General features: G+C 71.7%; 51 protein-coding genes and 1 pseudogene (1 of these 52 only partly in view). 34 read left to right on the forward strand and 18 right to left on the reverse strand.

Annotated elements, in window-relative coordinates; all coding sequences use genetic code 11:
- From ACFY9S_RS20185 to ACFY9S_RS20215, 7 genes are all read right to left on the reverse strand, one after another.
- Positions 1–185, reverse strand: the 5' portion of a protein-coding gene (locus ACFY9S_RS20185; RefSeq protein ID WP_391130277.1) for an acyl-CoA dehydrogenase family protein. 1,021 nt of this gene lie to the left of the window's left edge; only the first 185 of its 1,206 coding nucleotides appear in the window; its start codon is at positions 183–185; its stop codon lies off the left edge, out of view.
- A 2-nt stretch (positions 186–187) separates the two neighbouring features.
- Positions 188–700, reverse strand: coding sequence for a MaoC family dehydratase (locus ACFY9S_RS20190; protein ID WP_102908336.1), 513 nt, complete (start codon positions 698–700; stop codon positions 188–190).
- A 5-nt stretch (positions 701–705) separates the two neighbouring features.
- Positions 706–1,671 carry a CoA ester lyase gene (locus tag ACFY9S_RS20195; RefSeq protein WP_102908337.1) on the reverse strand — a complete coding sequence of 322 codons (966 nt, stop codon included), beginning with the start codon at positions 1,669–1,671 and terminating at the stop codon, positions 706–708.
- Positions 1,668–3,695 carry a methylmalonyl-CoA mutase family protein gene (locus tag ACFY9S_RS20200; RefSeq protein ID WP_391130282.1) on the reverse strand — a complete coding sequence of 676 codons (2,028 nt, stop codon included), beginning with the start codon at positions 3,693–3,695 and terminating at the stop codon, positions 1,668–1,670. The genes ACFY9S_RS20195 and ACFY9S_RS20200 overlap by 4 nt, the downstream gene beginning before the upstream one ends.
- Before the next feature lie 10 nt (positions 3,696–3,705).
- Complete coding sequence (gene ccrA / locus ACFY9S_RS20205; RefSeq protein ID WP_391130285.1) at positions 3,706–5,049, reverse strand: crotonyl-CoA carboxylase/reductase; 1,344 nt, start codon at positions 5,047–5,049, stop codon at positions 3,706–3,708.
- 469 nt (positions 5,050–5,518) lie between these two features.
- Positions 5,519–6,328 (reverse strand): TetR family transcriptional regulator, encoded by an 810-nt coding sequence (locus ACFY9S_RS20210; protein ID WP_245936256.1) that lies wholly within the window; start codon positions 6,326–6,328, stop codon positions 5,519–5,521.
- Between the two features lie 115 nt (positions 6,329–6,443).
- On the reverse strand, positions 6,444–8,249 hold the full coding sequence (locus ACFY9S_RS20215) for a 3-hydroxybutyryl-CoA dehydrogenase (RefSeq protein ID WP_391130288.1): 1,806 nt from the start codon (positions 8,247–8,249) through the stop codon (positions 6,444–6,446).
- Positions 8,250–8,642: 393 nt separating this feature from the next.
- Here ACFY9S_RS20215 and ACFY9S_RS20220 point away from each other — a divergent pair, with 393 nt between their 5' ends.
- Positions 8,643–9,218 (forward strand): adenylosuccinate lyase, encoded by a 576-nt coding sequence (locus ACFY9S_RS20220; RefSeq protein WP_391130291.1) that lies wholly within the window; start codon positions 8,643–8,645, stop codon positions 9,216–9,218.
- A gap of 2 nt (positions 9,219–9,220) precedes the next feature.
- On the opposite strand, the gene ACFY9S_RS20225 is transcribed toward ACFY9S_RS20220, so the two are convergent.
- From ACFY9S_RS20225 to ACFY9S_RS20240, 4 genes are all read right to left on the reverse strand, one after another.
- Positions 9,221–9,724: a GNAT family N-acetyltransferase gene (locus ACFY9S_RS20225; RefSeq protein ID WP_391130430.1), complete on the reverse strand. Its 504-nt coding sequence runs from the start codon at positions 9,722–9,724 to the stop codon at positions 9,221–9,223.
- A gap of 20 nt (positions 9,725–9,744) precedes the next feature.
- Positions 9,745–10,182 carry a Rid family hydrolase gene (locus tag ACFY9S_RS20230; RefSeq protein WP_391130294.1) on the reverse strand — a complete coding sequence of 146 codons (438 nt, stop codon included), beginning with the start codon at positions 10,180–10,182 and terminating at the stop codon, positions 9,745–9,747.
- A 57-nt stretch (positions 10,183–10,239) separates the two neighbouring features.
- Positions 10,240–11,823, reverse strand: a complete 1,584-nt coding sequence (locus ACFY9S_RS20235; protein WP_391130297.1) for an alpha/beta fold hydrolase — start codon at positions 11,821–11,823, stop codon at positions 10,240–10,242.
- Between the two features lie 162 nt (positions 11,824–11,985).
- Positions 11,986–13,026 carry an Rv2578c family radical SAM protein gene (locus ACFY9S_RS20240; RefSeq protein ID WP_391130299.1) on the reverse strand — a complete coding sequence of 347 codons (1,041 nt, stop codon included), beginning with the start codon at positions 13,024–13,026 and terminating at the stop codon, positions 11,986–11,988.
- A gap of 169 nt (positions 13,027–13,195) precedes the next feature.
- Here ACFY9S_RS20240 and ACFY9S_RS20245 point away from each other — a divergent pair, with 169 nt between their 5' ends.
- The 14 genes from ACFY9S_RS20245 to ACFY9S_RS20310 all read left to right on the forward strand — a co-directional run bounded on the left by ACFY9S_RS20245 (position 13,196) and on the right by ACFY9S_RS20310 (position 30,725).
- Positions 13,196–13,639, forward strand: a complete 444-nt coding sequence (locus tag ACFY9S_RS20245; protein WP_102908346.1) for an SRPBCC family protein — start codon at positions 13,196–13,198, stop codon at positions 13,637–13,639.
- A gap of 156 nt (positions 13,640–13,795) precedes the next feature.
- On the forward strand, positions 13,796–16,177 hold the full coding sequence (locus ACFY9S_RS20250; protein ID WP_391130302.1) for a DHA2 family efflux MFS transporter permease subunit: 2,382 nt from the start codon (positions 13,796–13,798) through the stop codon (positions 16,175–16,177).
- 162 nt (positions 16,178–16,339) lie between these two features.
- Complete coding sequence (locus ACFY9S_RS20255; protein WP_391130305.1) at positions 16,340–18,772, forward strand: SpoIIE family protein phosphatase; 2,433 nt, start codon at positions 16,340–16,342, stop codon at positions 18,770–18,772.
- 199 nt (positions 18,773–18,971) lie between these two features.
- On the forward strand, positions 18,972–19,268 hold the full coding sequence (locus tag ACFY9S_RS20260; protein ID WP_102909722.1) for a LuxR C-terminal-related transcriptional regulator: 297 nt from the start codon (positions 18,972–18,974) through the stop codon (positions 19,266–19,268).
- Between the two features lie 78 nt (positions 19,269–19,346).
- Complete coding sequence (locus tag ACFY9S_RS20265) at positions 19,347–19,658, forward strand: hypothetical protein (RefSeq protein WP_391130309.1); 312 nt, start codon at positions 19,347–19,349, stop codon at positions 19,656–19,658.
- A gap of 115 nt (positions 19,659–19,773) precedes the next feature.
- Positions 19,774–20,454, forward strand: coding sequence for an ABC transporter ATP-binding protein (locus ACFY9S_RS20270; protein ID WP_102909720.1), 681 nt, complete (start codon positions 19,774–19,776; stop codon positions 20,452–20,454).
- Positions 20,451–23,033 (forward strand): FtsX-like permease family protein, encoded by a 2,583-nt coding sequence (locus ACFY9S_RS20275; protein WP_391130312.1) that lies wholly within the window; start codon positions 20,451–20,453, stop codon positions 23,031–23,033. Before ACFY9S_RS20270 ends, ACFY9S_RS20275 begins: the two co-directional genes overlap by 4 nt.
- Before the next feature lie 144 nt (positions 23,034–23,177).
- Positions 23,178–23,903 carry a methyltransferase domain-containing protein gene (locus ACFY9S_RS20280; RefSeq protein ID WP_391130315.1) on the forward strand — a complete coding sequence of 242 codons (726 nt, stop codon included), beginning with the start codon at positions 23,178–23,180 and terminating at the stop codon, positions 23,901–23,903.
- 108 nt (positions 23,904–24,011) lie between these two features.
- Positions 24,012–24,425: an FAD-dependent oxidoreductase gene (locus ACFY9S_RS20285; protein WP_391130317.1), complete on the forward strand. Its 414-nt coding sequence runs from the start codon at positions 24,012–24,014 to the stop codon at positions 24,423–24,425.
- Between the two features lie 95 nt (positions 24,426–24,520).
- Positions 24,521–25,612 carry a GDSL-type esterase/lipase family protein gene (locus ACFY9S_RS20290; protein WP_391130320.1) on the forward strand — a complete coding sequence of 364 codons (1,092 nt, stop codon included), beginning with the start codon at positions 24,521–24,523 and terminating at the stop codon, positions 25,610–25,612.
- 74 nt (positions 25,613–25,686) lie between these two features.
- Positions 25,687–26,520, forward strand: a complete 834-nt coding sequence (locus ACFY9S_RS20295) for a M55 family metallopeptidase (protein ID WP_391130323.1) — start codon at positions 25,687–25,689, stop codon at positions 26,518–26,520.
- Positions 26,513–27,826, forward strand: a complete 1,314-nt coding sequence (locus ACFY9S_RS20300; RefSeq protein ID WP_391130326.1) for a M20/M25/M40 family metallo-hydrolase — start codon at positions 26,513–26,515, stop codon at positions 27,824–27,826. Before ACFY9S_RS20295 ends, ACFY9S_RS20300 begins: the two co-directional genes overlap by 8 nt.
- A gap of 17 nt (positions 27,827–27,843) precedes the next feature.
- Complete coding sequence (locus tag ACFY9S_RS20305; protein WP_391130329.1) at positions 27,844–29,796, forward strand: prolyl oligopeptidase family serine peptidase; 1,953 nt, start codon at positions 27,844–27,846, stop codon at positions 29,794–29,796.
- The gene (locus tag ACFY9S_RS20310) at positions 29,793–30,725 is read left to right on the forward strand and encodes an LD-carboxypeptidase (RefSeq protein ID WP_391130332.1); all 933 of its coding nucleotides are present in this window, start codon (positions 29,793–29,795) and stop codon (positions 30,723–30,725) included. Before ACFY9S_RS20305 ends, ACFY9S_RS20310 begins: the two co-directional genes overlap by 4 nt.
- Positions 30,726–30,790: 65 nt before the next feature.
- Here the strand turns inward: ACFY9S_RS20310 and ACFY9S_RS20315 are convergent.
- A pseudogene (locus ACFY9S_RS20315) lies at positions 30,791–30,889 on the reverse strand (hypothetical protein); the annotation flags it as partial.
- A gap of 133 nt (positions 30,890–31,022) precedes the next feature.
- Here ACFY9S_RS20315 and ACFY9S_RS20320 point away from each other — a divergent pair.
- Positions 31,023–31,583: a GNAT family N-acetyltransferase gene (locus ACFY9S_RS20320; protein ID WP_391130335.1), complete on the forward strand. Its 561-nt coding sequence runs from the start codon at positions 31,023–31,025 to the stop codon at positions 31,581–31,583.
- A 14-nt stretch (positions 31,584–31,597) separates the two neighbouring features.
- Here ACFY9S_RS20320 and ACFY9S_RS20325 read toward each other — a convergent pair whose 3' ends face one another.
- On the reverse strand, positions 31,598–31,945 hold the full coding sequence (locus tag ACFY9S_RS20325; protein ID WP_391130338.1) for a VOC family protein: 348 nt from the start codon (positions 31,943–31,945) through the stop codon (positions 31,598–31,600).
- A 48-nt stretch (positions 31,946–31,993) separates the two neighbouring features.
- Between ACFY9S_RS20325 and ACFY9S_RS20330 the strand changes: the two genes are divergently transcribed.
- Both ACFY9S_RS20330 and ACFY9S_RS20335 read left to right on the forward strand, forming a co-directional pair.
- Positions 31,994–32,473, forward strand: a complete 480-nt coding sequence (locus tag ACFY9S_RS20330) for a phage holin family protein (RefSeq protein ID WP_391130341.1) — start codon at positions 31,994–31,996, stop codon at positions 32,471–32,473.
- A 6-nt stretch (positions 32,474–32,479) separates the two neighbouring features.
- A complete protein-coding gene (locus tag ACFY9S_RS20335; protein WP_391130343.1) occupies positions 32,480–33,511 on the forward strand; it encodes an SDR family oxidoreductase in 1,032 nt (343 codons plus the stop codon).
- A 91-nt stretch (positions 33,512–33,602) separates the two neighbouring features.
- Here ACFY9S_RS20335 and ACFY9S_RS20340 read toward each other — a convergent pair whose 3' ends face one another.
- Positions 33,603–33,926, reverse strand: coding sequence for a hypothetical protein (locus tag ACFY9S_RS20340; RefSeq protein ID WP_391130433.1), 324 nt, complete (start codon positions 33,924–33,926; stop codon positions 33,603–33,605).
- Positions 33,927–34,021: 95 nt separating this feature from the next.
- Positions 34,022–34,984 carry a TIGR03557 family F420-dependent LLM class oxidoreductase gene (locus ACFY9S_RS20345; RefSeq protein ID WP_391130346.1) on the reverse strand — a complete coding sequence of 321 codons (963 nt, stop codon included), beginning with the start codon at positions 34,982–34,984 and terminating at the stop codon, positions 34,022–34,024.
- 171 nt (positions 34,985–35,155) lie between these two features.
- Between ACFY9S_RS20345 and ACFY9S_RS20350 the strand changes: the two genes are divergently transcribed.
- From ACFY9S_RS20350 to ACFY9S_RS20410, 13 genes are all read left to right on the forward strand, one after another.
- Positions 35,156–37,042, forward strand: coding sequence for an FAD-dependent oxidoreductase (locus ACFY9S_RS20350; protein ID WP_391130349.1), 1,887 nt, complete (start codon positions 35,156–35,158; stop codon positions 37,040–37,042).
- Complete coding sequence (locus ACFY9S_RS20355) at positions 37,039–38,886, forward strand: transketolase (protein ID WP_391130352.1); 1,848 nt, start codon at positions 37,039–37,041, stop codon at positions 38,884–38,886. Before ACFY9S_RS20350 ends, ACFY9S_RS20355 begins: the two co-directional genes overlap by 4 nt.
- Positions 38,883–39,839, forward strand: a complete 957-nt coding sequence (gene ligD / locus ACFY9S_RS20360; RefSeq protein ID WP_391130355.1) for a non-homologous end-joining DNA ligase — start codon at positions 38,883–38,885, stop codon at positions 39,837–39,839. Before ACFY9S_RS20355 ends, ligD begins: the two co-directional genes overlap by 4 nt.
- 93 nt (positions 39,840–39,932) lie before the next feature.
- The gene (locus ACFY9S_RS20365; protein WP_391130357.1) at positions 39,933–40,322 is read left to right on the forward strand and encodes a gas vesicle protein GvpO; all 390 of its coding nucleotides are present in this window, start codon (positions 39,933–39,935) and stop codon (positions 40,320–40,322) included.
- Positions 40,323–40,368: 46 nt separating this feature from the next.
- On the forward strand, positions 40,369–40,803 hold the full coding sequence (locus tag ACFY9S_RS20370; RefSeq protein ID WP_248509489.1) for a gas vesicle structural protein GvpA: 435 nt from the start codon (positions 40,369–40,371) through the stop codon (positions 40,801–40,803).
- On the forward strand, positions 40,800–41,573 hold the full coding sequence (locus ACFY9S_RS20375; protein ID WP_391130361.1) for a GvpL/GvpF family gas vesicle protein: 774 nt from the start codon (positions 40,800–40,802) through the stop codon (positions 41,571–41,573). Before ACFY9S_RS20370 ends, ACFY9S_RS20375 begins: the two co-directional genes overlap by 4 nt.
- A 4-nt stretch (positions 41,574–41,577) precedes the next feature.
- Positions 41,578–41,841, forward strand: coding sequence for a gas vesicle protein GvpG (locus ACFY9S_RS20380; RefSeq protein WP_391130362.1), 264 nt, complete (start codon positions 41,578–41,580; stop codon positions 41,839–41,841).
- On the forward strand, positions 41,838–42,530 hold the full coding sequence (locus tag ACFY9S_RS20385) for a DNA primase (protein ID WP_391130365.1): 693 nt from the start codon (positions 41,838–41,840) through the stop codon (positions 42,528–42,530). Before ACFY9S_RS20380 ends, ACFY9S_RS20385 begins: the two co-directional genes overlap by 4 nt.
- On the forward strand, positions 42,527–43,633 hold the full coding sequence (locus ACFY9S_RS20390) for an SRPBCC family protein (RefSeq protein WP_391130368.1): 1,107 nt from the start codon (positions 42,527–42,529) through the stop codon (positions 43,631–43,633). The genes ACFY9S_RS20385 and ACFY9S_RS20390 overlap by 4 nt, the downstream gene beginning before the upstream one ends.
- Positions 43,630–43,968 (forward strand): gas vesicle protein GvpJ, encoded by a 339-nt coding sequence (locus ACFY9S_RS20395; RefSeq protein WP_391130370.1) that lies wholly within the window; start codon positions 43,630–43,632, stop codon positions 43,966–43,968. Before ACFY9S_RS20390 ends, ACFY9S_RS20395 begins: the two co-directional genes overlap by 4 nt.
- Positions 43,965–44,720 (forward strand): GvpL/GvpF family gas vesicle protein, encoded by a 756-nt coding sequence (locus tag ACFY9S_RS20400; RefSeq protein WP_391130373.1) that lies wholly within the window; start codon positions 43,965–43,967, stop codon positions 44,718–44,720. Before ACFY9S_RS20395 ends, ACFY9S_RS20400 begins: the two co-directional genes overlap by 4 nt.
- Before the next feature lie 16 nt (positions 44,721–44,736).
- A complete protein-coding gene (locus ACFY9S_RS20405) occupies positions 44,737–44,925 on the forward strand; it encodes a gas vesicle protein (RefSeq protein ID WP_003994122.1) in 189 nt (62 codons plus the stop codon).
- A gap of 35 nt (positions 44,926–44,960) precedes the next feature.
- A complete protein-coding gene (locus ACFY9S_RS20410) occupies positions 44,961–45,224 on the forward strand; it encodes a gas vesicle protein K (RefSeq protein WP_030843810.1) in 264 nt (87 codons plus the stop codon).
- A 51-nt stretch (positions 45,225–45,275) separates the two neighbouring features.
- On the opposite strand, the gene ACFY9S_RS20415 is transcribed toward ACFY9S_RS20410, so the two are convergent.
- The 3 genes from ACFY9S_RS20415 to ACFY9S_RS20425 form a co-directional block, all read right to left on the reverse strand.
- The gene (locus ACFY9S_RS20415; RefSeq protein ID WP_031136400.1) at positions 45,276–45,446 is read right to left on the reverse strand and encodes a hypothetical protein; all 171 of its coding nucleotides are present in this window, start codon (positions 45,444–45,446) and stop codon (positions 45,276–45,278) included.
- A gap of 42 nt (positions 45,447–45,488) precedes the next feature.
- Positions 45,489–46,310, reverse strand: coding sequence for a methyltransferase domain-containing protein (locus tag ACFY9S_RS20420; protein ID WP_391130376.1), 822 nt, complete (start codon positions 46,308–46,310; stop codon positions 45,489–45,491).
- A gap of 110 nt (positions 46,311–46,420) precedes the next feature.
- A complete protein-coding gene (locus ACFY9S_RS20425; protein ID WP_391130379.1) occupies positions 46,421–47,917 on the reverse strand; it encodes a phosphatase PAP2 family protein in 1,497 nt (498 codons plus the stop codon).
- A gap of 92 nt (positions 47,918–48,009) precedes the next feature.
- On the opposite strand from ACFY9S_RS20425, the gene ACFY9S_RS20430 reads away from it, so the two are divergent.
- The 3 genes from ACFY9S_RS20430 to ACFY9S_RS20440 form a co-directional block, all read left to right on the forward strand.
- Positions 48,010–48,552: an MOSC domain-containing protein gene (locus ACFY9S_RS20430; RefSeq protein ID WP_391130382.1), complete on the forward strand. Its 543-nt coding sequence runs from the start codon at positions 48,010–48,012 to the stop codon at positions 48,550–48,552.
- A gap of 63 nt (positions 48,553–48,615) precedes the next feature.
- Positions 48,616–50,235, forward strand: coding sequence for an ATP-binding cassette domain-containing protein (locus tag ACFY9S_RS20435; protein WP_391130385.1), 1,620 nt, complete (start codon positions 48,616–48,618; stop codon positions 50,233–50,235).
- Between the two features lie 69 nt (positions 50,236–50,304).
- Positions 50,305–50,726 (forward strand): helix-turn-helix domain-containing protein (locus tag ACFY9S_RS20440; RefSeq protein WP_391130387.1); only part of this gene is annotated, 422 nt, incomplete at its 3' end.

Here is a 50,726-nt window from a genome sequence, read left to right on the forward strand (position 1 = left end):
TCGGGGATCATCAGGCCGAACAGGCCCAACTCCTTCAGTCCGTCCACGATCTGCTGGGGGTACTCGTCGCGGTGTTCCAGCTCCGTGGCGACCGGAATGATCTCCTTGTCCACGAAGTCCCGGACGGTGGACAGGATCTCCTGCTGGACGTCCGTCAGACCGGCGGTCTGGGCGAGTCGCGCCATGGCTACTTCTCCTGCTCTCGCAGCTCCGGGCGGCCGGGTTGCTCGCCGCCGCGCTCCTTGATGTACGTCTCGGTCGGCACCATCACCTTGCGGCGGAACACGCAGACGAGCGTGCCGTCCTGCTTGTAGCCCTTGGTCTCGACGTGCACGATGCCGCGGTCGTTCTTCGACTTCGACGGCCACTTGTCGAGCACGGTCGTCTGGCCGTAGAGCGTGTCGCCGTGGAAGGTCGGCGCCACGTGCTTCAGCGACTCGATCTCCAGGTTGGCGATCGCCTTGCCGGAGATGTCCGGCACGGACATGCCGAGCAGCAGCGAGTAGATGTAGTTGCCCACGACGACGTTCTTGCCGAAGTCGGTCGTCTTCTCCGCGTAGTTCGTGTCCATGTGGAGCGGGTGGTGGTTCATGGTGAGGAGACAGAACAGGTGGTCGTCGTACTCCGTGACCGTCTTCCCCGGCCAGTGCTTGTACGTGGCCCCGACCTCGAACTCCTCGTAGGTGCGTCCGAACTGCATCGCGCTCAGGCCTCCGGGATCTCGAACTTGCTGGTGCGCCGCATGCCGGCGGCGCGTCCCTTGCCGGAGACGACCAGGGCCATCTTGCGGCTGGCCTCGTCGATCATCTCGTCACCGAGCATCGCCGAGCCCTTCTTGCCGCCGGCCTCGGAGGTGTAGTAGTCGTACGCGTCCAGGATCAGCTCGGCGTGGTCGTAGTCCTCCTGGGACGGCGAGAAGATCTCGTTGGACGCCTCGACCTGGCCCGGGTGCAGCACCCACTTGCCGTCGAAGCCGAGCGCGGCGGCGCGCTGGGCGACCTCGCGGTAGCCGTCGATGTTGCGGATCTGCAGGTAGGGGCCGTCGATCGCCTGGAGATTGTTGGCGCGGGCTGCCATCAGGATCTTCATCAGGATGTAGTGGTAGGCGTCCGCCGGGTAGCCGGGCGGCTGCTCGCCCACGACCAGCGACTTCATGTTGATCGACGCCATGAAGTCGGCCGGGCCGAAGATGATCGTCTCGACGCGTTGGGAGGCCGTCGCGATCTCGTTGACGTTGTTCAGGCCCTGGGCGTTCTCGATCTGCGCCTCGATGCCGATCTTGCCGACCTCGAAGCCCATCGTCTTCTCGATCTGGGTGAGGAGGAGATCCAGCGCGACGATCTGCTCGGCCGTCTGCACCTTCGGCAGCATGATGCAGTCGAGGTTCTGGCCGGCGCCCTCGACGACCGTGACGACGTCGCGGTACGTCCACTCGGTCGTCCAGTCGTTCACGCGCACGACGCGCGTCTTGCCCGTCCAGTCGCCCTCGTTGAGGAACTTGACGATGGTGTGCCGCGCCTCGGGCTTGGCGAGCGGCGCGCACGCGTCCTCCAGGTCGAGGAAGACCTGGTCGGCGGGGAGGCCCTGCGCCTTCTCCAGGAAGCGGGGGTTGCTTCCGGGGACCGCGAGGCAGGAGCGTCGCGGACGCAGACGGTTGACGGGCGTGGTCATGCGGGGACCTCCAGGGGGTCGAGCTTGTTCGCTTTCCGGATCTCGTCGACGATGCGGCCGATGATTCCGGTGATGTCGAAGTCCTTCGGGGTGAAGACCGCGGCCACTCCGGCTGCCCTGAGCTGCTCGGCATCACCGTTCGGGATGATGCCACCGGCGATCACCGGGATGTCTGTGGCACCCGCCACACGCAGCCGTTCGAGTACGTCCGGCACCAGTTGGGCGTGCGAGCCGGACAGGATGGACAGGCCGACCGCGTGCACGTCCTCGGCGACGGCCGCGTCCACGATCTGCTCCGGCGTCAGCCGGATGCCCTGGTAGACCACCTCGAAGCCGGCGTCGCGCGCGCGGACCGCGATCTGCTCGGCGCCGTTGGAGTGGCCGTCCAGGCCCGGCTTGCCGACCAGGAAGCGCAGCTTGCCCACGTTCAGGTCCTTGGCCGTGAGGTCGACCTTGCGGCGCACCCGGGCGAGCGTGCTGCCCTCCTCGACGGGGACGGCCACCGGCGCCGAGGAGACGCCCGTGGGGGCCCGGAACTCGCCGAACACCTCGCGCAGGGCCCCGGCCCACTCGCCGGTCGTCGCCCCGGCGCGGGCGCACTCCAGGGTGGCCTCCATGAGGTTCTCGGTGCCGCGAGCGGCCTCCTTCAGCCGCTCCAGCGCCTTGCAGGGCCGCGGGTGGTTGAAGGGCGGCTGGTAGCGGCTGTCGCGCCACTGCTGGAGCGAGGCGATGACCCGGGCCTCGACCGCCGGGTCCACCGTCTGGATCGCGGTGTCCAGATCGGCGGTCAGCGGGTTGGGCTCGGTGCCCTCGAACATGTTGACACCGATGATCTTCTCCTGACCGGACTCGATCCGGCCCCGGCGCTCGGCGTGCGAGGCGACCAGCTGCGACTTGAGGTAGCCGGACTCGACGGCCGCCATCGCGCCGCCCATCTCCTGGATGCGGTCGATCTCGGCGAACGACGCCTCGACCAGCTCCTCCACCTTCGCCTCGATCACCTTCGAGCCCTCGAAGATGTCCTCGTACTCCAGCAGATCGCTCTCGTACGCCAGCACCTGCTGGATGCGCAGCGACCACTGCTGGTCCCAGGGGCGGGGCAGGCCGAGGGCCTCGTTCCAGGCGGGCAGCTGCACGGCACGCGCGCGGGCGTCCTTGGAGAGGGTGACGGCCAGCATCTCCAGCACGATCCGCTGGACGTTGTTCTCCGGCTGCGCCTCCGTCAGGCCCAGGGAGTTGACCTGGACGCCGTAGCGGAAGCGGCGCTGCTTGGGGTTCTCGATGCCGTACCGCTCACGGGTGACGCGGTCCCAGATGCGGCCGAACGCCCGCATCTTGCACATCTCCTCGACGAAGCGGACGCCCGCGTTCACGAAGAACGAGATGCGTGCCACGACATCGCCCATGCGCTCCTGCGGCACCTGGCCGGAGTCGCGCACGGCGTCGAGGACGGCGATCGCGGTGGACATCGCGTACGCGATCTCCTGGACCGGAGTGGCCCCCGCCTCCTGCAGGTGGTAGCTGCAGATGTTGATCGGGTTCCACTTCGGGATGTGGGAGACCGTGTACGCGATCATGTCCGTCGTCAGGCGCAGGCTCGGCACCGGCGGGAAGACGTGCGTCCCGCGGGACAGGTACTCCTTGACGATGTCGTTCTGGGTCGTGCCCTGGAGCTTGGTGATGTCGGCGCCCTGCTCCTCGGCGACGACCTGGTAGAGCGCCAGCAGCCACATGGCGGTGGCGTTGATCGTCATCGAGGTGTTCATCTGCTCCAGGGGGATGTCCTGGAACAGCCGGCGCATGTCACCGACGTGCGCGATCGGCACGCCGACCCGGCCGACCTCGCCGCGGGCGAGGACGTGGTCGGAGTCGTAGCCCGTCTGCGTCGGCAGGTCGAACGCCACCGACAGACCCGTCTGGCCCTTGTCGAGGTTGCGCCGGTACAGCTCGTTGGACGCCTCGGCCGTGGAGTGACCGGCGTAGGTCCGCATGAGCCACGGACGGTCCTTCTGACGCTCTGTCATCCAGCGGCCCTCAGATGTTCCGGAAGCGGTTGATGGCGTCGATGTGCTGGGCGCGCTTGTCGTGGTCGCGCACGCCCAGGCCCTCCTCGGGGGCCATGCACAGCACGCCGACCTTGCCCTGGTGGAGGTTGCGGTGCACGTCGTAGGCGGCCTGGCCGGTGTCCTGGAGGGAGTACACCTTCGACAGCGTCGGGTGGATCTTGCCCTTCGCGATGAGCCGGTTGGCCTCCCACGCCTCGCGGTAGTTCGCGAAGTGCGAGCCGATGATGCGCTTCAGCGACATCCACAGGTAGCGGTTGTCGTACTCGTGCATGTAGCCCGAGGTCGAGGCGCAGGTGGTGATGGTGCCGCCCTTGCGGGTGACGAAGACGCTCGCGCCGAAGGTCTCGCGGCCGGGGTGCTCGAAGACGATGTCGATGTCCTCGCCGCCGGTGAACTCGCGGATGCGCTTGCCGAAGCGCTTCCACTCCTTGGGGTCCTGGGTGTTCTCGTCCTTCCAGAACCTGTAGCCCTCGGCGTTGCGGTCGATGATCGCCTCGGCGCCCATCGAGCGGCAGATCTCCGCCTTCTGCGGCGAGGAGACGACACAGATCGGGTTGGCGCCGCCGGCCAGCGCGAACTGGGTGGCGTAGGAACCGAGTCCGCCGCTCGCGCCCCAGATGAGCACGTTGTCGCCCTGCTTCATGCCGGCGCCGTTGCGGGAGACCAGCTGCCGGTAGGCGGTGGAGTTGACCAGGCCCGGGGCGGCGGCCTCCTCCCAGCTGAGGTGGTCGGGCTTCGGCATCAGCTGGTTGGACTTGACCAGTGCGATCTCGGCGAGGCCGCCGAAGTTGGTCTCGAAGCCCCAGATGCGCTGCTCGGGGTCGAGCATCGTGTCGTTGTGGCCGTCGCTGGACTCCAGCTCGACGGAGAGGCAGTGCGCGACGACCTCGTCGCCGGGCCGCCAGGCGTTGACGCCCGGGCCGGTGCGCAGGACGACGCCCGCGAGGTCGGAGCCGATGATGTGGTACGGCAGGTCGTGGCGCTTGGTGAGCTCGCTGAGCCGGCCGTAGCGCTCCAGGAAGCCGAAGGTCGACAGCGGCTCGAAGATCGACGTCCACACCGAGTTGTAGTTGACCGACGAGGCCATGACGGCCACCAGGGCCTCACCCGGGCCGAGCTCGGGCAGCGGCACCTCGTCCAGGTGGATCGACTTGCGGGGGTCCTTGTCGCGGGTCTCGAGGCCCGCGAACATCTCCGTCTCGTCCTTGTGCACGGTGATCGCGCGGTACGACTCCGGGAGCGGGAGGGCGGCGAAGTCCTCCGACGTGGAGTCGGGCGACTGGATCGCGGCCAGGATGTCCTTAACGGTCACGGTGTTGCCTCCGGCGGTGAGCGCCCTGAGGGAGGGGCGCCGATGGTTACGTCGGTGCTGCTGAGGGTTGAGGGTGTGCCGTCGGTTCGGCGGTGGTGCTGTTCGGCAGCGCTGGGTGGAGCGGGAGGTTGCCTGTGACGCAGGCGCCCGGGCCGGCAGGCGGGTGAGCTTGCTGGGACGTTGCCCGGACCCCTTCAACGTATGACACCGCGTGTCACCTCGCAAGGCACTGAGTGCCAGAACCTGATCTCAGATGAAATCTTTACGTGACAAATGAGCGATGATCGATCGAATGGGCCCTTCAGGGGACTGCAAAACGGCCCCTGACATGCCAAAACGGCCACCCCGCAGGGTGGCCGTCATCACAGCGGCATGAGCCGCTCAGTGCCCCTTGAAATGCCGCTCAGTGCTCCTCGACGGGCCGCTCAGCGTTCCTCGACGGGCCGTTCAGCGTTCCTCGAAGGGCCGCTCAGCGTTCCTTCAGCGCCTGCTCGATCGTCCGCATGACCTCGTCCAGGGGTGCGTCGGTGCGGGCGACCGTCACCAGCACTTCGCCCTGCGCCGAGGCCGTGGCCGCGGCCGGCTGCGCGTCCGAGGAGCGCCCGGCCCCGATGCCCGTGCCGAAGGTCTTCCGCACGATCGCGAAGGCGTGGTCCAGCTGCGCCTCCACATCCCCCTGGGCGCCCGCGCGCAGCCAGCGCCGCAGCACGTGGTTGTGGGCGGTGACAACGGCCGACGCGGCGACCTCCGCCAGCAGCGGGTCGTCGTTGGCGTCGTCGGCGTGCGCGCGCTCGTCGAAGTGACCGAGGAGGTAGCGGGTGAAGAGGCGCTCGTAGCGGGCCACCGACGCGATCTCCGCCTCGCGCAGGGTGGGAACCTCGCGCGTCAGCTTGTAGCGGGCGACCGAGATCTCCGGCCGGGCCGCGTACATCCTCATGACTTCCTTGATGCCACGGCACACCGTGTCGAGCGGATGCTCGTGCGCCGGCGCGGCGTTGAGTACCGCCTCGGCCCGGATCAGGGTGTCGTCGTGGTCGGGGAAGATCGCCTCTTCCTTGGAGCGGAAGTGACGGAAGAAGGTGCGGCGGGCGACCCCGGCCTGGGCCGCGATCTCGTCGACGGTGGTCGCCTCGTACCCCTTGGTCGCGAACAGCTCCATCGCGGCGGCCGCCAGTTCCCGGCGCATCTTGAGCCGCTGGGCGGCGGCGCGAGAGCCGGCGGCACTCTCCGGCGCGTCGGCCGTGGCTGGTGTACGTGAGGACTTGGCGGGCTGGGGCATGCCCTGAACGTACTGCATGTGCGCAGCTCGCTGCGCGTGGCCTGGTTCGTGGAACCGGTCCGGACCGAGCAGGCCACCCCACTCGGCGCCGGACCGGAACCAGCCGCCGGGACGCTCAGCGCTTGGCATATTCGCGGAAGCCACGGCCGGTCTTGCGGCCGAGGCAGCCCGCGGCCACCAGGTGCTCCAGCAGCGGCGCCGGAGCGAGCCCCGGGTCGCGGAACTCGCGGTGCAGGACCTTCTCGATGGCGAGCGAGACGTCGAGACCGACGACGTCCAGCAGCTCGAAGGGACCCATCGGGTAGCCGCCTCCGAGCTTCATCGCGGCGTCGATGTCGTCGAGCGTCGCGTAGTGCTCCTGCACCATCTTGATCGCGTTGTTGAGGTAGGGGAACAGCAGCGCGTTCACGATGAAGCCCGCGCGGTCACCGCAGTCGACCGGGTGCTTCCTGATCCGGCCGCACACCTCGCGGACCGTTGCGTGGACGGCGTCGGCCGTCAGCACCGTCCGGACCACCTCGACCAGTTTCATGGCCGGCGCCGGGTTGAAGAAGTGCATGCCGATCACGTCCTGCGGGCGCGAGGTGGCCCGGGCGCAGGCGACGACCGGCAGCGACGAGGTCGTCGTGGCCAGGATCGCGCCCGGCTTGCAGACCTTGTCCAGGGACGCGAACAGCTGCCGCTTGACCTCCAGGTCCTCGGCGACGGCCTCCACGGCCAGGTCGACACCGGCGAAGTCGTCGTAGGTGCCCGTGGCGGTGATGCGGTCCAGGGTCCCGGCGGCGGTCTCCGCGGTCATCCGGCCCTTGTCGACCGAGCGGGCCAGGGACTTGCCGATGCGGGCCTTGGCCGTCTGCGCCTTCTCCGCGCTGCGGGCGGCCAGGACCACCTCGTACCCGGCCTTGGCGAAGACCTCGGCGATCCCGGAGGCCATGGTGCCCGAGCCCGCGACACCGACCGAGCGGATCTCCCGGCCGGGAACCAGGTCGCCGCCCTCCAGCGGGGTCAGTGCGTCCCGAACGACGGCCGGGCTGCCCGGCGCCTCGTACGTGTAGAAGCCGCGCCCCGCCTTACGGCCGGTCAGACCCGCCTCACTGAGCTGCTTGAGGATGGGGGCCGGGGCGTGCAGCCGGTCGCGGGAGGCGGCGTACATGGCCTCCAGGACCGTGCGCGCGGTGTCGACGCCGATCAGGTCGAGCAGCGCCAGCGGACCCATGGGCAGTCCGCAGCCCAGCCGCATCGCGGCGTCGATGTCCTCGCGGGAGGCGTACTTGGCCTCGTACATCGCGGCGGCCTGGTTGAGGTAGCCGAACAGCAGGCCGTCGGCGACGAATCCGGGGCGGTCACCGACCGCGACGGGCTCCTTGCCCAGGTCGAGGGCGAGGTCGGTGACCGCGGTGACGGCCGCCGGCGCTGTCAGCACCGAGGAGACGACCTCGACCAGCTTCATGGCCGGGGCGGGGTTGAAGAAGTGCAGGCCCAGCACCCGCTCGGGGCGGGACGACTCGGCGGCCAGCCGGGTCACGGACAGGGCGTTGGTACCGGTCGCCAGGATCGTCTCCGGGCGCACGATCCCGTCCAGCTCCCGGAAGATCTGCTGCTTGACCTCGTACGACTCCGGGGCCACCTCGATGACCAGGTCGGCGTCGGCCGCGGTGCGCAGGTCGGCGGAGGTGCGGACCCGGCCGAGGATCTCGGCGCGCTCCTGCTCGGTCAGCCGGCCGCGCTCGACGCCGCGGGCCGTGGAGGCCTCCAGGGCGGCGACGCACTGGGCGGCCTGGGCCTCGCTGATGTCGACGCCGACGACCGTGCGGCCGGCCTTGGCGAGGACCTCGGCGATGCCGGTGCCCATCGTGCCGAGGCCGACGACGGCGACGGTCTGCAGCGGGGACTGGGACGGGTCGGAAAGGGGAGTGGCCATCGCGGGACTCCAGGATGAGGGTGACGACGGGGAACGCGCTCCGGGTGCGCCGGGGGCGGCCCGGCAGGGCCGGACCACGGGCGCACCGGGTGCGTGATGAGGTGCGGGTGTTGGCCGGGCTGCGAAGCGCACACGCCCGGTGCCGCGCCGCGGGCGTGCACACGCCCGGGGTGAACGGCTGTTCCGACCGGCCCTGTCCCGGGGCCGAGCCGTACTGCGGTACCTGAGGCACCGAACCGACTGCTCTCGCGACGGCCGCGTCACCAGACCGCCACGAGGGATGCGAGTGGGTAACTCGCTCGTCTGAGCTTAACTGGCAGGTAACGAGCGCGCCAGCCCCCGTCTTTGTGATGTACGTCCCGCGCGAACCGCGCCGCCCCTAACCTCTGTGTCATGAGCGAAGAGTTGCGATCACTCACGGAGCGCTTACGGCAGGAGTCCGGGGCGCCGCCCGCGTTCGAGCGGCTCGTGGCGACCGACGACCTCGACGCCCTGGCGACGGTGCTGACCGAACCCGGGCAGCACCTGTGGGCGAGGGAACTGGCGGCGTTCCGGCTGGGGCTCGCGCGGGACCGGCGGGCCTTCGAGGCCCTGGTCCTGCTGCTCAACCACCGTGACCCCCCGCGCTGCGCCTCCGCCGCCCACGCCCTGGCGCGGCTCGGCGACCCGCGTACCGCACGGGCGGCCGCCGCCCTCGCCACCAACGAGCTGCGCGTCGCCTACGCCCTGCAGCCGGTGCGGCTCCTGGTCGAGCTGCGCGCCCCCGAGGCGGTGCCCGCGCTGATCACCACGCTCCAGCGGCGCCTGCGCCCGCACGACCCCTACCGCCGCGTGGCCCTCGCCTGTGTGGACGGGCTCGGCGCGCTGGGCGACACCCGGGCCCGACCCGTCCTGAACGAGGCTCTCGCGCACCCGGCACTGGCCGAGGCGGCGGTGCGGGCGCTGGGGCGGATCCCGAAGCAGCGGTGACGTCAGCGGGGGAGCGTCCTGGCGTACCGCACCTCCGGGACCGCGACCCCGTCCGCCTCGAAGGGCTCCTCCGCGCCGTCCGCCCGGAATCCGGCCCGCTCGTAGAAGCGGCGGGCCCGGTCGTTCCCCTTGAGCACCCACAGGAGGACACGGCCGTGGCCCGCGGCCGAGCAGCCCGCGACGGACCGGGCGAGCAGTGCCCGCCCGGTGCCCCGCCCCAGATGCTGCGGATGGACGTAGACGGCGTACAACTCGGCGTCCGGGGTGAGGACTTCGCCCTCCCGGTACGGACCGTGACAGGCCCAGCCGACGAGCTCGCCGCCGGCGTCCTCGGCGACCAGATTCACCACACTGCCGTCGCCCTGCGAGAGGCGGGTGCGATGGCGCTCGGCATCCTCCTCGACGCTGAGCCCGTCCAGGTACGACCGCGGGATCAGGCCCTGGTAGGCGCTGCGCCAGCCGCCGACGCGGATCTCCGCGACGCGGTCGCAGTCGGCGAGCGCCATCTCGCGAACCCGCAGGCCGCTCACGGCGCTACCACCGCGAACGCCCCGACCTCCATCAGGAACTCCGGTTCGACCAGCGCCGCGACCCGCACCGCCGAAGCGGCCGGCAGCCGGTCGCCGGGTATGTGCTCGGCGCGGGCCGCGCGGACGGCCGGCGTATGGGTCATGTCCGTGACGTGGTGAGTGAGTTTGACGACGTCGTCGAAGCCCGCGCCCGCCGACGCGGGGCGGCGCCGGAGGTTCTCGAAGGCCTGGCGGGCCTGCGCCGCCGGGTCGCCCTCGCCGGCCGGCCGCCCGCGCTCGTCGAGGGCGAGCTGACCGGCGACCGCCCCGAACCGGCCGGTGCCCAGGATGAACGGGGTACTCCCTGCTCGAGCGAAGTCGAGAGCTTGAGGGAGGCTGTTCTGGCGCGTGGCGGCGGCGCAGCCGGGGGCGGGAATCCTCGTCAGCTCACTCATGGGTCCATGGTGGACCATGGCACTGACAGTGCCCGCCCCCGACGGATCGTCAGCCGCTCAGTGACGGAAGCCGAGCAGGCCGTGCAGCGCCGAGCCGTTCGAGGAGGCCGGGGCCGCCTTGGCGGTCGTCGCAGCGGGCTTCGGGTCGGGCAGCGCCTCGCACACCGCGTCCGCCTCGCCGTAGCCGCGCGGCACGGTGCCGTCCGTCAGGTACGCCGCCAGGTGCTTGTCCAGGCAAGAGTTGCCGCTCAGCGTGATGCCGTGGTTGCCGCCGCCCTCCTCGACCACCAGGCTGGAACGGGCCAGCAGACGGTGCGCGGTGACAGCGCCCCCGTACGGCGTGGCCGCGTCGCCGGTCGCCTGGAACAGCAGGGCCGGCGGCAGCTTGCCGTTGGCCACGTTCACCGGGCGCAGCGTGTCCGTCGGCCAGAACGCGCACGGCGCGTTGTACCAGGCGTTGTTCCAGGTCATGAAGGGCGCCTTGTCGTGCACCGCCCAGTTGTCCTTGCGCCACTGCCGCCAGTCGCGCGGCCACTGGGCGTCCCGGCACTGCACGGACGTGTAGACGCTGTAGCCGTTGTCGCCGGAGGCGTCGACCGCACCGAAGTTCTCGTACGCCTCGACCAGCGGCTCGGGGTCCTTGTCGTTCACGTACGCCGCGAACGCCTCCGCCAGGTCCGGCCAGTAGCCGTTGTAGTAACCACCCGGGATGAAGGTGTCCTCCAGCTCGGAGGCGCCCACCGTGCCGTCCGCCGGCTTCTTGGCGAGGGCCGCGCGCATCGCGTACCACTTGGCCTCGATCTTCTTCGGATCGGTGCCCAGCTTGTACGTGGCGTCGTACTTGGCGACCCACGCCAGGAAGGCGCGGTGGCGGTCGTCGAAGGCCACGTCCTGGTTGAGATTGGCCTCGTACCAGACGTCGGTCGGGTCGACCACGGAGTCCAGGACCAGGCGCCGGACCCGCTGCGGGAAGAACTTGGCGTAGACCGCGCCGAGGTAGGTGCCGTACGAGTAGCCGAAGTAGTTGATCTTCTTCGCGCCCAGGGCCTGCCGGATCGCGTCCATGTCGCGCACCGCGCTGGTGGTGTTGATGTACGGCAGGAGGTGCCCGTACTTCTTGCCGCACGCGGCGGCGAAGGACCTGGCGCGGTCGAGGTTGGCCTTCTCGATCGCGGGCGTGGTCGGCAGCGAGTTCGGGCGGACCGGGTCGAAGTGGCCGGGCTTGCAGTCCAGGGCGGGCTTGCTCGCCCCCACGCCGCGCGGGTCGAAGCCGATGACGTCGTACTGGGCCGCGACCTTCGCGGGCAGCGACGACGCGACGAACCCGGCGAGGGTCAGTCCGCTGCCGCCGGGGCCGCCGGGGTTGACCAGCAGCGGGCCCTGGTAGGTCCTGGCCGTGTGCGGGACGCGCGACAGGGCGAGGGTGATCTTCTTCCCGTGTGGCCTGCGGTGGTCGAGGGGCACCTTCAGGGACGCGCACTGGAGCGTCGGGTAGTCCTCGGTGGCGCAGCTCTTCCAGCTGAGCTTCGCGGTCTGGACGGTGTTCGCGGTGCCTGGAGCGCTCGCCTCTGCGGGAACGGCCGTGAAGGTGCCGGCCATGACGGCGGCGGCGCCGCACAGCGCGGCTGCGCGTTTTCTCATGGAGTCCTCCCAGGACGGCGGGATGAAGGACCGCGAGGGCCGCCGTCCTCGCGGCATCGTCCCGGAAAGTGCTTCCGGAAGAACTCATTCCGTAAAACTCGTGACCCGATTGGATCTTCGGATGCGCTCGAATGCTCGTAAAGGGGCAGGTTCCGAACTGCCTTAGAGGAGCGAGAGTTGGGTGGGTCCGGCGACGGGCGGCTCCTCGGCCGGCCCGGCGGGCCGGCTCGGCCGCGGCGTCCCCGCACGCGTGGGCCCGATGCCGTACTCCTCGGCCAGTTCGTGCACCTGACGGGTGATCCGCCGCTGGTACCACTTCGGGGCGTAGGAGCCCTCCGCGTACAACCGCTCGTAGCGGGCCACCAGGTGCGGATGGTGCTGCGCCAGCCAGGCCGTGAACCACTCACGGGCGCCGGGCCGCAGATGCAGCACCAGCGGTGTCACGGACGTGGCACCGGAGGCCGCGATCGCCCGCACCGTGGCGCGGAGTTGGGCGGGCGAGTCGCTCAGGAACGGGATCACCGGCGCCATCAGCACCCCGCAGCCGATGCCGTGTTCGGCCAGGGTGCGTACCACGTCGAGACGCCGCTCGGGCGCGGGCGTGCCCGGCTCGACGGTGCGCCACAGCTCCTGGCCGGTGAAACCGACCGACACGGAGATGCCGACGTCGGTCACCTGTGCCGCCTGCTTGATCAGCTCCAGGTCGCGCAGGATGAGCGTGCCCTTGGTGAGGATCGAGAAGGGGTTCGCGTGGTCGCGCAGCGCCGAGATGATGCCCGGCATCAGCCGGTAGCGGCCCTCGGCGCGCTGGTAGCAGTCGACGTTCGTGCCCATCGCGATGTGCTCGCCCTGCCAGCGGCGCGAGCCGAGCTGCCGGCGCAACAGCTCCGGTGCGTTGACCTTCACCACGATCTGGCTGTCGAAGCCGAGGCCCGTGTCGAGGTCCAGGTAGCTGTGCGTCTTGCGCGCGAAGCAGTACACGCACGCGTGCGAGCAGCCCCGATAGGGGTTGACCGTCCACTGGAACGACATCCGCGAGACCGCCGGCACCCGGTTGATGATCGAGCGGGCCCGGATCTCGTGGAAGGTGATGCCCGCGAACTCCGGCGTGTCGAAGGTACGCGTGGTCACCGCGTCCGCGCCGAACAGCGCGGCATCGGCCCGGCTGTGTTCGGAGTCCCCTGTGAGGTTGTCCCAGCGCATGACGCCTCCTCGGTAGCACTGACCACAGAATAGAACACATGTTCCCTTGATCGTGCGAGGGTGTTTTGCGAACGCGTTCGACCGGTTCGGCCACCCCGATTTGGGGGCCCGGGCAGCGGGGTGGTTGGCTTGCCCCGACCCCCGAGCAACCAGGTCCTGGAGGAAAGCGATGGCGCAGGTCGAAGCCACTACGGAGCGGATCGTCGCGGCGGACGCGGAGACGGTGTTCGACGCCCTCGCCGACTACAGCGGCACGCGCGCGAAGCTGCTGCCCGAGCAGTTCAGCGAATACGAGGTCCGGGAGGGCGGGGACGGTGAGGGCACCCTCGTCCACTGGAAGCTCCAGGCCACCAGCAAGCGCGTGCGCGACTGCCTCCTGGAGGTCGTCGAGCCCACCGACGGCGAGCTGGTCGAGAAGGACCGCAACTCCTCCATGGTCACCACCTGGCGGGTCACTCCGGCCGGCGAGGGCACGTCCCGGGTCGTCGTGACCACCACCTGGACCGGCGCCGGCGGCATCGGCGGCTTCTTCGAGAAGACCTTCGCGCCCAAGGGGCTCGGCCGCATCTACGACGCGATGCTCACCAAGCTCGCTGCCGAGGTCGAGAAGTAGGCCTCCCAAGACGCGGACATCCGAGGGGCGTTGACGCCCCTCACCGGTTCGGGTGATCTCCGTACGGCTCGCTCCCGTGCCGTAACTCGTCGCGCTTGCTCGTAGTTGTCGCTTTTACGCGGGAATTGCGCGGCAGCGCGACGAGGGGAGCGGTGAGTGGGCGGGATCACTCTGGCGCAGGACGAACCGGCGGTGGCGCCTCCCGACACCCCCGCGCCACCCCCGGATCCGGACACCGGGCCCAGCCCCCGCCGGGTCCGGCTGGTCTTCTTCGCGCTCATGCTCGCCCTGCTCCTGGCCGCCCTGGAGCAGATGATCGTCGCCACCGCGCTCCCGAAGATCGTCGGCGAACTGCACGGCCTGGACCGGATGTCCTGGGCCATCACCGCCTACCTGCTCACGGCCACCGTGGGACTGCCGATCTACGGCAAGCTCGGCGACCTCCGCGGCCGCAAGGGCGTCTTCCAGTTCGCGATCGTCGTCTTCGTCGCCGGCTCCGCGCTCGCGGGCCGGGCGCAGACCATGGACCAGCTGATCGCCTTCCGCGCCCTGCAGGGCGTCGGCGCGGGCGGCCTCATGATCGGCGTCCAGGCGATCATCGCCGACATCGTGCCGCCCCGGCAGCGCGGCCGCTACATGGGCCTGATCGGCGCCGCCTTCGGTCTCGCCTCCGTGGCCGGGCCGCTGCTCGGCGGCTACTTCACCGACCACCTCTCCTGGCGCTGGTGCTTCTACGTCAACGTCCCCTTCGGCCTGGTCACCTTCGCCGTCGTCGCCGTCGCGCTGAAGCTCCCCAAACCGGCCGTCAAGGCCCGGCTGGACGTCCTCGGCGCGCTGCTGCTGAGCGCCGCCTCCACCTGCCTCATCCTGCTGACCGGCTGGGGCGGCACCGAGTACGCCTGGGGCTCGCGCGTGATCCTCGGCCTCGCGGCCGGAGCGGCGGCGGCGACCGTCCTCTTCCTCGTCACGGAGCATTTCGCCCCCGAACCCCTCATCCCGCTGCGGCTGTTCAGGGACTCCGTCTTCAACGTCACCGGTCTGGTCGGCCTGGTGACCGGGGTGGGCCTGTTCGGCGCCGCCAGCTATCTGCCGACGTACCTGCAGATGGTCGACGGGGCCTCCGCCACCGAGTCGGGCCTGCTCATGCTGCCGATGATGGCCGGCATCGTCGGCGCCTCGATCATCGTCGGCCGGCTCATCAGCCACACCGGCCGTTACAAGGCCTACCCGGTCCTCGGCGGCCTCCTCTCGGTCGTCGGCATGTGGCTGCTGTCGCGCTTGGAGGCCGGCACACCCCGGCTGCACTACAGCATCTGGATGGCCGTCCTCGGCGCCGGTATCGGCATGGTGATGCCGGTGCTGATCCTCGCCGTGCAGAACTCCGTGCGCCCAGCCGACCTCTCCACCGCCACCGGCGCCAACAACTACTTCCGGCAGATCGGCGGCAGTGTCGGAGCCGCCGTCTTCGGCACCCTCTTCGCCGGCCGGCTCACCGACGCCCTCGCCGAGCGCCTGCCCGCCCGCGCGGGCACCGGGCTGCCCGACCCCGAGTCCATCACCCCGCAGCTCGTGCACGCACTGCCCCCGGCCCTGCGCGACGACTACATCCGGGCGTACGCCGACGCCATGCCGCGGATCTTCCTCTACCTGGTGCCGGTGCTCGTCCTCGGACTGGTCATCGCCCTCTTCCTCAAGGAGAAACCCCTGGTGTCCCAGAACGCCTCCGTCACCGACCCGGGCACGGCGCCGGGGAGGATCCCGCAGGCCCGGGCCTACGCCGCCGGCGGGCCCGTGTGCGGCTCGGTGCAGCACCACGACGGAACCGTCGTTCCCCGCGCGGCCCTCACGCTCATCGACGCCACCGGGCAGCAGACCGGACGGGGCGCCAGCGGCGAGGACGGGCGCTACGCGCTGGCCACCCCGGGCCCGGGCTCGTACGTGCTGATCGCCACGGCCGGCGGCCACCAGCCGCAGGCGGTCTCCGTGACGGTCGGCGAACGCCCCGTCGAACTCGACATCGTCCTCGGCGGCGCCGGAAACCTGATCGGCACGGTCGTCACCGCCGACGGCACGCCCGTACGGGACGCCACCGTCACGCTCACCAACGTGCACGGTGAGGTCGTGGCCACCACCCGCAGCGGCCGGGAGGGCGGTTACGTCATCACCGAGCTGATCGCCGGCGAGTACACCCTCGCCGCCGGCGCGCCCGCCTTCCGCCCGGCAGCGGTCCCCGTCACCGTCCAGGCCGCCCGCGAGACCCGCCGGGACATCGAACTGGCCGGCGGCGCCGTGCTGCGCGGCACCGTCCGGGCGGGGGGCGGCCGGCCTGTCGAGGACGCGCGCGTGACGTTGCTCGACGTGGCGGGCAACGTCGTCGACACCCTCACCACCGGTGCCGACGGCACGTTCCGCTTCGTCGACCTGTCCTCCGGCGAGTACACCGTCATCGCCGCCGGCTACCCGCCCGTCGCCACCGTGCTCCAGGTCGCCGGAGGAGACCGCACCGAGCGGGATCTCCAGCTGAGTCACGAGGACTGAACGGGCACCGGCCGAGAAACGGACGCACCGGCGCGCGGGTTCGTACGCCGGTGCGCACCCCGCGGGCAATTCCCGCATTGCCTCACATCGCCACCGGCGGGCGCCGTACGGTGGTGACGCCGGAACAGATCTTGCGTCCGTGGGGGAGAGAGGGCCTGGGCCATGGACCGTGGCACCGAAAGGGCTGAGCAGGGCACGGCGACGGAACCCGCCGAGCCCGGCCGCGTCCCCCTGGCCGTCGTCGTGGTCGACCGCGACGGCCTCGTGTCCCACTGGAGCCGCGGCGCACGACGCCTGTTCGGGACCCCCAAGGAAGAGGCGATCGGCCGCACCGCCCTCGACCTGCTCCCCGTCTCCGGCGCCCTGCGCGAAGAGCAGGACACCTCGTACGCCGCCTGCGACGGTCTCGGCCCCGACCTCGGATCCTCCCTCGGCGGAGGGCTCTCGTACCCGGCGGCGGGCCGCGCCCGGCTCACCGCGCCCCGGGGCCGCGTCGACGTCCTGTGGTGGGCCTACCCGCTGGTGGGTCCCGGGCCCGAGCGGCTGCTCGTGCTGGCCGCCGACGCGGACGGGCTGCGGGCTGGTGACGGGGTGCTCGAGCGGATCGCGCCCGGTTTCGCGCTGCACACCGACTTCCCCGGCTCGGAGGACCTCGCCCGCCGCCTCCCCGAGATCCTCCCCAGCATGAGCGTCGGCGAGAGCGCCCGGATCGTCGGGCAGATCCTCGAACTCGGTTACCCCATCCTGGAGTTCAGCCAGAACGAACGGGTTCCCGTCACCCCCGACTGGGGCGTGGCCCGGCGCGCCGAGCGCAAGGCACGCCGCGAACGGGCCGCGCGGGCGATGGCCGCCGGTGAACCCGTGCCTCAGGAGCTGCGGGACGAGGGCGACGACCTCGAATACACCGCCGTCCGTGAGCGCCTGGAGTTCCTCAACGAGGTCAGCGGCCGCATCGGCACCTCCCTCGACCTGTCCCGCACGATCATCGAGGTCAGCAGGGCGGTCGTGCCCCGCTTCACCGACGTCGCCGGCACGTACCTGCGCGAACAGGTCGTCGCGGGTGAGGAGTTCGCGGACGGTGTGCCCGACACGACCACGATGTGGCACCGGGTCGCCCTCGAACACACCGATGAACCCGGCCGCTGGGACGACGTCGTCCCCGTCGGCGAGGCCATGCTGTTCCCGGCGCACACGCCGTTCTTCCAGTGCATGACCAGCGGCGAACCCGTCCTCGTGCCGCGCATCAGCGAGGAGATGGGGCACGCCATCGCCGCGCAGTTCGACAAGCGCGACATCCGCCCCCTCATCACGGGCCGTTCCATGCTGGTCGTGCCCCTGAAGGCGCGCAACGTCGTGCTCGGCTTCATGATCCTGCTGCGCCACCCGGAGCGGCCCGTCTTCAACGACATGGACCGCGTCACCGGCGCCGAACTCGCCGCCCGCGCGGGCCTCGTGCTCGACAACGCGCGCATGTACACCTTCCAGGAGAACGTCGCCGAGACGCTCCAGGACAGCATGCTGCCGCACATCCCGCCCCGCATGGCGGGCTGCGACGTCGCCACCCGCTATCTGCCCGGAACGCAGCTCGGCAGGGTCGGCGGCGACTGGTTCGACGCGGTGAAACTGCACGGCGGGCGCACGGCGTTCGTCGTCGGCGACGTCATGGGCCACGGACTGAACTCGGCCGCGATGATGGGCCAGTTGCGCACGGCCGTGCAGACCATGGCCGGGCTCGACCTGCCGCCCGCCCAGCTGCTGCGCAACCTCGACGACCTCGCCCAGCGCCTCGGCGACACCTACCTCGCGACCTGCCTCTACGCCGTCTACGACCCGATCGCGAGTGAGCTCCACCTCGCCAACGCGGGGCACATCCCGCCCGTCCTGGTCCGGGCAGGCGACGGCCGCAGCGAACTGCTGGACCTGCCCACGGGTGCGCCCATCGGCGTCGGGGGAGTGCCCTTCGAGGCGGTGCGCGTGCGCGTGGAGCCCGGCGACCGGCTGGTGATGTGCACCGACGGGCTGGTCGAGGTGCGCGGTGAGGACATCGGGGTGGGTCTCGCGACCCTCTGCGAGTCGGCCGCGCACCCGGCCGTGTCCATGGACGACGCCTGCGACACCATCATCCGGGCGCTCGCTGTGACATTCGCCGAAGCCGGGCGGGGTGGCCGCAAGGACGACGTGGCGCTGCTGATGGCCCGGCTCAACGGCATCGAGCCGGACGACGTGGCCGAATGGCGCCTCGCCCTGGACCCGGCCGAAGTGGGCCGGGCCCGCGCGGCGGTCCGCGAGCAACTACACGCGTGGGGACTGGCGAAGCTCGTCGCGCCCGCCGAGCTGATGGCCGGTGAACTCGTCACCAACGCCGTACGGCACGCGCACGCCCGCCCCGTCGAACTGCGCCTGGTCCGCGGTGACACCCTGCTGTGCGAGGTGCACGACGACGACCACGAGCTGCCGACGCTGCTCAGCGCCGGCCCGCTCGACGAGGCCGGGCGCGGCCTGCGGGTCGTCAGCACCCTGTCCCGCGAGTGGGGGACCAGCCGGACCAAGGCCGGTAAGACGGTCTGGTTCGAGCTGACGCTGCCGCGCCGCTGAAACGCCGCGTAACGGGACACGACGAGTCTCCAGAGATCATTTAACGGTCAACCACCTAATTCGAGCTGCTTTAGTGGCTGGTTTTCGCGCCCGGCGCGCAACCTGTGTATCGGCGGTTCCCAGGAGACTACGATTCGTCCGCCCAGGCGCACCAGCACCATGCCGTACACCTGAAGCACGACGAATCGGGGGAAATTCAATGGGAGCGGATCAGGGGAGAGACGGACCACGGTTCAGCGAACTGACCAGACGTGAACTGGAGGTCCTGTCCCTGCTTGCCACGGGCGACTCGAACCGGCGACTTGCTCATCGACTCGGCATCGCGGAGCGCACGGTGAAGGCCCACCTCACGAGCCTGATGCGCAAGCTCGGCGTTGCATCCCGTGTGGAAGCGGCCCTTCTAGCACAGAGATACCAGAAAGCGCTATCGGACCTCGGGGTAATACCCCAAGGTCCGATAGGCGAACGCGCCGTGAGTTGCAAAAGTGACGTATGACGGTCGGAGAGCCCGGCCGGGTACGACCTGGTCCGTTGTTCGGGAAGCGCCGATCAGCGGATCTTGAGGGGGTAATTCATGAAGCGTCTTCTGGCTTCTCTGGCCGTAGGAGCCGCGCTCGCCGGCGGCGTGACGGCCGCCACCGTGCTGCCCGCCCAGGCGGGCACCGTGTCCTGCACCAACCAGGGGCACAACTCCGGCAACGGCGGCAACGCATGGGCCAGCGGCTGCTCGCACAGCGGCGCCCACGACGTCCGTCTCTACGGCGAGTGCGACCTGTCGCCCTTCGCCGTGTACTCGCCCTACAAGGGCGGGTCCTTCTCGGGAGCCAGGTTCACCACCTCCACCTGCACGTGGGGCGTGGGCGAGTCGGGCTTCCAGCACCGGTGACCGGTGTGAAACGGCGGTGAAGCACGACTGACGGTTGCCGGGCTGAGGAAAGCAGCCCGGCAGCCGTCAGCCAGTTTCGCAGCCATCGTCGAGTACGGATGAATGAGGTGCACAGGTGTTGGTGTTGGACGGCGTCACCCGGCGCTACCGCAGTGGCGAGGTCGAGGTTCAGGCGGTACGCGGGGTGAGTCTGACCGCCCGCGAGGGCACCCTCACCGCGGTCATGGGACCCAGCGGATGCGGCAAGTCGACCCTGCTGACCATGGCGGGCGGACTGCAGCCCCCGGACACGGGCACGGTCACCGTCGCCGGGGTGCGCATCGACACGCTCGCGGAAGCGGACCTCTATCAGCACCGGCGTCGGCACATCGGCTATGTCTTCCAGGACTACAACCTGGTGCGCATCCTCAGTGTCGCGGAAAACGTGGCCCTGCCCGCCGAACTCGACGGGATGTCCCGCCGCAAGGCCCGCGCGCAGGCGCGAGAGGCGCTCGCCTCCGTCGGCATGGACGCGTACGCCGACCGCTACCCGGACTCGCTCTCCGGCGGGCAGCAGCAGCGCGTCGCCCTGGCCCGGGCGTTCTCGGGTGGCCGCGGACTGATCCTCGCGGACGAGCCGACCGGGGCGCTGGACAGCGAGAGTGCCGGCCAGGTCCTCGACAGCCTCCAGGCGCTGGTGCGGTCCGGGGCCACCTGTGTGATCGTCACCCACGACGAGGCGGTCGCGGCCCGTGCCGACCGCGTGGTGCGGATGCGCGACGGCGTCGTCGGGGAAGTCACCGGAGCCGCCGCGTGAGCGCACGCAGAATCGCCCTCCGGGTCGCCCTGCGACGCGTGCGGCGCGACCGTAAGCGCACCCTCGCCCTCACCGCGGCGCTGCTCGTTCCGCTGACCCTGGCCGTCACCCTGGTCACTCTGCGGGCCACCAGCGAGATCCCCGAGGACGAACGGGTCGGCACACTCATCGGCCAGTCGCAGGGAGTACTGCGCAACCTCGACTTCGTAGCCGAGCGGGGCGCCGAGAGGGCCCTGGCCGAAGGGCCGCAGGCGCTGGCGAGCGCCGTCGGCCAGGACATCGAGGTCGTCCCCGAGGTGGACGGCCCGCTCGCTGTTTCGTCGGACGGCCTCCAGGTCGACTCCTACGGCTACGGACTCCAGCTCGACCAGCCCCTCCACCGGGGCCGGTTCGTGCTGACCGACGGCAGGGCGCCGCGCGCACCGGGCGAGGTCGCCCTCTCGCCGAGCGTGGCGGAACGGCTCGGGGCCCGACTGGGTGACCGGGTGGAACTCGGCGAGGGCGGTGCCACGGCAGAGGTCACCGGTATCGCCGCGATCCCCACCGACACCCTGCGGAAGTTCGTGGTGGCCCTCCCGGCCGTCGTCGCGGGCCAGGCACCGGCGCTCCCGAAACCCGGGCAGGAAAGCTCCATGGCCGCCGCCCAGGACGGCACCGTCGTCGTGTGGCACACCCCGGACGCGCTCACGCCCCGGGCGCAGCGGGCCGTGACGGAGCAGGGCTGGCGCCTCGAACCCCGGTCCACCGCCTTCGACGTCGCCCGCGACGCCCCCGACTCACTGCTTCCCGAGGAGTCCGCGACCGCCTGGGTCATCGGACTGGCGGTCCTGGTACTCGGCGAACTCGGCCTGGTGATGGGGGCGGTCTACGCGATCGTCGTACGCAGCAGCCGGCGTGAACTCGCCCTGCTGGCCGCGGCCGGCGCGGGACCGAGGACCAGGCGTTCGGTCATCACCGGCCAGGGGGTCCTGGTCGGCCTCATCGCCACCGGACTCGCCCTCGGGGCCGGTGTGGCCGGTGCTTGGCTGCTGAAGCCCTGGGCAGCGGAGCGGAACGGGGAAATCTGGGGTGGGCTGCGGCTGGACGCCTGGTCGACGGCTGTCCTGGCACTGCTCGGCATCCTCACTCCGGCGATCGCGGCCCGCGTCGCGGCACGCGGCGTCGGCGGCGATGTGGTCGCCGCACTGCGCGACCAGGCCGGCTTCGACGACCGCGCGCCGCGTCGCGGGCAGGTGGCCCTCGGCGCCCTGCTGACCTGCGGTCTGCTGCTGGCCGTCGCCGGTGCGTCGCTCAAGGCTCCCTTCACCGTCATGATCGGGGCGCTGAGCCTGGTCATCGGAACGGGCCTCCTCGTGCGGCGGTTGCTGCCGTCGAGCGCCGGCCGGGCCGACGGTCTCCGGTTGATGCAGCGCATCGGGGCCCGCCTGCTGGCACGTTCCGCGTCCCGCTCCGCGACCATGGGAACGGTGGTGGCCAGTCTCACGGTGCTGACCGGGCTGGTCCTGGCGGCCATGGGAGGGCTCACCGCGGAGGTCGGCAAGTCGTACGAGCCCGCCTCCCCGCACGGTTCGGCCTTCACCTACGCCACGAAGGTGCCCGGGCCCGCCACCGTCGCCGCCATGGAGGAGGCTCTCGGGGGCGAGCGCCTGACGGCCATGGGCATCGCCAGCCCGCCGGCGCCGCGGGGCACGGCCCCGGACGGCACCGCGTGGTCCTACTGGGGTGAGTTCGAGGCCGCCTCACCGCTGCCCGACCGGCCCTCCGCCGTCATGGTGATCCGGGCGGCCGACCTGTCCACGGTGCTCGGCAGGAACCCCACCGCCCCGGAGCGCGGGATCCTGTCCGGCGGCGGAGCCGTCGTCCTGGACGAGCGGCTCGCACCGGGCGGCCGGCTGACCGTGACGGCGCCGAAGTCCCCCGTTCTGGACACGGGCCGAACGGAGATGTACACCGAGAGCCTCGACGCGGTCGTGGCCCAGCGGCGCTCGGAGTACCGCAGCCTGCCGGTCATCTACGTCAGTGCCGTCGGTCTCAGGGCTCTCGGCGGTGTCGAACAACCCAACTCGGCCTACTACTACCTTCCCGCGCCGAACGACTCGATCTCCTCGGAGCAGGAGGACCGGGCGCGTGGAGCGCTCGCCTCGGACATCGGCAGCGGCTACTTCACGCTGGAGGTGGAGCGGGGCCCGGTCGCCGCCGAGGTGCTGAGGGCCACGACGCTCGGCAGCGCGCTCGTGCTGATGCTCGTGGCGGCCACACTGGCCTTCCTCACGGTGGGCCTCGCCACTCAGGAGATGCGGCCGGACCTCTCCGCGCTGGCCGCCGCGGGCGCCGACCGGCGGTTCCGGTCCTGGCTCACCGGTGTGTACGCCGGTCAGGTGACGCTCCTCGGAGTGCTGATGGGAGTCGTGGTGACCGCCCTCGCCACCCCCGCTCTGCTGCTCTCCCTGGACGTGGGCTGGTCGCTGTGGCCGTGGCTCGGTCTCGCCGCCGCATCGGCGGGAGCCGTGGCGGCAGCGGTGGCGGCGGGCTGCCTCGGTGGCTCCCGGGTTGCGACCCTGCTGAGGGCCGCACAGTGAGACCCTCGGCAGGGTCGCCGAACACTGCGATGTCGAAGGCGAGGTGAAGGAACGCGCCCCGTTCTTGTGGCCGCGCCCCGGGCGCGATACACCGTACTCGCCCGTCGCACGGCGGGATGCGTACGTACCCCTGGGGAGTGGGCCATGAGCGTGACGAGTCGGTACCGGGAGGCCTGGGAGGGTTTCTGGCGTGAGGCGCCCGCCGAACCGGGGGCGGTGTTCTGGGACGCGGAACCGGTCCTCACCGTGGGCCCGCACCTCGCCCTGTTCGAGCCGTATCTGGCCGATCCCGCACTGCCGCTGGTGGACCTCGGCTGCGGCAACGGCACCCAGACCCGCTATCTCGCCGACCGCTTCCCGCACGTCCTGGGCGTCGACCTGTCCGCCGCGGCCCTCGACCACGCCCGGCGCTGTGACCTGGCGGGGCAGGCCGCCTACCGGCAGCTGGACGCCGCCGGGAAGGACGAGGTCGAGGCCCTGCACGCGGAGCTCGGCGACACCAACGTCTACATGCGGGGCGTCCTGCACCAGTGCGAGCCGGACGACCGGCAGTCCCTGGTCGACGGGATCGCCACGCTGGTCGGCGACCGCGGCCGCGCCTGCCTGGTGGAGCTCTCCGGAGCCGCCAAGCAGGTGCTGACGGGCCTGGCGGGCGGCCCGGACGGCCCGCCGCCCAAGCTCGCGCCGGTCTTCCGGCACGGCCTGACCCCCGGCGAGGTCTCGGACGAGGCGGTGCCGGAGTATCTGCGCTCGGCCGGTCTCACCGTGCTGGCGAGCGGTCAACTGCCGCTGAGGAGCACCGAGTACCGCCCGGACGGCACCCGCATGGAGCTGCCCTCCACCTGGCTGGTGGCGGGGCGTACGGCCTGAGGCGAGCGGTCGGCGGTCAGCGGTCCGCGCCGCCGCCAGCGTGTGCCGGGGCGCGGGATCCAGGTCCACGGAGAAGCTGTAGCCCTTGCCCGCCTGGAGGGGCAGGTGGTGCCCCAGGAGTCCGACCAGTACTTCGGCGAGCGCCGGGCTGTCGCCTCACCGATCGGCGGTACCACGCGGATCGGCGGCACGATGGAGCTCAGCGGCAACAACAACCGCCTCGACTGGCGCCGCGTCGTCGCCCTGGCCAGCAGGCACTACCTGGGTCATTGGTTCGACGACCCGGACGACCTGGTCGGTCTGATCCGGGACCCGTGGGTGGGCGGGCGGCCGTTCCTGCCCGACGGGCTTGCGGTGATCGACCGTGTCCCGGGGCACGACAACGCCTTCGCCGCCACGGGTCACGGCATGCTCGGGGTCACCCTGGGCCCGGTCACCGGCCACCGGCTCGCCGAGTACGTCGTCACCGGCCGCAGGCCCGAGGCGCTCGTGCCGTTCGGCTTCGACCGGCTCCGGCGCTGAGCCGGACGCCGTCTGGTGGGTCACGGATTTGTCGGTGTACGGTCACTCTGGCCCGTCCCTGCACCCACCTCGCCCCGCGGAGGACCGTCATGCCGATGCCCTGGTTACGGATGCTGGTCGCCTCGGCGGTGTCGACCGTGCTGGTCGGCACCGCGGCCGTCACGACCGCCGCCGCACCGGACCACCGCGGAGTACGGGACGGTGTGCACACCGCCGGGCGGGTCAAGGCCGCCGGGGACGCGTTCCAGTACAGCTGGCCAGGCGTCTACTTCGAGGGCCGGGTCCGGGGCACCGGCGTGGGTGTCGTGCTCGACGACCCGGCCGCCGACTACGACGTGCAGGTCGACGGAGCCACCGTCGCGACCCTCGTCACGCCGGGGAGGACCACCCACTGGGTCAGGGGGCTGCGCGAGGGCGTGCACACCGTCCGGCTCGTCAAACGCAACGACACCCCTTGGAGCACCAGCTCCTTCGGCGGCTTCGTCGCCGCACCCGGCGGTGCCGTCCTGGCCCGCCCGGCCGCCCGCAGCCGCCAGATCGAGTTCATCGGCGACTCCCTCACGGCCGGCTACGGAAACCTCTCCGCCTCCCGCGACTGCGACGGCGAGCAGCTCAAGCGCACCACCAACGCCGACGTGAGCTACGGCGCCCTCACCGCCCGGGGGCTGCGGGCCGACTACCAGGTCAACGCGTATTCGGGCCAGGGCATGGTGCGCAACTACAACGGCGGCTCCCCGGAGGTGAACTACCGCACCTTCTACGACCGCGCGCTGCTGAACGTGCCGGGCGACGTCTGGCGCAACCCGGGCACCTGGCGGCCGCAACTCGTGGTGGTCAACCTCGGCACCAACGACTTCTCGACCCCCGTCAACCCGGGCGAGCCCTGGACGGACGAGAGCCTCGCCGCCGCCTACCGCAGTGCCTACAGCGGCTTCCTCGCCAAGCTGCGCAAGCGCTACGGGCCCGCGACCACCATCCTGGCGGCCGGCACGGGCCCGTTCGCCGGCCATGTCGAACACGTCGTCCGGGAACGCACCGGCGCGGGTGACCGCCGGGTTCGCTACTGGCCCCTCGACACCACCGGCCTGGACCTCAACGGCTGCCACTGGCACTACTCGGCCCGCGATCACCGGCTGCTGGCCGACCGCCTCACCGCGTTCCTCGCCGACCTGCCGATCCGTTGGTGACCACCTCGTAGCCGGTTCCGCCCCCAGCGCGTAACGTGACGAACCATGAAGATCTCCGCCCTGGACGGCTCGTCATGAGAATCCTCATCAGCGCCGACATGGAGGGCGCCACCGGCGTCACCTGGCCCGACGACGTGATGCCGGGCGCCTCACAGTGGGAGCGCTGCCGCTCGCTGTTCACCTCCGACGTCAACGCCGCCGTACGGGGCTTCCACGACGGCGGCGCCGACGAGGTGATCATCAACGAGGCGCACTCCACGATGCGCAACCTGCTGCTGGAGCAGCTCGACGACCGCGCCCGGATGCTCACCGGCCGGCACAAGGCGCTGTCCATGGTGGAGGGCGTGCAGCACGGCGACGTCGACGGCATCGCGTTCGTCGGCTACCACGCGGGCGCCGGCATGGAGGGCGTCCTCGCGCACACCTACCTCGCCAACTCCATCACGGGCGTGTGGCTGAACGACGTACGGGCGAGCGAGGGGCTGCTCAACGCCCATGTCGTCGCCGAGTACGGGGTGCCGGTCGTGCTGGTCACCGGGGACGACATCGCCTGCGAGGACGCGCTCGGGTACGCGCCCGAGGCGCTCAAGGTCGCGGTGAAGGACCATGTGTCGCGCTACGCGGCGGTGTGCCGTACACCCGCCCGCACCGCGGCCGACATCCGGGCGGCGGCCAAGGAGGCGGCCGCGCTGGCGGTGCGTCACGAGCCCGTGCATGGCGGCCCGTTCACCGTGGCCGTGGAGTTCGACGCGGAGCACCTGGCGATGGCCGCCACCGTCGTGCCGGGTGTGGACCGGATCGGGGAGCGGAAGGTGGCCTACACGAGCGAGACCATGTACGACGGCATCCGCGCCTTCAAGGCGGTCACCACGATCGTCTCGGCCGCGGTGGAGGAGCAGTATGGCTGAGCAGGTGGACGAACGCGCGCTGGACGAGGTCGTGACGTACACGTCCGACCTCATCCGGATCGACACCACCAACCGGGGCGGCGGCGACTGCCGGGAGCGGCCCGCCGCCGAGTACGCCGCCGCACGGCTCGCCGACGCCGGGATCGAACCGCTCCTGCTGGAACGCACCAAGGGGCGGGCCAACGTCGTCGCCCGGATCGAGGGCACCGACCCCTCGGCCGACGCCCTGCTGCTCCACGGCCATCTCGACGTCGTGCCCGCCGAGGCCGCCGGCTGGCGCGTGCACCCGTTCTCCGGGGAGATCCGCGACGGGGTGGTGTGGGGTCGCGGCGCCGTCGACATGAAGAACATGGACGCGATGATCCTGGCCGTCGTGCGCGGCTGGGCCCGGCAGGGCGTGCGACCGCGCCGGGACATCGTCATCGCGTTCACCGCTGACGAGGAGGCCAGCGCCGAGGACGGGTCCGGGTTCCTCGCAGACGAACACCCCGAACTGTTCGAGGGCTGCACCGAAGGCGTCAGCGAGTCGGGCGCCTTCACCTTCCACGACGGCAGCGGGCGGCAGATCTACCCGATCGCGGCCGGAGAACGCGGCACCGCCTGGCTCAAGCTCACCGCCCGCGGACGCGCCGGGCACGGCTCCAAGGTCAACCGGGACAACGCCGTGACCCGCCTCGCGGGCGCGATCGCGCGGATCGGCGCGCACGAGTGGCCGCTGCGGCTGACCCCGACCGTCCGCGCCGCCCTCACCGAACTCGCCGCGCTGTACGGCCTCGAGACCGACCTCACCGACGTGGACGCGCTGCTGGAGAAGCTCGGCCCGGTCGCCGCCCTGGTCGAGCCGACCCTGCGCAACAGCGCCAACCCGACCATGCTGGAGGCCGGTTACAAGATCAACGTCATTCCCGGGGAGGCCGTGGCGCACGTGGACGGCCGGTACATGCCCGGCGGCGAGGAGGAGTTCCGCGCCACCCTCGACCGGCTCACCGGGCCCGACGTGGACTGGGAGTTCCACCATCGTGAGGTCGCCCTGGAGTCGCCGGTGGCCTCGCCGACGTTCGCGGGCATGCGGGCCGCCGTCGAGGAGTTCGCGCCGGAGGGCCACGTCGTCCCGTTCTGCATGTCCGGCGGCACCGACGCCAAGCAGTTCTCCCGCCTCGGCATCACCGGCTACGGCTTCACCCCGCTGAAGCTGCCGGACGGCTACGACTACGCGGCCATGTTCCACGGGGTCGACGAGCGGGTACCGGTCGAGGCACTGCACTTCGGTGTCCGCGTGCTCGACCGGTTCCTGCGGACGGCCTAGGAAGAGCGGGGGAGACGGTGCGGACGCTGGCCTACGGGTCGTGGCCCTCGCCCATCGACGCGGCCCTGACCGCCGCGCACGACGGGCACCCGGAGTACGTGGGCTTCGTCGGTGACGAGGTGTGGTGGACCGAGCCGCGCCCCGCCGAAGGCGGCCGGCGCACCCTGGTACGCAGGCACGCCGACGGCCGGGAGGAATCGCTGCTGCCCGCGCCCTGGAACGTGCGCAGCCGGGTCATCGAGTACGGCGGCCACCCGTGGGCCGCCCTCGCGGGTGAGCCCGGACCGCTGGTGCTGTTCGTGAACTTCGCCGACCAGCGGCTGTATCGCTGCGAGCCGGGCGGTGAACCCATTCCGCTCACCCCCGTGTCGACCGTGGGCGCGGGCCTGCGCTGGGCCGAGCCGCTGCCGCTGCCTGAACGGGGCGAGGTGTGGTGCGTGCTGGAGGAGTTCACGGGTGACGGCCCCACCGACGTGCGCCGCGTCCTGGCCGCCGTGCCGCTCGACGGATCCGCGGCCGGGGACCGGGGCGCCGTACGCGAACTCACCGACGGCCGACGCCGGTTCGTCACCGGGCCGAAGCTCTCGCCCGACGGGCGGCGGGCCGCCTGGCTCGCCTGGGACCATCCGCGCATGCCCTGGGACGGCACCGAGCTGCTCCTCGCCGAGGTCGCGCCCGACGGCACCCTGCGCGACGCCCAGGCCGTGGCCGGCGGCCCCGGCGAGTCCATCGCCCAGGCCGACTGGACCCACGACGGCCGTCTGCTGCACGCGAGCGACCGCACCGGCTGGTGGAACCTCTACCTCGACGGACGGCCGCTGTGCCCGCGCGAGGAGGAGTTCGGCGGCGCGCTGTGGAAGCTGGGCTCGAGATGGTTCACCCCGCTGGAGAGCGGTCTGATCGCCGTCGTGCACGGCCGGGGCGCCACCGCCCTCGGCATCCTGGACCCCGAGACCGGCGAGGTCGTCGACGCGGCCGGCCCCTGGACCGAGTTCACCCCCACCGTCGCCGCCCATGGCGAGCGCGTCGTCGCCGTCGGGGCCAGCCCGCGCAGCGCCTACGAGGTCGTGGAGCTGGACGCCCGCACCGGCCGGGCCCGGGTCGTGGGCGCCGAGCACGACGACGCCGTCGATCCCGCGTACTACCCCGAACCGCAGATCCGCACCTTCACCGGCCCCGACGGGCGCGACATCCACGCCCACATCTACCCGCCGCACCACCCCGGCTGCGTCGCGCCCGGCGACGAACTGCCGCCCTACGTCGTCTGGGCGCACGGCGGGCCCACCGGCCGGGCCCCGCTCGTGCTCGACCTGGAGATCGCCTACTTCACCTCGCGCGGCATCGGCGTCGCCGAGGTCAACTACGGCGGCTCCACGGGTTACGGCCGCCCGTACCGCGAGCGGCTGCGCGAGCAGTGGGGCGTGGTGGACGTCGAGGACTGCGCAGCCGTCGCCCTGGCCCTCGCCGCCGAGGGCACGGCCGACCGAGGCCGGCTCGCGGTCCGGGGCGGCAGCGCGGGCGGCTGGACCGCCGCCGCCTCCCTCACCACCACCGACGTCTACGCCTGCGGCACCATCAAGTACCCGATCCTGGACCTGGCCGGGTGGGGCACGGGGGAGACCCACGACTTCGAGTCGCGGTACCTGGAGGGGCTGATCGGGCCGCTCGCCGAGGTGCCCGCCCGGTACACGGAACGCTCGCCCGCCGCCCACGCCGACCGCCTGACCGTGCCGTTCCTGCTGCTCCAGGGCCTGGACGACGTGATCTGCCCGCCCGCCCAGTGCGAGCGGTTCCTGGCCCGCCTGGGGGGCCGGAGGGTGCCGCACGCATATCTCGCCTTCGAGGGGGAGGGGCACGGCTTCCGGAAGGCGGAGACGATGGTGCGCGCCCTTGAGGCCGAACTCGCCCTCTACGCCCAGGTGTTCCGCCTGGACGTGCCCGGAATCCCCACCCTGGAGCTCGCCGAGTGAACCCCCTGGTACGACCGCCCCGGCTCACCCCCGGCGCCCGCGTCGCCGTCGTCGCGCCCAGCGGGCCCGTGCCCGAGGAACGCCTCCAGGCCGGCCTCGACATCCTGCGCGGCTGGGACCTCGACCCCGTGGTCGCACCCCATGTGCTCGGACGCCACGGGACGTTGGACTACCTGGCCGGGGCGGACGAAGAGCGGGCCGCGGACCTGCAGAGCGCCTGGTGCGACCCTTCCGTCGCGGCCGTGCTGTGCGCCCGGGGCGGATACGGGGCACAGCGCATGGTCGACCTGCTCGACTGGGCGGCGATGCGGGCGGCGGGCCCGAAGGTGTTCACCGGGTTCAGCGACGTCACCGTCCTGCACCAGGCCTTCGCCACCCGCCTGGGCCTGGTCACCCTGTACGGGCCCGCCGCCGCCGGCGTCGACTTCCTCAAGAACGCCCGGGCCCAGGAACACCTGCGGGCCACCCTCTTCGAGCCGGAGTCGGTACGGACCTTGACGGCCGTGCCCCCGGGCGGCGCCGCACTGGTTCCGGGCCGCGCCCGGGGCGTCACCCTGGGCGGGTGCCTGTGCCTGCTCGCCAGCGACCTCGGCACCCCGCACGCCCACCCCGGGGCGCGGGGCGGGCTGCTGCTGGTGGAGGACGTCGGCGAGAGCCCGTACCGCCTGGACCGGTACCTGACCCAGCTCCTGCGCACCGGCTGGCTCGACGGGGCCGCCGGGATCCTGCTGGGCTCCTGGGTGGCGTGCGGTCCTCGCGAGGGGTTGCGCGCGGTCTTCGCCGACCGGCTCGGCGGCCTGGGTGTCCCGGTCGTGGAGGATTTCGGGTTCGGGCACGGAGCGGGCGCGCTGACCATGCCCCTGGGGATCCGGGGTGAACTGGACGCCGGAGCAGGCACGTTGACACTGGACGAACCGGCCCTGGGCTGAAAGGCCCGGCTGCTGAAATCCGGTCAGTAAACCCTCGATCGTCACGCGGGACGCCGCCCGGGGACCCAGGTGATCATCGGGACGGGCGCGTCGAGGCGGTGGTCCACGGCAGCCGTCGCGAGCTGCACGGCACCGCCGTACGATCCGCCGATCATGCCCACCCGGCTTCGGCAACCGGGGCATCAAGCCCGTGACCGTGATCAGCGGGCCACGCGACACCGGGGTACTCCGGCTGCCGGTCGCCGGCTCCTGACGCCCCGACTGGGGAGGCACAGCCGGCGCGGTTACTGTGGCGGGGTGCCGCACCACGCATCCCGCCACCTCACCGAAGGCCCCCGGGTGGGCATACGCCACTTCACCTACGAGGACGGCGCCGAGTTCGCCGCCCGCGCCCGGGAGAGCAAGGACCTGCACCAGCCGTGGCTGTTCCCGCCCACGACGGCTCAGGCGTACACCGCCTACGCGGGCCGCCTGATCGAGGACCCGTCCAAGGCCGGGTTCCTGGTCTGCGAGAAGAGCGACGGGGCCATCGGCGGGTTCATCAACATCAACAACATCGTCGAGGGCGGCTTCCAGTCCGGGGCGCTGGGCTACGGCGCCTTCGCGCATGCCGCCGGGCGCGGGCTGATGCGCGAAGGGCTGGACCTCGTCGTGCGGTACGCGTTCGGCCCGCTGCGGCTGCACCGGCTGGAGATCAACGTCCAGCCGCGGAACGCCGCGTCGATCGCCCTGGCCCGCGGCTGCGGGTTCCGCCTGGAGGGCTTCTCGCCGAAGATGCTCTTCGTCGACGGGGCCTGGCGCGACCACGAACGCTGGGCGATCACCACCGAGATGATCACCCGGTCGGGGCCGCGCTGAGCCCCCTGCGGCGTTTACGCCTGGCGGTCCACGTACTCGTAGACCGACCCGTCCGGATGCAGGGCGATCAGGTTGCGGCCCGCCGGTGAGGCGATCGGGCCCGCGACGATGTGGGCGCCCAGTTCGGTCAGCACCTTGTGGGTCTCCTCGACGTCCGTCACGGCGATCGTCGCCGCGACCTTGCGCAGCACCTCCAGTTCGGCCGGGGAAGCGCTCATCAGCAGGAAGCAGCCGATCGCCGCCACCTGGACACCTCCCCGCTCGAAGCGCTGGGCTCTGCCGCCCGCCAGCCGCTCGTAGAAGGGGATCGCGGTCTCGAGGTCGTCGACGCAGACGCGCAGTGTGGCACCCAGAATCTCCATGCCACCGAGCCTAGTTACGCGCAGGGGGCCGAGGGTACCCGGCCGGGCATGAAGCCGTTGGATCACCTGGAGCATCTGGACAAGCACCTGGTCGACGAGCTGGCCCAGGTGGCGCGCGAGACCGTACGGGACGAACTGCGCGAGCAGACGCGCAAGCAGCGCCGCAAGGCCGCCCTGTACGCCGCCTCCGGCGCGCTCGCCCTGTACGCGGGTGCGGCCCTCGCGCTCGCCGTGGGGCTGGCCCTCGCCCTCGGCCTGCCCGACTGGGCCGCCGCGCTGATCACCGCCGTGGTCCTGGGCGTACTGGCCTACGTGCTGCGCGGCATGGCGCGGCCGTCCCGGCCGGGCCCGGACCACACGGCCGGTCCGGCGACGGGCGGGGACAGCACCCGGCGGAACGCGGCCGGGGCGGTCGGCGGCATGCCGTATCCGCCCGTGCCGCCGGCCCCGCCGGCCGAAGCGGCCACCCCGGGCCCCGTGCCCCCGCGGCCGTCGCACAACCCGGACGTACCCCACCGCGGGGCGTGACGCCGGGTGCGCGAGACAGGAACAACGCACCAGCGCGGCCGCGTGGTCGTGGTGACCGGAGCCGGCGGCGGTGTCGGACGGGCCACGGTCCGGGCCTTCGCCGCCCGGGGCGACAAGGTCGCCCTGCTCGCCCGCGGGCAAGAGGGACTCGCCGCCGCGGCGGACGACGTGGAGCGCGCCGGGGGCGAGGCGCTCGTCGTCGGCGTGGACGTCTCCGACGCCAAGGCCGTCGACGACGCGGCCCAGCAGGTCGTCGACGCGTACGGCCACATCGACGTCTGGGTCAACAACGCCTTCACCGGGGTGTTCGCGCCGTTCACGGACGTCACCCCGGACGAGTTCCGCCATGTGACCGAAGTGACGTACCTGGGCTACGTGTTCGGCACCCGGGCCGCCCTGCGCCACATGCTGCCGCGCGACCGCGGCACCATCGTGCAGGTCGGCTCCGCGCTCGCCTACCGGGGCATCCCGCTGCAGTCGGCGTACTGCGGGGCCAAGCACGCGATCCAGGGCTTCAACGAATCGCTGCGCTGCGAGCTGCTGCACGCGCGCAGCGGGGTGCGGACGACGATGGTGCAGCTGCCGGGCCTCAACACCCCGCAGTTCGACTGGGTGCTGAACCGGATGCCGGGGCGGGCCCGGCCCGTCGCGCCCGTCTACCAGCCGGAGGTCGCGGCCCGGGCGATCGTGCACGCGTCGTCGCACGCGCGGCGCCGGGAGTACTGGGTGGGCGGCTCCACGGCCGCCACGCTCCTCGCCAACGCGGTCGTCCCCGGGCTGCTGGAACGCTACCTGGCCCGCACCAACGTCGACGCGCAGCAGGAGGAGGGCCGGCCCGAGGGCCCGGCCAACCTGTGGTCCCCGGCGGACGGCCCGCACGGACGGGACCACGGCGCGCACGGCCGCTTCGACGACGAAGCGACGGGCGACAGCCCGCAGCAGTGGCTGTCGCGGAACCGGGGTTGGATGGGCGTGGCCCTCACCGCGGGAGCCGCCGCCCTGGCGGCCCGCCGCCTGACCGCGCCGGCGCGCCGCTAGGTGCCTTGCGCGCCGGCCCGCCGCTAGGTGCCTTGCGCGGTGGCTTCGGTGGTGCCTTACGCGGTGACTTCGGTGGTGGCTTCGGTGGTGCTTACGCGATGCCTTCGGGGCCGTCGAGGAAGCGCAGCAGTACGGCCGCCTCCGCACGCAGCCGTCCGGCACGGTCCGCGTGTGCGGGGGCTGTCAAGTGCGCGGCCGCCTCCAGCCGTTCGGCGGCCTCGGCGCGCACGATCTCCACCACCTCGCGCTCACCGAGCTCCCGCCGGGCCGCCTCCGTGGCGCCGGCGCCGACCGGTGAGGCTTCCAGCGCGGCGGCGTGGGGAACCGTCTCGTCCACCGGCACCGCCTCGGCGTTGTCCAGTGCGGACAGGGTGCCGCGCAAGGCGCTCACAGCGGCCTTGTCCCGGGCCCGCATCGCTTCCGGCAGGGCGGCACGCATACGTAGACGAAGAGACATGCGGGCGACTCTAGGCTGCCCGCTGCCCCTCCACCTCCTGATTTTCGTCCCGGTCAGACGGACTGATGGAGCTGCGGCAGCACCTTCGTGCGGTAGAAGTCGAAGAAGCCGCGCAGGTCCGGCCCGATCTGGTTCACATAGACCCGGTCGAAGCCCGCGTCGGCGAATTGCCTCAGCTCCGCCACGTGCTCTTCCACGTCGTCGCCGCACACCCTGTTCTCGCGCACCATGTCCTCGGTGACGAGCTGCTGCGCCTGCTCGAAGTGCTTGGGCGAGGGCAGGACCTGACCCAGCTCGCCCGGCAGCTGCTCGTTCGCCCAGAGCCGGTGGACGGTCCGTACGGCCTCGTCCTTGTCCGTGTCGTAGCAGACCTTGGTGCCGCCGCTCACGAGCTTTCCGCCGCCCCCGCCCTTGCGGTACTGCTCCACCATCGTCTCGTCCGGCATGACCGTGATGTAGCCGTCGCCGACGCGGGACGCGAGCTGGGTCGCGGCGGGTCCGAAGCCGGAGATGTCGATCGGGATCGGCTCGTCCGGGACGGTGTACAGGCGGGCGTTCTCGACCGTGTAGTGCGGGCCGTGGTGGTTGACCTCCTCGCCGGTGAACAGGCGGCGCATCACCTGGATGGCCTCCTCCAGCATCTCCAGACGCACGTGCGCCGGCGGCCAGTGGTCGCCCAGGATGTGTTCGTTGAGCGCCTCGCCCGAGCCGACGCCGAGCCGGAAGCGGTTGTTCGTCATCACCGCGCTGGTCGCCGCGGCCTGCGCCACCACCGCCGGATGCATGCGCACGGTCGGGCAGGTCACCGCCGTCTCGACCGGCAGGGACACCGCCTCCGACAGCGCGCCGATCACCGACCACACGAACGGGCTCTGGCCCTGCTCGTCGTTCCAGGGGTGGTAGTGGTCCGAGATCCACAGCGCCTGGAACCCGGCCTGCTCGGCCATCCGCGCCTGCTCGATCAGCTCGGCGGGTCCGTACTGCTCGCACGAGAGGAAATATCCGTACTCGGGCATGGGAGCGTGCCTCCGCGACGTCGGCGGTTCGTGTCCCGCACCGGGTTACCCGGGCGCGGGGCCGGAAACCGGCGGCGTAGGGGCCTGTGCACCCCGGCCGACGTTTGGGTCCCCAGGCCAGGGGGACGCGGAAGGCTCCCGAGCTACGCGACAGCGCCGGAGGCGAGCGACGTGAGTCGACCCCGCATCCTGATCGTCGGTGCCGGCTTCGCCGGGTACCGCACGGCCCGCACCCTGTCCCGGATCACCCGGGGCCGGGCCCACATCACCCTGCTGAACCCGACCGACTATTTCCTGTACCTGCCCCTGCTGCCCCAGGTCGCCGCCGGCATCCTGGAGCCGCGCCGGGTCACGGTCTCCCTCTCGGACTCGCTGCCGGACGTCCGGCTGGTGCTGGGGGAGGCCGACCGGATCGACCTCGACGACGGCGCCCTGCACTACACCGGTCCCGAGGGCGAGGAGGGCTCACTCTCCTACGACCGGCTGGTGCTGGCCGCGGGCAGCGTCAACAAGCTGTTGCCCATTCCCGGGGTCGCCGAGCACGCGCACGGCTTCCGGGGGCTTCCCGAGGCGCTGTACCTGCGCGATCACGTGACCCGGCAGGTGGAGCTCGCGGCTTCCTCCGACGACCCGAAGGCGTGCGCCGCGCGGTGCACCTTCGTGGTGGTCGGCGCCGGGTACACGGGCACGGAGGTCGCCGCGCACGGGCAGATGTTCACCGACGCGCAGGTCCGCAAGCACCCGCTGCGGCGGGGCATGCGGCCGCGCTGGATGCTGCTGGACGTGGCGCCGCGCGTGCTGCCCGAGATGGACGAGAAGCTGTCCGCCACCGCCGACCGGGTGCTGCGGCAGCGGGGCGTCGACGTGCGGATGGGGACCTCCGTGAAGGAGGCCACGCACGAGGGGGTCGCGCTGACCGACGGCGAGTTCGTCGAGACCCGGACGCTGGTGTGGTGCGTGGGCGTACGTCCCGACCCGCTGGTCGAGTCTCTCGGGCTGCCGATGGAGAAGGGGCGGCTGCTCGTCGACCCGTACCTGCGGGTGCCGGGCAGGCCGGAGCTGTTCGCGTGCGGTGACGTGGCCGCCGTACCCGATCTGGAGAACCCCGGGAGCTATACGCCGATGACCGCGCAGCACGCCTGGCGGCACGGCAAGGTCGCGGCGGAGAACGTCGCCGCGTCGCTCGGTCTCGGCGGGGCGCACAAGCCCTACCGTCATCGTGACCTGGGTTTCGTCGTCGATCTGGGCGGAGCGAAGGCCGCCGCCAACCCGTTCGGTGTGACCTTGTCCGGCGTCCCGGCGGGCGCGGTGACGCGGGGCTACCACCTCGCCGCGATGCCCGGGAACCGGGTCCGGGTCGCGGCCGACTGGCTGCTGGACGCCGTACTGCCGCGCCAGGCCGTGCAGTTGGGGCTCGTGCGGTCCTGGTCGGTGCCGCTCGACACGTCGTCGCCCGAGGTGGCCCGCGTTGCGGGCGGGCCCGGGCGGCGGCAGGGGGCGGACGCCCGGTCCGGCCCGGGGGCGGCGCTCGCGGCCGACACGGACGACGGGGACGGGCCCGGCCGGGCCGGGCCCCCCGATGAGCCCGCGAAGGGGCAGCCCGGATCCGGGACGACGCAGGTACGACCCGGATCCGGGGCCGCGCAGCCGCGGTCGGAGTCCGAGACGGCGAAGGGGCGCCCGACTGCCGGCCCGCCCGACTCCGGTCACGGCCGGCTGCGATCCGAGTCCGAGACGGCGAAGGGGCGCCCGGCCGCGGCGGCTGCCGACGAGCCTGGGACGAGCCGGCCGAGCGGTGGCGAATCCGCCGAGAACCTGCCCGGTGGCGATCCGGCCGAGGAGCAGCCGGCCGCCGAGTCCGTGACGAAGCAGCCGGGTGGTGAGCCCGCGCGGGACACCTCCGGTGGTGAGCCGGCGAAGAACCAGCCCGGTGGTGAGCCCGCGAAGAACCAGCATGCCCCCGCGCCCCCGTCCGACCCGCCGAGCCCGGGTCATCCCGCACCCGGCCCCGTCAAACGAACCGACGCCCCGGAAGACTCCTCGAAAGGAAATTCATGAACACCGGTGAACTCACCGACCTCGGACAGCAGCTGCGGGTCGACAGCGTCCGCGCCGCCGCGGCCGCGGGTTCCGGGCACCCCACGTCGTCGATGTCCGCCGCCGACCTGATGGCCGTCCTGCTCGCGCACCACCTCCGCTACGACTTCGACCGCCCCGCCCACCCCGGCAACGACCGCTTCGTCCTCTCCAAGGGCCACGCCTCCCCGCTGCTGTACTCCGCGTACAAGGCGGCCGGCGCCATCGACGACGAAGAGCTGCTCACCTTCCGCAAGCTCGGCAGCCGCCTCGAAGGGCACCCCACCCCGCAGCGCCTGCCGTGGGTCGAGACGGCCACCGGCTCGCTCGGCCAGGGACTGCCCGTCGGGGTCGGCATCGCGCTGGCCGGCAAGCGGCTCGACCGCACCGGCTACCGCACCTGGGTGCTGTGCGGCGACAGCGAGCTGGCCGAGGGATCCGTATGGGAGGCCGCCGAGCACGCCGGGTACGAGCACCTGGACAACCTCACCGTGATCGTCGACGTCAACCGGCTCGGCCAGCGCGGTCCCACCCGGCACGGCCACGACCTGGACGCCTACGCCCGCCGCTTCCAGGCCTTCGACTGGCACACCATCGAGGTCGACGGCCACGACGTGGACGCCGTCGACCGCGCCTACGGCGAGGCCGCGTCCACCAAGGGCCAGCCCACCGCGATCCTGGCCCGCACCCTCAAGGGCAAGGGCGTCGAGGGCGTCCAGGACCGCGAGGGCCTGCACGGCAAGCCGCTGCCGGAGGCCGAGGAGGCCGTCACCGCACTCGGCGGCCCCCGCGACATCCGGGTCCGGGTGCAGGAGCCGCCCGCCGCACGCATGCTGCACTCCGTCCACACCGGGGACGTCGACCTCCCGAGGTGGGACAAGGGCGAGGAGGTCGCCACCCGCAACGCCTTCGGTGAGGCGCTCACCGCCCTCGGCACCGGCCGCGGCGACGTCGTCGCCCTGGACGGCGAGGTGGGCGACTCCACCCGTGCCGAGTTCTTCGCCAAGGAGCACCCCGACCGCTACTTCGAGTGCTACATCGCCGAGCAGCAGCTCGTCGCCTCGGCGGTCGGGCTCGCGTCCCGCGGCTGGGTGCCCTACGCCACCACCTTCGCGGCCTTCCTGACCCGCGCCTACGACTTCATCAGGATGGCGTCCGTCAGCGGCTCCGGCATCAACCTCGTCGGCTCGCACGCGGGCGTCGCCATCGGCCAGGACGGGCCCAGCCAGATGGGGCTCGAGGACCTGGCGATGATGCGGGCGGTGCACGGCTCGACCGTGCTGTACCCGTGCGACGCCAACCAGACCGCACGGCTCGTCGGCGCGATGGCCGGCCTGGAGGGCGTCCGCTACCTGCGCACCTCGCGCGGCGAGAGCCCGGTGATCTACGCCCCCGACGAGGAGTTCCCGGTCGGCGGCAGCAAGGTGCTGCGCTCCTCCGGCGAGGACCGGCTGACCCTCGTGGCGGCCGGCGTCACCGTGCACGAGGCGCTGGCCGCCGCCGAGGCCCTGGAGCAGGAGGGCATCGCGGTGCGGGTGATCGACCTGTACTCCGTGAAGCCCGTCGACCGGGCCACCCTGCGCCGGGCCGCCGAGGAGACCGGCTGCCTGGTGACCGTGGAGGACCACCACCCGGAGGGCGGCATCGGGGACGCGGTCCTCGACGCCTTCACCGACGGGCGCCCCGTACCGCGCCTGGTGCGGCTCGGCGTCCGGACGATGCCGGGCTCGGCTTCCCCGGAGGAGCAGCTGCGCGCCGCGGGCATCGACGCCGAGTCCGTAGCGGCGGCCGGACGGCTGCTGGTGGAGGAGGCGGTCGTGCGGTGAGCGGCGGCGACGGAACGCGCAGGGTGCGGGCGGGCCGCCGCACGGTGGAAGTGCACCGGCCGGACAAGGTGCTCTTCCCCGGCGGCGACGCCAAGGAGTACACCAAGGGCGACCTGGTGGACTACCACCGGGCTGTCGCGCCCTTCATGCTGCCCCACCTGCGCGGCCGGCCGCTGATGCTGGAGCGGCACCCCGACGGCATCGACGGCCCGACGTTCATGCAGAAGAACACCCCGGAGCACTACCCCGAGTGGATTCGCCGCGTCGATGTGGCCAAGGAGGGCGGCACCGTCCGCCACACCGTCTGCGACGACACCGCGACCCTCCTCTACCTGGCCGACCAGGCGAGCATCACCCTGCACCGCTGGCTGTCCCGCGCCGACAGCGTCGACCACCCCGACCGGCTGGTGTTCGACCTCGACCCTCCCCCAGAGCCTGAAGGGCCTGGGGGGACCCCCAGGGACGACTTCGAGGCCGTGCGCGAGGCCGCCCGGCTGCTCGGGGAGCTGCTCGACGAGCTCGACCTGCCCTCGGCGCTGATGACCACCGGCTCGCGCGGGCTGCACGTGATCGTGCCGCTGAACGGCCGGCACGACTTCGACGAGGCGCGCGCCTTCGCCCGGGACGTCGCCGACACCCTCGTCGGCGCGCACCCCGACCGGCTCACCACCGCCGCCCGCAAGAAGGAGCGTGGTGAGCGGCTCTACCTCGACATCCAGCGCAACGCCTACGCCCAGACCGCCGTCGCGCCCTACACGGTCCGGCCCCGCCCGGGTGCCCCGGTGGCCACCCCCATCACCTGGGACCAGCTGGACGACCCGGAGCTGCACGCCCGCCGCTGGACCATCGCCGACGCCGTCGAGCAGGCCCGGACGAACCCCTGGTCAGGCCTGCTCAACCGGGGCCGGGCGCTGGGACCGGCCAGGCGGCGGCTGAACGCCCTGCGCGGCTGAGGCACTCCCGTCGTCGGCCGGACGGGTGTCAGATGCATGTGCCCGTAGAGGTTTGGCGAACACTCTTGCGGCCACACGGAGGGGGAGGTGGCCATGTCGAACACAAAAAACACGCAAGAGTCACAGGATTCACAAGAGTCGCAGGGCTCACAAGAGTCCCGGAACTCCCGGAATACGAGCCATACGAAGGACAACGAGTCGGCCAAGAGCCGGCCGAGCCCGATGGAGGTGCTGCGCCAGGCGCGCGGCCAGCTCGCGGAACTCACCGGCATGGAAGCCGAGTCCGTGTCGTCCTTCGAGCAGACGGAGGAGGGCTGGGCGCTGGAGGTCGAGGTCCTCGAACTCGAGCGCGTGCCCGACACGATGAGCCTGATGGCGAGCTACCAGGTGGAGCTCGACGCAGACGGGCAGCTCACGGGATACCGGCGCGTCCGCCGCTACGAACGTGGCCGGTCCGACGCGCGCAGGCCCGGCGGCCGCTAGGCCGCCCGACCGGACCAGCACCCACACACGAGGAGGAACACCCGGCATGACAGTCGTACCGGCACAGCAGTCCGGCGGCGGAGGCGGCAGCAGCGGTCTCTACGACGTGCTTGAGCTCGTCCTGGACAGGGGGCTCGTCATCGACGCATTCGTCCGTGTCTCCCTGGTCGGCATCGAGATCCTCAAGATCGACGTGCGCGTCGTCGTCGCCAGCGTTGACACCTATCTGCGCTTCGCCGAGGCGTGCAACCGGCTCGACCTGGAGGCCGGGCCGCGCAAGGACCCGGGCCTGCCCGACCTCGTGGGGGAGATGACCGAGTCCGGCGCCCGCGGCAAGTCGAAGGGGGCACTGTCGGGCGCGGCCGAGACCATCTCCGACGCCTTCCAGCAGGCACGGAGCGAAGGTTCCGAGCGTGAGACCGAGTCGCGTCCGCGCGCCCGCAAGAGCACGTCGTCCCGTCGTAAGGAGGAGCAGGAGTGAGCACTTACGTCTACGGCATCGCGGCGAGTTCGCACCCCGGCCTTCCCGAGGGCATGGGCGGCGTCGGCGACCCGCCCCGGCCGGTGCGCATCCTGCGCGCGGGTGACCTCGCGGCGATCGTCAGTGAGGCGCCCGACGGGCTGCGGCCCAAGCGCAAGGAACTGCTCGCCCACCAGAACGTCCTCAGCGAGGCCGGTGCGGCCGGCTGTGTGCTGCCCATGCGGTTCGGCAGCGTCGCCCCGGACGACGACTCCATCACCGGGGTGCTCGCCGAGCGCGCCGAGCACTACCAGGAGCGGCTGCGGGCCCTGGACAACCGGGTCGAGTACAACGTCAAGGCCAACCACGTCGAAGAGGCCGTCCTGCACCAGGTGATGGCCGAAAGCCCCGACATCCGCGGCCTCGCGGAGGCCAACCGGCAGGCGGGCGGCGGCAGTTACGACGACAAGATCCGGCTCGGCGAGATGGTCGCGGCCGCGGTCAAGGCCAAGGAGGCCGACGACGGCGCCGCCGTGCAGCGCGCCCTGGAGTCGGCCGCCGACGACATGAGCGTCGGTCCGGAGTCCACCGGCTGGCTGGCCAATGTGTCGTTCCTGGTGGACCGGGACGAGGCCGAGTCCTTCCTGGCCGCGGTGGAGCAGGTCCGCAAGGACATGCCGCACCTGGAGGTGCGGGTCAACGGGCCGCTGCCCCCGTACAGCTTCGTCGAGCCCGGCCCGGCGGAGCCCGCGGGGACCGTGGTGAGCGGTACGGGCACCGGAGCGGGGTGACGACGTGGGCTTGATCTCTGAGGTGCTGCTGCTGCCGTTCGCACCGGCGCGCGGCAGCGCCTGGGCCATCAGACAGGTGGTCCAGGAGGCCGAGCGGATCTACTACGACCCCGCCACGATCCGGGCGGAACTGGCCCGCCTCGAAGGGCAGATGGAGGCCGGAGAGATCACGGAGGAGGAGTTCGACCGTCTTGAGGACGAACTGCTCGACCGGTTGGAGATCGCTTCGCGCGGGAGCGCGGGAACGGGCAACGGGACAACACCATGAACCGAGTGGGACTGGGTCTCGCCATAGGGGCCGGATACCTCCTGGGGCGTACCAAGAAGCTGAAGATGGCGGTGGCCGTCGGCGGCCTGGTCGCCGGGAAGAAGCTGAACCTGAGCCCGCGCATGGTCGCGGAGCTGCTTCAGCAACAGCTGAAGGACAACCCGCAGTTCAAGGAGATCGGCGACCAGCTGCGCCAGGATCTGCGCGGCGTCGGCAAGGCCGCCTCCGGTGCCATGGTCGAGCGGCAGATCGACGCCCTCGCCGACCGGCTGCACGGCCGGACCGCACAGGTGCGCGACCAGCTGACGGGCGTGGTGCCCGGCGGCCGTGACGAGGAGCAGGACGACGACGCGGACGCCGAGTACGACGACGAGGACGCCGAGTACGAGGACGAGGAACCCGAGGACGACGAGGCCCGGGACGACGACTCCGAGGACTCCGCGCAGGAGGACGAGGACGAGGACGAGGACAAGGACAAGGACGAGGAGCCGGCGGCGAGTAAGGCCCCGGCCAAGAGGCCGTCCGCGAAGAAGACGGCCAAGAAGGCCCCCGCCAAGAAGGCGGCCGCCAAGAAGGCGCCCGCGAAGAAGACGGCGGGGAAGAAGACAACGGCCGCCAAGAAGGCGACCTCCGGGAGCAGGGGCGGCAGCGCCCGGTCCCGGCTGCCGAAGGGAGGCGGTGAGGGATGAGCGACACACTTGGCTCGGCGAAGTCCGCCGCCGACGGAGCGGCGAAGAACCCGCTCACCGACGTGGCGCACGGTGAGGCCGCCGACCGGCTGAAGGCCGAACTGCAGGAGTACCTTGCCGCTCAGGCCACGCGCATGCTGACCGGCGTCGGCCGCAAGCTCGGCGAGACCACCGGCAAGCTGAACGACATCGCCGAGGGCAACAGCCCCGGTTTCGCCAAACTCGCCCTCGACGGCGGCCGCAAGATCGCCGAGGGCAAGGGTCCGGTGCGCTCCGCACTGGAGATGGGCGGCTCGCGTCTCAAGGACAAGGTCACGGGCGCCTTCAAGGGCCTGGGCGGCGGCAAGGGCAAGAAGGGCAAGGGCCGCTCCGGCAACAAGCCCACCGTCATCATCGAGCACATAGACGTCGGCGTGCCGCTGCGCACCGCGTACGACCAGTGGACGAAGTACCAGGACTTCAGCACCTTCGCGAAGGGCGTCAAGAGCGCGAGCCGCGACGACGACACCCATTCCGACTGGCAGGCGAAGATCTGGTGGTCCAACCGCAGCTGGAAGGCGAAGACGACCGAGCAGCTCCCGGACGACCGCATCGCCTGGACCTCCGAGGGCGCCAAGGGCACCACGAAGGGCGTCGTCTCCTTCCACCGGCTCACCGACAACCTCACGCGCGTCCTGCTCGTCATCGAGTACTACCCCTCCGGCTTCTTCGAGAAGACCGGCAACATCTGGCGCGCCCAGGGCCGCCGGGCCCGGCTCGACCTCAAGAACTACGTCCGCTTCATCACGATCAAGGGCGAGGCCGAGGACGGCTGGCGCGGTGAGATCCGCGACGGCGAGGTCGTCCGCAGCCACGAGGACGCGCTTGCCGAGGAGGAGTCCGAGGAGGAGCGCCCCGAGGGCGAGGAGGCCGAGGACGAGGACGACGAGGAGCGGCCGGAAGAGGGCGAGGAGGAGCCCGAGGGCGAGTACGAGGACGACTCCGAGGCCGGATACGACGAGGAGGACGAAGAGCCCGAGGAGGAGGAAGAGCCCGAGGGCGCGTACGAGGACGAGGAGGACGAGGACGAGGACGAGGAAGTCGAGGCAGGGAGCCGGCGATGACGACGCCCAGCAGGATGCCCGAGCCCTACGGTCAGGGAAGCAGCGCCAACCTCGCCGACATCCTTGAACGGGTCCTGGACAAGGGCATCGTCATCGCTGGCGACATCCGGATCAACCTGCTCGACATCGAACTCCTCACGATCAAACTGCGTCTGATCGTCGCCTCTGTCGACAAGGCGAAGGAGATGGGCATCGACTGGTGGGAGACCGACCCGGCCCTGAGCTCACGGGCCCGCCGTGACGAACTGACCCGTGAGAACGCCGAGTTGCGCGAGAGGCTGGCCCGGCTGGAGGAACTGGAGCCCGGCCTTGCGGAGAAGAAGGAGGCACCGTGACCGGACTGCGGTACGTCTACGCCGTCTGCCGCCCCTTCGGCACACCGCTCCAGTCCCAGTTGACGGGGGTGGCGGGTGATCCGCCCAGAGCGCTGACTCACCACGGCCTGGTGGCCGTGGTGAGCCACGTGCCGGAGCGGGACTTCGCCGAGGAGCCGCTCCGGCGCCATCTGGAGGACCTGGACTGGCTCACCGAGACCGCCCGTGCCCACCAGGGCGTGATCGACGCGCTCACCACCGTCACGACCCCGCTGCCGCTGCGGCTCGGCACCGTCTTCCACGACGACAGCGGCGTACGGACGATGATGGAGGCCCGCGAGGAGGACTTCCTGCGCACCCTCGACCGGCTGGAGGGCCGGGTCGAGTGGGGCGTCAAGGTGTACGCGGAGTCCGAACCGCAGGAGAGCGCCCGGCCCGCGCAGAAGGCCGCGTCGGGCCGGGACTACCTGCGGCAGCGGCGCCTGCAGACCAGGTCCCACGAGGAGACGTGGCAGAAGGCCGAGGCATTCTCGACCCGACTGCACGAGGAGCTTTCCGCATTCGCGGAGGACTCCCGGTTGCATCCCCCGCAGAATCCCGCGCTTTCCAAGGTGACGGGGCGGAACGTGCTGAACGCCGCCTATCTCGTGCCACGCGCGCATTCCGAGGAATTCGTGGAACTGGTGGACCGCACGAAGGGTGAGATGCCGGGAATGCGCATCGAACTCACCGGTCCCTGGGCGGCCTATTCGTTCGCCGGGGAGACCACATGACCGACCGGGAGAATCCGTGACCGTAGTGGAACGCCGTGAGGTCGCCCTCGTGGACCTGCTCGACCGGCTGCTCGCCGGCGGCGTCGTGATCACGGGGGACATCACGTTGCGCATCGCCGACGTCGACCTCGTCCGTATCGACCTCAACGCGCTCATCAGCTCGGTGAACGCCCAGGTGCCCTCGCCGTTCGAGGAGTTGCTGTGACCGCCCCCGAGAACCCCCGCCCGCGCTCCAACCGGATGGATCTGGAGCCCGACACCGTCGAGCGTGACCTGGTCAAACTCGTGCTGACGGTGGTGGAACTGCTGCGCCAGCTCATGGAGCGCCAGGCGCTGCGCCGGTTCGACGTGGGGGACCTGAGCGAGGAGCAGGAGGAGCGGATCGGGCTCACGCTCATGCTGCTCGACGAGCGGATGACGGAACTGCGCGACCGCTACGGACTTCGGCCCGAGGACCTCAACCTGGACCTCGGGCCGCTCGGGCCGCTGCTTCCGCGGGACTGACTCACACGCGTTCCCCCGGGCCCTGACCGGACCCGGGGGAACGTGTGCGTACTACCACCTGTACCAGCGGCCCCTGCCGCCGGCTGCTGACGTGCCACGGACGAAGAATCCCAGCAGCCACAGGACGAGAACCGCGAGAGCGATCCACCAGAGAATCTTCACTGCGAATCCGGCGCCGAACAGAACCAAAGCCAGAAGCAGTACCAGCAGGATGGGAACCATAATTCGAACCTCCTGCTTTTCAAGTGTCCCGGAAACGGCGTTTCAGGCTTCCTTGCGGCAGAGAATCTCTCCGTGCAGCACGCTGAACCACCCGTCCTCCCGCGTGCCCCACTCCCGCCAGGCCGCGGCCACGTCCCGCAGCCCCGCCTCGTCGGTGTGACCGCCCCCGACGGCCCGGTTCGCGTATGCCGACGCCAGGGTGCGGTCGGCCCACAGCCCGCTCCACCAGGCCCGCTCCTGTGGCGTGGCGAAGGTCCAGGTGTTGGAGCTCGCCGTGATGTCCGTGAGCCCGGCCCGCAGCGCCCAGGACTTCAGCCGGCGCCCGGCGTCCGGCTCACCGCCGTTGGCCCGGGCGACCCGGCGGTAGAGGTCCAGCCAGGCGTCGAGTCCCTCGGAAGTGGGGTACCAGGTCATGGCCCCGTAGTCCGCGTCCCGTACGGCGACGATCCCGCCGGGCCTGACGACCCGCTTCATCTCGCGCAGCGCCCGCACCGGGTCGCCCACGTGCTGGAGCACCTGGTGGGCGTGGACCACGCAGAACGTGTCGTCCGGGTAGTCCAGGGCGTGGACGTCTGCGACCGCGAAGCCGACGTTGGCGAGCCCCCGTCCGGCCGCCGTGGCACGCGCCTGCTCCAGGATCTCCGGCACCCGGTCGACTCCGGTGACCTGCCCGTCGGGCACCAGCTCGGCGAGGTCGGCGGTGATCGTGCCGGGACCGCAGCCGATGTCCAGGATCCTCATGTGGGGCTTGAGGGAAGGCAGCAGGTACGCCGCCGAGTTGGCGGCGGTCCGCCAGGTGTGCGAGCGCAGTACGGACTCGTGGTGCCCATGGGTGTAGACGGCGGTCTCGCGGGGTCCCGGCATGGCGGATCCCACCCCTTCCGGTCGGGTCGGCAGGAGATCACCGTACGCAGGATCGCCGCATATTGAGACCCGCATCCTGAGATATGGACTGACGAAGCGTCAGTAACGTGTCAGTAGCCGACGATCGGCCGGTACACGGTCAGCGCCTCCGGGAGCTTCTTTAGCGTCACGCGGCCTTCCACCTCGGTCACCTCGCCGTCGTAGGCGAGGAGCGTGCCGGGCGCCACATGGTCCATGCGCAGCCGTCCCACCTGGACGGCCGCATGGACGGGGGAGCGGGTCAGGGGGCCCGAGAGGGCGGCGGCCAGCAGCCGCACGGCGGGCCGGCGGCCACCGTGCACGACCCGCACGTCGAGCTGCCCGTCCGCGAGGTCCCGCCGGCGCCCGGAGGCGAGCCCCACGCGGTGGTAGGTGCCGTTCCCGGCGAACAGCAGCCACAGCGGACGCGTACGGCCACCGAACTCGGCCTCCAGCGGATGCCGGCCGGCCCGCAGCACACGCAGCGCCGCGAGCACACCGGCCGGCCAGCCGCCGACCCGGTGGGACCAGCGCTCCCGCTCGCGCACCAGCTCCGGATAGACGCCGACGCTGCAGGTGTTGAGGAAGACGCCGTGCCGGTCGCCGCAGGAGTACCGGCCCACGTCCACGCGCACGGCGTCGCCCTGACGCAGCGCCCGGGCCAGGTCGCGCACGTCCTCCACGCCCAGGTCGTAGGCGAAGTGGTTGAGGGTGCCGCCGGGCAGCACCGCCAAAGGCAGGCCGGCGCGGAGGGCGACGCGGGCGGCGGTGTTCACGGTGCCGTCGCCGCCGCACACGCCCAGGACCCGGGCGCGGCCGGCCGCCTCCTCCAGCCGCGCGGGCACGTCCCCGGGAGCGCACTCGACGACCTCGGCGCCCGGGAGGGTGTCGCGCAGGGCGCGGGCCCGGTCCGCGCTGCCCGAGGCGCTGTTCGCGACGAGGACGAGTCCCTCGCCCTCCAGCAGCGCCGGAACGTCGGCCTGCGGGCGGGCCGGCGGGGTGACCTGGCCCCGCGTCGGCACCAGGCCCCGTACGGCGAACGCGGCGCCCGCGCCCAGGGCCACGCCCGCAAGGACACCGCTCGGGTGGTGGACGCCGGTGTACACCCGGGACAGGGCCACCGACGCGGCCACCGGGGCGACGACCGCACCCCAGGCCGGGGACTCCAGGGCGACACCGGTGGCGAACGCGGCGGCGGACGCCGCGTGCCCTGAGGGGAACGACGTGGTGACCGGCTGCCGCTTCAGCTGCCGGATCAGCGGGACCGCGTGCCGGACCGGGCGGGCGCGGCGGACCGAGCGCTTGCCGAGGACGCCGACGGTGAGGGAGGCGACGCCCAGGGAGGCCAGCCCGCGGGCCGCCGCCCGGCGGGCGCGGGGCGTGCGGCTCACGGCGAGGCCGGCGGCGGCCGCGAACCACAGCACGCCGTGGTTCGCGCCGCGGCCCAGTTTGGACAGGACGGGGTCCGCACCCGGCCGGTGCCGGCCCGCGGCGGCCTCGAAGAGGCGGCGGTCCAGAGTGAGGGCTCGGGCGCGCAGGGGACGGTGACCGGGCTTCGGGACGGTGAGGTCCGGATCGGGGGGCGTCATGCCGTGCGGGTACCCGGAGGGGGTGGACACACCGACGGCCCCGGGGCAGGCTCATGGCTGATCATCATCACCGAAACAGGGGGATCAGACCGATGAGCGGGCACGTGACGGCGGTCAGCAGCAACGGGGAGTACTCGTTCACCAAGCCGAACCGGGACAGCATCAGGCTGCTCACCGGCCTCGGTGTCGAGGGGGACGTGCACGCCGGGGTGACGGTCAAGCACCGCTCGCGCGTCGCGCAGGATCCCACCCAGCCGAATCTGCGCCAGGTCCACCTCATGCACGAGGAGCTCTTCGCCGAGGTCCGTGAGGACGGGTTCGAGGTGGCCCCCGGCGAACTCGGCGAGAACATCACCACCCGCGGCATCGACCTGCTCGCACTGCCCACCGGCACCCTGCTGCGCATCGGCGACAGCGCGGTCCTGGAGGTCACGGGGCTGCGCAACCCCTGCCTGCAGATCGACCTGTTCCGGGACGGGCTGCTCAAGCAGGTCGTCGGACGTGACGAGGCGGGCAACATCGTGCGCAAGGCCGGGATCATGAGCGTGGTGCGGGAAGAGGGCGTGGTACGGCCCGGCGACACGATCGAGGCGGAGCTCCCCAGCGGACCGCATCGGCCACTGGAACGGGTCTGACCGGCACCGCGGATCCCGAAACCCGTTTGCCCCCCGCCCCCGCGTCCCCACAGAATCGCGCCCATGGGTCACCTCGAAGCCGCGCACCTGGAGTACTACCTGCCCGACGGAAGGGCACTGCTGGGCGACGTCTCGTTCCGGGTGGGGGAGGGGGCCGTCGTGGCCCTCGTGGGGCCCAACGGCGCCGGGAAGACCACCCTGCTGCGGATGCTCGCCGGTGAGCTCAAGCCGCACGGCGGGTCCGTGGTTGTCGGTGGCGGGCTCGGGGTCATGCGACAGTTCGTCGGCTCCGTACGCGACGAGACGACCGTGCGGGACCTGCTCGTGTCCGTCGCCACGCCGCGCATCCGCGAGGCCGCGAAGGCCGTCGACAAGGCCGAGCACGCCATCATGACCGTCGACGACGAGGCCGCCCAGATGGAGTACGCGCAGGCCCTCGCCGACTGGGCCGAGGCCCGCGGCTACGAGGCCGAGACGCTGTGGGACATGTGCACCATGGCCGCGCTCGGGGTGCCGTACGACAGGGCGCAGTTCCGGGAGGTGCGCACCCTCTCCGGCGGCGAGCAGAAGCGGCTCGTCCTGGAGGCGCTGCTGCGCGGCACCGACCAGGTGCTGCTCCTCGACGAGCCCGACAACTACCTCGACGTCCCCGGCAAACGCTGGCTGGAGGAGCGGCTGAAGGAGACCCGCAAGACGGTTCTGTTCGTCTCCCACGACCGCGAACTCCTCGCCCGCGCCGCCGAGAAGATCGTCTCCCTGGAGCCCGGCCCCGCGGGCGCGGACGCCTGGGTGCACGGCGGCGGTTTCGCCACCTTCCACGACGCCCGGCGCGAGCGCTTCGCCCGCTTCGAGGAGCTGCGCAGGCGCTGGGACGAGAAGCACGCGCAGTTGAAGAAGCTGGTGCTGAACCTTCGTCAGGCCGCCGCGGTCAGCCATGAGATGGCCTCCCGCTACGCGGCCGCGCAGACGCGTCTGCGCAAGTTCGAGGAGGCCGGACCGCCCCCGGAGCCGCCGCGCGAGCAGGACATCAGGATGCGGATCAAGGGCGGCCGCACCGGCGTCCGGGCCGTCACCTGCGCGAACCTGGAGCTCACCGGCCTGATGGCCCCCTTCGACCTGGAGGTCTTCTACGGCGAGCGTGTCGCCGTCCTCGGCTCCAACGGCTCGGGCAAGTCCCACTTCCTGCGCCTGCTCGCCGGCGACGCCGTGGCGCACACGGGCGACTGGAAGCTGGGCGCCCGGGTCGTGCCCGGCCACTTCGCGCAGACCCACGCGCACCCGGAGCTGGAGGGCCGCACACTCCTCGACATCCTGTGGAAGGAGCATGCCCAGGACCGCGGCGCCGCTTCCTCGCGGTTGCGCCGCTACGAGCTCACCCAGCAGGCGGAGCAGACGTTCGACCGTCTCTCCGGGGGCCAGCAGGCCCGCTTCCAGATCCTCCTGCTGGAGCTGCAGGGCGTGACGGCGCTGCTGCTGGACGAGCCGACCGACAACCTGGACCTGGAGTCCGCCGAAGCCCTCCAGGAGGGCCTGGAGGCCTTCGACGGTACGGTCCTCGCGGTCACCCACGACCGCTGGTTCGCCCGCTCCTTCGACCGCTTCCTGGTCTTCGGCAGCGACGGCCGCGTCCGGGAGACCCCGGAGCCGGTCTGGGACGAACGCAGGGTGGAACGGGCCCGCTAGTGTGATGCGCCAGAAATCCTGAGGGTTAGTAAGTAGCCTGTTGGTATGCCGCATCCGGGCCCTTCCGCCGTGGAGATCACGCTGTCCGAGGACGAGCGTGCCGAGCTGATGCGTCGGGCGGGATTACCGGACCGGCGTCCGGCCGAGCGTGCCCGGATCATCCTGGCGTGCGCTGAAGGCATGTCGAATGCGGGCGCCGCGCAGGCCGTTGGCGTGGCGGTCAAGACGGTGAGGAAGTGGCGCGGAGCCTTCGCCGCGGAGCGGATGGCCGGGCTCGAGGACACCGGGCGCATCGGACGGCCGAAGGCCGACCTGGTCCTGAGTGAGGCTGAGCGGGATCAGCTCACCCGGTGGGCGAGGCGGGCGAAGACCGCCCAGTATCTGGCGCTGCGGGCAAAGATCGTGCTGCGCTGCGCGGAGGGCGGGACGAACCGGCAGGCCGCGGCCGACCTCGGTGTTGATGAGTCGACCGTGGAACGCTGGCGTGCGAG

The organism is Streptomyces sp. NPDC012474 (genome assembly GCF_042955185.1).
GTDB lineage: Bacteria > Actinomycetota > Actinomycetes > Streptomycetales > Streptomycetaceae > Streptomyces > Streptomyces cahuitamycinicus.

Coding starts and splice junctions, on each gene's coding strand:
- ACFY9S_RS20190 (WP_102908336.1), bottom strand. CDS start 700: ATGCAGTTCGGACGCACCTACGAGGAGTTCGAGGTCGGGGCCACGTAC.
- ACFY9S_RS20195 (WP_102908337.1), bottom strand. CDS start 1,671: ATGACCACGCCCGTCAACCGTCTGCGTCCGCGACGCTCCTGCCTCGCG.
- ACFY9S_RS20200 (WP_391130282.1), bottom strand. CDS start 3,695: ATGACAGAGCGTCAGAAGGACCGTCCGTGGCTCATGCGGACCTACGCC.
- ACFY9S_RS20210 (WP_245936256.1), bottom strand. CDS start 6,328: ATGCCCCAGCCCGCCAAGTCCTCACGTACACCAGCCACGGCCGACGCG.
- ACFY9S_RS20215 (WP_391130288.1), bottom strand. CDS start 8,249: ATGGCCACTCCCCTTTCCGACCCGTCCCAGTCCCCGCTGCAGACCGTC.
- ACFY9S_RS20220 (WP_391130291.1), top strand. CDS start 8,643: ATGAGCGAAGAGTTGCGATCACTCACGGAGCGCTTACGGCAGGAGTCC.
- ACFY9S_RS20225 (WP_391130430.1), bottom strand. CDS start 9,724: ATGGCGCTCGCCGACTGCGACCGCGTCGCGGAGATCCGCGTCGGCGGC.
- ACFY9S_RS20230 (WP_391130294.1), bottom strand. CDS start 10,182: ATGAGTGAGCTGACGAGGATTCCCGCCCCCGGCTGCGCCGCCGCCACG.
- ACFY9S_RS20235 (WP_391130297.1), bottom strand. CDS start 11,823: ATGAGAAAACGCGCAGCCGCGCTGTGCGGCGCCGCCGCCGTCATGGCC.
- ACFY9S_RS20240 (WP_391130299.1), bottom strand. CDS start 13,026: ATGCGCTGGGACAACCTCACAGGGGACTCCGAACACAGCCGGGCCGAT.
- ACFY9S_RS20245 (WP_102908346.1), top strand. CDS start 13,196: ATGGCGCAGGTCGAAGCCACTACGGAGCGGATCGTCGCGGCGGACGCG.
- ACFY9S_RS20255 (WP_391130305.1), top strand. CDS start 16,340: ATGGACCGTGGCACCGAAAGGGCTGAGCAGGGCACGGCGACGGAACCC.
- ACFY9S_RS20260 (WP_102909722.1), top strand. CDS start 18,972: ATGGGAGCGGATCAGGGGAGAGACGGACCACGGTTCAGCGAACTGACC.
- ACFY9S_RS20265 (WP_391130309.1), top strand. CDS start 19,347: ATGAAGCGTCTTCTGGCTTCTCTGGCCGTAGGAGCCGCGCTCGCCGGC.
- ACFY9S_RS20280 (WP_391130315.1), top strand. CDS start 23,178: ATGAGCGTGACGAGTCGGTACCGGGAGGCCTGGGAGGGTTTCTGGCGT.
- ACFY9S_RS20290 (WP_391130320.1), top strand. CDS start 24,521: ATGCCCTGGTTACGGATGCTGGTCGCCTCGGCGGTGTCGACCGTGCTG.
- ACFY9S_RS20295 (WP_391130323.1), top strand. CDS start 25,687: ATGAGAATCCTCATCAGCGCCGACATGGAGGGCGCCACCGGCGTCACC.
- ACFY9S_RS20300 (WP_391130326.1), top strand. CDS start 26,513: ATGGCTGAGCAGGTGGACGAACGCGCGCTGGACGAGGTCGTGACGTAC.
- ACFY9S_RS20325 (WP_391130338.1), bottom strand. CDS start 31,945: ATGGAGATTCTGGGTGCCACACTGCGCGTCTGCGTCGACGACCTCGAG.
- ACFY9S_RS20330 (WP_391130341.1), top strand. CDS start 31,994: ATGAAGCCGTTGGATCACCTGGAGCATCTGGACAAGCACCTGGTCGAC.
- ACFY9S_RS20340 (WP_391130433.1), bottom strand. CDS start 33,926: ATGCGGGCCCGGGACAAGGCCGCTGTGAGCGCCTTGCGCGGCACCCTG.
- ACFY9S_RS20345 (WP_391130346.1), bottom strand. CDS start 34,984: ATGCCCGAGTACGGATATTTCCTCTCGTGCGAGCAGTACGGACCCGCC.
- ACFY9S_RS20355 (WP_391130352.1), top strand. CDS start 37,039: ATGAACACCGGTGAACTCACCGACCTCGGACAGCAGCTGCGGGTCGAC.
- ACFY9S_RS20365 (WP_391130357.1), top strand. CDS start 39,933: ATGTCGAACACAAAAAACACGCAAGAGTCACAGGATTCACAAGAGTCG.
- ACFY9S_RS20370 (WP_248509489.1), top strand. CDS start 40,369: ATGACAGTCGTACCGGCACAGCAGTCCGGCGGCGGAGGCGGCAGCAGC.
- ACFY9S_RS20385 (WP_391130365.1), top strand. CDS start 41,838: ATGAACCGAGTGGGACTGGGTCTCGCCATAGGGGCCGGATACCTCCTG.
- ACFY9S_RS20390 (WP_391130368.1), top strand. CDS start 42,527: ATGAGCGACACACTTGGCTCGGCGAAGTCCGCCGCCGACGGAGCGGCG.
- ACFY9S_RS20395 (WP_391130370.1), top strand. CDS start 43,630: ATGACGACGCCCAGCAGGATGCCCGAGCCCTACGGTCAGGGAAGCAGC.
- ACFY9S_RS20410 (WP_030843810.1), top strand. CDS start 44,961: ATGGATCTGGAGCCCGACACCGTCGAGCGTGACCTGGTCAAACTCGTG.
- ACFY9S_RS20415 (WP_031136400.1), bottom strand. CDS start 45,446: ATGGTTCCCATCCTGCTGGTACTGCTTCTGGCTTTGGTTCTGTTCGGC.
- ACFY9S_RS20420 (WP_391130376.1), bottom strand. CDS start 46,310: ATGCCGGGACCCCGCGAGACCGCCGTCTACACCCATGGGCACCACGAG.
- ACFY9S_RS20425 (WP_391130379.1), bottom strand. CDS start 47,917: ATGACGCCCCCCGATCCGGACCTCACCGTCCCGAAGCCCGGTCACCGT.
- ACFY9S_RS20430 (WP_391130382.1), top strand. CDS start 48,010: ATGAGCGGGCACGTGACGGCGGTCAGCAGCAACGGGGAGTACTCGTTC.
- ACFY9S_RS20435 (WP_391130385.1), top strand. CDS start 48,616: ATGGGTCACCTCGAAGCCGCGCACCTGGAGTACTACCTGCCCGACGGA.